Here is a 57,671-nt window from a genome sequence, read left to right on the forward strand (position 1 = left end):
GAACCGGCTACATTACAACCAAATTCCATAGATCCAAGAATGTCCTGATTGACAAAATTACCGGCAATTCTGATACTGAAAACGTCTCCTAATCCCTGGTCAAAGATAAGCTCTGCAGAAGTACGGCTGTCTATACAGCTTAAAACTACGGCAAACGGCCATTGTCCCTCACGGGTAGCATTCACTTGCTCAAGAAGATCTCTGTTGGCTTTAAGATTGTTTACAAATCTCTGGTTTCCTTCTTTTAAGAATTCCAATGCTTTTTCAGGAGTGATAGTAGACTGTGTTTCGTATGTATGTGCTTTCATATTATTTATTATTTTCGAATTTAAAGTTAAAAAAATTAATTGATGATTGAAATTACATGGCTCTTTTATGCGTAACTAAAATATGGGAGTCCTCGCTTCTTTCGTAATCTCGGTATGAAGTTTTGAAGCCTAAAAGTTCAACATTGATATCCTGTTCCTTTGCACGGATATTGGCAAATTCCTGAATCATTTCCAGTACATCGGTTGCAATGTAGGACGTGTTTCTGGCATCAATAATAACCGTTGAACTTGGTTTTATGTTTTTAAGTGTTTTTTTGATCGCTGCTTTATTTAAAAATGAAACTTCTTCAGCCAGCTTTATATTGATCCCGTCAGCATCATCCAGTCTCTCCCTGCTCAGATAATAAGCTCTTTTCATATTTCCCTGAAGAATATAGAAAACAGAGATGGCAAGACCAATTCCTACTCCTTTTAGTAAATCTGTTGCCACTACAGCAGCAACTGTTGCTACAAATGGTATAAACTGGAATTTTCCTAAATGCCAGAAATGCTTGAATGTAGCCGGCTTTGCCAATTTATATCCCACTAAAATTAATACCGCCGCCAAAGTAGCCAAAGGAATTAAATTTAAAATAACAGGAATAGAAAGTACACAGATCAATAAAAATATCCCGTGAATAATACTTGACATTTTAGAGGTTGCTCCCGCATTGGCATTGGCAGAACTTCTTACTACTACAGACGTCATTGGAAGACCGCCAATAAAAGAACTGATAAGATTCCCTATTCCCTGTGCTTTCAACTCAAGATTGGTATCTGTAATTCTTTTTTGTCTGTCTAATCTGTCTGATGCTTCAATACAAAGAAGCGTCTCAATGGAAGCTACAATAGCAATTGTTGCTCCTACGATCCAGACTTTAGGATTGGTAAAACCATTAAAATCAGGAGTGGTGATCAGATTTTTAAAATCATCAAAAGTCTGTGGAACCGGTAATGAAACCAAATGTTGGGTTTGGATCGCCAGAGAGCTTCCGGATATCTTAAAGAGTTGGTTCAAAAGGATACTTACAATTACTGCGACCAATGCTCCAGGAAGCATTTTCATCCTTTTCAGTACGTGGATTTTGTCCCATGCAATAAGAATTGCTACGGAAATCAAAGTAATAACGATAGCTCCCGGATGGATAGCTCCAAATAATTCTGTAAAATATCCGAAGTTCAGGCCGTTATCAAAAATAGATTCATGGCCTTCATAATCTTTATCGAATCCTAATGCATGCGGAATCTGTTTTAAAATAATAATGATTCCTATGGCAGCAAGCATTCCTTCAATTACGTTATTCGGGAAATAGTTGGAAATACTTCCGGCTCTTACAAATCCTAAAACCAATTGGATAAGCCCTGCAATGATCCCTGCACAAAGGAAAAGTTCAAATGCGCCAAGATCTGTTATGGCTGTTAAAACGATCGCTGTTAAACCCGCTGCAGGTCCGGAAACTGAAATATTTGAATTACTGATTGTTCCTACTACCAGGCCGCCTACAATACCGGAAATAATACCGGACAATGGGGGAGCACCTGATGCTAAAGCAATTCCTAAACACAGCGGAAGTGCTACTAAAAATACCACGAGTCCTGAAGGAAAATTCTCCTTGATTCCTCCTATTAATGATGTCTTTTTCATAATGTGAAGCTGTAAGATATAACCGGCCTATTTGTTTTTAAATAAGTCAATTATAAAAAGTTGAAAAAAAATTAATTTTAAATACGGGCGTATCCGATATCAAAAAATGATATGGAAATGGTATCAAAAAAATCTAACTATAGGAGTTACGCTTCCGGAGGAGGAGAAAATATAGTAAGTAAAGGTGAAAGATGAAAAGAATCATCAATCAGTACAAAAGACACGCCCTGAACGTCAGGCTCGGAAAACTTCAGATAATCGAATACATCCAAAGGTTTCGGAATGGTCTTTTCGTAAACAATAAATGAGGACGGGTGAGAATGTGGTTCTTCTTCATTGATTATGATATTCGTTCTCGCAATATCCCAGCCCGCTACCGCAGCTATGCCTGGCAGCGCTGTAAAATTCAGAAAAAACGTTAATACAATAATACTCCAGAATTTCATTTTACATTCTTTTTAGAAAAACTATTTGGTCTTTCTGCTCATTACCCAATCAGAACTTGTAAGGTTGTAGATCTTTTGAATGTCTTTTAAGATTTTCTCAAAATCAATCTCCAGATCAATGATTTTACCTGTTCTAAGGTCAAATACCCAGCCGTGTACAACAGGACGCTCTTCCAAAATGTATCTTTCCTGTACACAGGCCATTTTGATTACGTTGATGCACTGCTCCTGAACATTAAGCTCTACAAGTCTGTCATAACGCTTGTTTTCGTCCTGAATAGAATCCAGCTCTGCCTGATGCAGTCTGTAAACATCACGGATGTTTCTCAGCCAAGGATTCAGTAATCCAAGATCCTGAGGGGTCATCGCTGCTTTTACACCACCGCAGTTGTAATGTCCGCACACAATAATGTGGTTTACTTTCAGATGTTCTACAGCATATTGAATAACCGCTGTGGAACTCATATCTAAAGTATTGACAACATTAGCAATGTTTCTGTGAACAAATACTTCTCCGGGTTTTGCTCCCATCAACTCTTCTGCAGTTGCTCTGCTGTCCGAGCATCCTATGTAAAGGAATTCCGGATGCTGAGTTTTTGCAAGTTCCTGAAAGAAGTTAGGATCTTCAGCTACTTTGGACTCTACCCATCTTTTGTTGTTTTCAAAAATAACCTCGTACGATTGTGACATAATTTTAAATTTTTAAAAGTTTATAATTATTTATTTCGTTTAAATTATTTTCAAAATCAATAGACTAAATCAATAATTGTGCAAAAATATACTTTTTGTTAAAAAATCAATCACTTTTAACAAAGTTTAATATTAAAATATGCTTAAAATCATATGTAATATCCCGTAATTCTTCGTATTGCAACTATTGGGTTCTCTATGGTAATCCAAACGTTTAAAAAACTATGATAAAATTACGAAGTATAAATTAGAATTTTAGATTTGTGAATTAAAATATTCTTAATTATTTATCCATTTTTATATTTGTTAGGTAATAGTTATTAAAAAACTATTTCATTATATAAAAAATGAATAATTTAAAGGTCAATTAATGTATTCATAGAATGTCTGATTTTGGGCTTCAATCTTTACCATCCTTATTTTATCTGGCAGGAATTTTTATTGCCTGTTTTTCTTCTCTTCTGATTATAGGAAAACGCAAGAAAATAGTCGCAGACTATGTTTTGGCCGCATGGTTCCTGATTATAGGAATACATCTGATATTATTTATCCTGTTTTTTTCTGGCAGTTATGTGACATTTCCTTATTTCCTGGGATTAGAAGTTATCTTTCCTTTTATTCATGGGCCGATGTTGTATTTGTATGTTCTGTGTGTTACAGGAAGAAATCCAGGCTGGAAGATAGGGTTACTGCATGGTATTCCTGTTTTGATTATCTGCCTGCTGTTATCGCGACTTTTCATGTTGTCTCCCTGGGAAAAACTTGCTGTTTATCAGAGCGGAAATAATGGGTATCAATTATTAAGTAAGGTGATCAAATATCTCATGATCTTATCAGGAATAGTATATGTTGTTTTAAGTCTCTTTGCTGTTAAAAAATATACGAAAGGGATATCAGATCAATATTCCAATACTGAGAAAATGAATCTGAACTGGCTGTATTATCTAATTGCCGGGATCGCTTTGATATGGATTGCGGTGATTATTAGAAATGACATTCTTATTTTTTCCATGGTCGTTCTTTTTATCATAGTGGCAGCTTACTTTGGAATCAGCCGTGTGGGAATTCTTGACATACCAGTTGTTCATGAAACAGCAGTTGAGGAAAGGGAGGATCATGAAGTCGTAAAATATCAGAGAAATTCTCCTGGAGATGAGGCTGTACAAACTATTTATAAAAGGCTTAAGTATAAAATGGTACATGAAGAACTCTACAAAGATCCGGAACTTAATCTTAACAATATTGCAAAATTATTAGATGTTCATCCTAATCTTCTGTCTCAGGTTATTAATTCTATGGAGCATAAAAACTTTTATGATTATATCAACAGACAGCGTATAGAAGCGTTTAAACGTACCGTTGTTCTTCCGGAAAATCAAAAATACACGATTCTTTCATTGGCATTTGAATGTGGGTTTAATTCTAAAACCTCTTTTAACAGAAATTTTAAAAAGTACATGAATTGTTCACCAACAGAGTTTGTAAAAAACCAAAGCATTCATATGGAATAACTTATTACGGATATTTTAATAGTTTCATATTAAGTGTTTTATTATTAGTTATTTGTAAATAGGTGCCACCTTTCATTTTGGAACAATTGAGGCTTTCATAATGCTCATTTTTACAGAAAATTAAATTGGAAATTATGAAAAAGCTACTGTTTGTAATTATGTGTGTGTTGGCATTACTTATAGGATTATATCCTTTTATTTATGCTTTTGTAGAGCATAAATATACCTTTTTGGGTTCAAAACCTTCAGAAGTACTCCATAATGTAATCTGGAAGTCAGCTTTTTTTTCTCATATTATTTTCGGCGGACTGGCACTTTTTATTGGATGGAGTCAGTTTAGTGTTTCATTCCGTAATAAAAATATCAGAATACACAGGTTTACAGGCAGGCTTTATGTAATTGCGGTGATGATAAGTTCTGTTTCAGCTGTCTATATGGGGTTTTATGCGAATGGGGGATTTATATCAGCAACAGGATTTATCTGTTTGGGAGTAATCTGGCTGGCGACAACTCTTGCCGCTGTTATGCAGATAAGAAGAAGGAATATCATTAAACATCAGCAATTCATGACCTACAGTTATGCCTGTACCTTTGCCGCAGTCACATTAAGAGTATGGTATCCTTTACTGAAAATGATGATGGGAAATGCAGAAAGCTCTTATATTGCAGTAGCATGGTTATGCTGGGTTCCCAATCTATTAATTGCCTATTTTATTAATAGAAAAGCAGCCGGAATATAAGAGCCTATCATTTTTATGATAACAAAGAAAGTATTTTACTCGGGAAGTTTATCATACTCTGTGCTCTTCATTTCTAAGTTGAGATACTTATTACCTTCATTTTTATAGTGCTGAGGTGGTTCAAGACCCATATATTTCATAATAAGCGGATAGATATAAGTGGTTTGAGTCCTTTTAGTTTCGTGTCCGGTAATTCTGTAGTTTGCCGGTACCTTGTCACCATACCACACAAAGAACGGTACCTGCGTAGATTCTTTAGAGTCTACGTGGAGTAATTTATCTCCCCGTATTTTAAGTCCGTGATCGGATGCATAGATTACCACAGAATTTGTGTTTTTCAATGTGCTGAAAATATTTTTGAAGACAGAATCGGTATATTTTATAGAGCTGTCATAGCAGTCCATCCCTTCAGAATTCCAGTTAGGAGGAAGTCTGTTACACGGATTTGGATGGCTTCCCATGATGTGGAGGATTATAAATTTATCTTCTTTCTTTTGAATAGCATTTTTTAGCTCAGGAACAATAACTTCATCAAATCCATTGACCCATTTTTTGTTTTTGGACATGGAAGCTATAGCGGTTATTCCTCTTGCGCTAGCCTGTGTACTAATCCAGAAAGAATTGTATCCACTTTGATTGGCAAGATTGATAATGTTATAGGAAAGTTTATCATAACTATATCTGAATTCATCCGGATGAATGCTTGATAACATCAGAGGAACGCTCAGGTTTGTGATCCCTGCAGGAGAAACGGCATTATCGAAAATCATCATATTCCCGGCCTGCTCATCTGTATAAGGGGTTGTTTTTTTATTGTAGCCATACAATGACATATTTTGCTTTCTTTCAGATTCTCCGATGATCAAAATTACATTTTCTATGCCCGGCTGTATTTTTTTGATATTGAAAACAGGAACATTCTTTGTGAGGGCATTGATATCTTCCTGAATATCTTGTGCAATACGGAAATCAGTATAATGATAGTATACATTTTTAATCATGCTTCCTCCACCTTTATTACTGACATATCTATGTTTGAGGAAAAAAATGAATGGCATGATAAGCCACAATAATGCAATAAAGATAAACTTGAAATTGAAAGTAACTACGCTTTTTCTCAAATAGTTGATCGTATATAGCAATATCCCCAAAAATAGTAAACATAAAATACCGGGTAGGATAAACATATAAGACATACTCATAGCCTCGTTCACATTAGACTCTACAATACTTATAGCCATTCCTATATTGAATCCGGAATGATAAATAAGAAAGCAGGAAGCTGAAATAAGAAAGTTAAGACTCAATAATACGCATAGAATAACAGCAATAATGGATGTATACTTATTTTTAAAGAGAAATGCATTGAATACAAGAAATGAACAAAACATAATTCCATATTCAAAAAAATTTCGGATACTATCTAGTTTATCAGGACCAAATAAATTATCGTATATAAAAGGAAATGAAAGGAGTAACCCTGTGAGGTAAAGTATGATGAGAAGAATTAGAAGTATTTTTTTAAACATGGCTGAAATGTTTCAATGCTGTTAAATAGTTTTGAAGTAGTCTTTCTAAAAAGTTTTCTAAAGGACAGAGAAATATCAGAATTATGTACTCTATAAAAAAATTAATACCATATAATCATGGCATTTGTCCAATAAGAAAAGTTTTGAAGGAGATATTGTTACAGTTTTTGTGACAGAATACTATGTTGGTGTCATTTTTAGACTATAACTGTACAGCTATGTGATGGGAATGTAGAACGTGTTTTTTCATCAAAAATAATTTTAAAAAATTAATAATATGCCTGAAATTGTGTTTTTAATATTAAGCGATTTTTTTCAGAACAAAAGTTAGGGAGTAATTTTCGCTATTCGATTGATAGAATACGCTATTTTTATATAAAATTAAATAGTTGTGTTATTATTTTTATAATCAAATAATGTATTCCTTGCAAAACTAAATAAAACCACTGATAAATACAAGTAGAATTTTTACTATAACTGTGATTTGCTATACTTTACGGTTAATATAATCCTTGGTAGCATTCTCGGTTGGGATTATTTTTGCGGGATTGCCTATGACCACAGAATTAGAGGGTACATCAAAGTTGACATAAGAATTAGGAACAATCAATACATTATTTCCAATCGTAATAGCACCTACAATGACAGCATTGGTTCCTATCCAGACTTCATCACCAATAACGGGAGAACCTTCATTTTGTCCACGGTTTTGCTGACCAATTGTAACGCCCTGTGCAATATTGCAATTCTTTCCAATAATTGTTTTAGGATTGATAACAAGACTTCCCCAATGCCCAAGATAAAATCCTTCCCCAATATTGGTTTCAGGATAAATCTGGAATCCATATTTGATTTGATAATGCCTCAGGACAATTCTCCAGAAAGTATTCAGAACAGATGTTTTCTGGTATTTCTGAGCCATTCTTAAGACATAGATAAAATGAAGATTAGGGTTAATACATTTTTTCCAGATCTGAAATGTTGAAAGCCATTTTCCGCTTTCCCGGTAAAAGTCTTTTTGAATGATAGAATAATCAGCCATTGTCAATGTTTTTATGCTTCATCAATTATTTTCTGAAGATGTTCCACAGATTTTTCCAATACAAACGGTAGTTCTGTTTGTGAAATCTGTTTTTTGTATTCCTCAGTGATATTTTTATCAGTAAGAAACTTTTTCATTCCTTCATATATTCCTTCTTCGGAATTTTCTGTGATATTTCCCAGTTTTCCATCTTGCAGAAGGTCTTTGATGCCAGAAATATCCGTTGCAGAAATTGGTTTGTTAAGAATAAGTGCTTCAGCAATGATTGTAGGGAATCCCTCATGCCGGGAAGACATAATATAAAAGTCTGCCTTTTTCATGTAAGGATACGGGTTACTGCTAAAGCCAAGCATTTTTGCGGTATCCTGAAGTCCTAACGTATTGAGCTGATTCTGAATAGTCTCAAAGTCATAGCCGTCACCGATGATTAGCAATTGATGTTCGAATCCTTCATCTATCAATTTTTTATGAACATTCAATAACCTGTCATACCCTTTCTGCGGATATACGGTTCCTACAGTTACAAAAGTGGGAAGGTCACTACTGAAAGGATAGTCGTTGATTTCAACATCAGCTTTTTTTAAAGTATCATTTTTATCTATTGGATTGAAGATTTTAACCACGTTTTGTTTCTCCTGATCATTCTCTGCAATCTTTAGCATTTCCTCTTTCAGTTTATCGGAAATTACCAGTATTCTATCGAATTTAAAAAGCTGTCTGATTACATCGTGTGTATATTCTTTCAGATTAAAAATGTCATTCTGAATCCAGATTATTTTTTTTGAATCCTTTTGCGGACTGGAAAGCAGCTCTTTGTACATCCCATGAATAGCCGCTATTTCCACATCATATTTTTTGTTTTTCAAAACAAACCTGTAAAGAAGTGAAGGAAACCATAAAAACATTTTCTGATACAGTACCCTGAATGCTTTCACCGGAATTTCATGAGGTCTGTTGGTGGTAATCATTTCTCCCTTAAGTAAATAATGCAGATTGACCCATGACGGAATTTCCTTGATATACATTCCCGTATACAGATTGATTAGAAGATCTATTTCATATTTATCCTCTGGAAGGTTTTTGAGAAAGTTGACAAGAACTTTTTCTGCACCGCCATGGCGAAGGGAACCGATACGTATAAGAATTTTTTTCTTCAAAGGAGTAGTGTTATTTATTTAGATTTCTTTTAAGTTTCAGGAGGAAATGAAATTGTCTGGTTTTGAGAAGTAAAAATAAAGCTTTTCTGTAAAACCCTGTATATAAAAAATAATTGATATTTATGGATGATGCTAAACGGCTCAGGTTTTTATGCGCTTCTTCTCTGTTTAAGTTTTTACCAATAATTCCTTGATCTATGCTGGATTCAATAATATCCCAGTCTACCTGATAGACATATTTTTTTATTTCTTTTCCGGACTGCTGTTTATGCAAAAAAATAAAATCCTTAATGGCAGTATGTAATTTGAATAAGGGTTCAAAAGAATGTTTTGACCTACTCAATGAACTTTCAGTAAATTCATAATGATAGAGAGCTGCATCAATGATTTTTACATTTTTAATGTGCTTTAGATATTCTAAGAAAAACATCAAATCTTCACCATAGCTAACTTCTCTGTTGAAAGTAATCCTATTTCCGGTTATTATTTCCCTTTCAAAAAATTTAGCATAAGGTGCTCCGAAATAAAGTAAATTGTTTCTAACAAATAATTCTGTAAAATCAGTTTCTACTTGATAGGTTTTATAATGGAGATCTCTGGCTTTACCTCTTATAATATTTTGAAGCAGAAGAGTGTCAGGCGATATATAATTATCAATAAAAACCTGGAGGTAATTTTTTTCAACCCAATCATCAGAATCTATAAAACAGATGATTTTTCCTTTTGCATGAGAGACACCCGTATTTCTTGTATCACTTACCCCACTGTTTTTAATTTTATTAATGACTTTGACTCTTTGATCTTTTTCAGTAAATGAATTCATTATTTCTAAAGAATGATCTACAGAGCCGTCATTAACTAGCAGTAATTCGAAATCTTCATAGTTTTGTCCTAAAATAGAATCAATACATTGATGCAGACTGTCTGCAGAATTATATACTGGAATGATGACAGATATATACGCATTGTGCTCTAAAGTATCTTCTCCCATTGTGGTATTATTTTTTCTTTACTCCATTTTTCAGATTCCATTTTACTGGATATCATGAGATCAGTGAGTTCCTGTGGATTATTAATCAGGTGTTTCAATTTAATTATATAATTCTCCTTATCACGCATCTTAATCAGATGGCCATTACTGGCATTTATGATTTCAGAAGGACCTGTAGGACAATCATAGGCAATAAGAGCATTGCCGCAGAACATTGCCTCAATAAGAACCGTAGGTAGTCCCTCATTTAATGAGGTCATACAAAAGATTTTTGATTTTTTGTATAGTTCTAATATTTCCTCCTGAGGAATATCTCCGAGAAACTCAATATTATGAAGGCCAAGCTTTTGAGTCTGCTCTTTTAGTAAAGCCATTTGAGAGCCATTACCTGCAATAATTATTTTCCAATCTTCCCCTATATTACATTCTTTGATGATATCAATAAATTCAGCGATATTTTTTTCAGGGTGCAGTCTACCTACCGTACAGATGATATTTTCTTTTTTTTCAATATCCAGGTCAACATTTTCATAATTATCACCAATAATATTGGAGATAATGACTGCATTTGGATTCATTTTTTTATAGTGATCCAGCGATGCCTGTGTCAGAGCAACAATGGCGTGCAGCTTTTTATAATACTTCCGCAAAATATTATAATAAAGAAATCCACCAATTTGGTAGTTGGTATGTTCCCATGCAACTGTTTTCTTACTTACCTTGCTATTGACAGCCAGCATCGATGAAATTTTATACCAGCAGGAAACAATAATATCATAATTCTGATGGTTTTCGTTGATCCATTGGTTTAAAACCCTGTATGTTCCAAAATCGTAGAGGTAAGAGTAAATATTATATATTTTTGGAATTTTATTGTATTTTTTATAGATAGAGGTTCCAAATCTGGAATATTTGTCACCAAAAGCATTAATGTAGTGCTTTTTTACTTTAGGATGTATGGGGTAGAAATCCTGATGAGCTTCCAATAGGAAAAGAATTTCGATATCATAATTTAACTCTGCCAGTTCTGAAGTGAGCTGAGACAGTACTTTGGCTACACCTCCGGGTTTAGTATTTTGATAATATATAAATAAGATTTTTTTTCGTTCCATTTGTGTTTATTTAATTCTCCTTGCTTTTTTGAATTTATAAGGGAGGTTTTCTTTTATATATTCATCAAATTTTTTTCTGTCTTTTTCAAGTTCTCTCGGATATTCCGGGTTGTTTTTAAGAACGATATCACCATAATCTTCCATGGTACATAGAAATTGTGCTGGATTTCCAATAAAAACCGTATTATCAGGCATAGATTGTGACAACACAGAGTTGGCTCCTAAAATACAGTTATTTCCTATCTGTACATCCTGCATAATTACACAGTTGAGGCCAATAGTACAGTTATTTCCGATCTTTATTCTTCCCACAATTCTGGCATCTTCATAACCGGGAAGTCTTCTTAATAACGTAGTGGTTCCGCCATGATTCACAAATCTTACATCTCCGGCGATATTCACATAGTCACCAATTTCGATAAGATAAGGCTCAGTACCAAAATATATTTTATCAGGCATGTTAAAGCTTTTTCCTACTTTCATACCTCTGTATTTGGCCACTTCAAGATTGGCTCTATTCAAAAAATTATGATATAGAGAGTCTATTTTTAATATGATTCGGAATATAAAAATCATCACAAGCGTAAATTTGTTTTCGTTACTTTTGCAAAGAAAAAGAATTTATTAATATGATGAAAATTTCAAAAATAGAATATTATCTGCCTCAGCAAGTATTAACTAATGAGAATCTTGAGAAACTTTTCCCGGAATGGAGCTCCGAACGTATCCAGGAGAAAGTAGGTATTTCGCAACGTCATATTTCTTCAGACAGTGAGACTGTACTGGATATGGCTGTACAATCTTCAGAAAAAATTTTCGAAAATTATGACAGAGACAAAGTAGATTTTATTTTGTTCTGTACCCAAAGTCCAGAATATTTTCTGCCTACGACGGCCTGTATTTTGCAGGACAGACTGGGGCTTAGAAAAAACATCGGTGCTATAGATTTTAACCTTGGCTGCTCAGGATTTGTTTATGGATTGGCTTTTGCAAAAGGATTGATTTCTGCCGGAATTGCAAAGAGTATTCTTTTGGTTACTTCAGAAACATATACCAAGCATATTCATCCTGATGATAAAGGAAACCGAAGCATATTTGGGGATGCTTCTGCTTCAACAATTGTTGAAAAAGCAGAAGGCAATGATTATCAGTTTTGTCTTGGAACAGACGGAAGTGGTGCTGAAAACCTTATCGTAAAACAAGGCGCTTTCAAAAAAGATTTTGAACTGAATCCGGAGCATGAATTCAGCCCTGAAAATATTTATATGAATGGCCCTGAGATTTTTAATTTTACCATTGAAAATATCCCGGGACTGGTAAAAGAAACACTGGAAGTAAATGGAATGACGATGGATGATATTGACCATTTTGTTTTTCATCAGGCGAATTCTTTTATGTTGAATTATTTAAGAAAAAAAACAAAAATACCGGCAGAAAAGTTCTATATTGATATGGAAAAAACCGGGAATACCGTTTCTGCAACTATTCCTATTGCTCTTAAAAACATGATGGACAAAGGAATGTTAAAAGAAGGGGATAAAGTTTTAATGGCAGGATTCGGAGTAGGATACTCATGGGGAGCTACTATTATGGAAATTTAAAATAACAAACATTTAAAATTATAAAATATGAAGACATCCGTTTTTTTAGAAAAACTACAGGAAGAATTGGAGGAAGATAACACATTAACTACTGAAACGAATTTGAAATCTCTGGAAAGTTACGACTCTATCAGCCTGCTTTCTGTTATTGCATTTGTAGATGAAAATTTTAGCAAAAAAATTGATACAAAGCATTTTAAAGATATCGAAACTGTTTCAGATCTGATGAATGTTATAGGAAAAGAAAATTTTGAAGATTAATGGATGCTTTCTCATTAAAAAATAAAATTATTCTCATTACAGGCGCTTCTTCCGGGATCGGGAGAAGCTGTTCTGTAGAATGCAGTAAGAGTGGTGCTGATCTTATTCTTGTGGGAAGAAACCATGATGAACTGATGAAAACCGTTTCTATGCTTAATCCTGAAACAAAAGTAGAAACCATCACTGAAGATATTACCCAATCCGAAAACCTTGAAGCAATCATTGCCGATAAAGTTTCAACATTAGGTAAAATAGCAGGATTTATACACTGTGCCGGTATTGAAAAAACGTTACCGTTAAAAAAGCACAATCCTCAGTTGTATCAGGATATATTTGCAGTCAACGTGATTGCCGGTCTTGAAATTGCTAAAATTTTATCTTTAAAGAAATATAAAGATGAAACTTCCAGCTTTGTATTTATTTCTTCTGTTGCAGGAATGGTAGGAGAGGCAGGAAAAGCGGCTTATTCCGCCAGTAAAGGAGCTGTCATTTCAGGAGCACGTTCATTAGCTATAGAACTTTCCAGAAGTAATATCCGTGTCAACAGCATAAGCCCAGCAATGGTTAATACTCCGATTCTGGAAAAAATGTTTGAAGATATTGGTGATGAAGCTTCATCAGAAATCATAAAAAAGCATCCGCTGGGAATAGGTGATCCTAAAGATGTAGCGAATGCTTGTATTTTTCTATTGTCTGATGCCTCAAGATGGGTCACAGGGTCGAATCTTGTGATTGACGGAGGATATTCCGCCCAATAAACTTATTGTTTGTACAGTGTTTCTATAATATTTTCTACACTGTCAAATATTTTCTTATTGTCAAACTGACTTTCAATATTTTTGAGATTTTCTCTGATATGAAGAACAAGAGCAGGATCTGTAAGGAAGGCTTTTATTCCTTTATACATCTCATCTACATCATAACTGATGAGGTATCCTGTTTCTTTGTCTTTGATCATCAATCCCACATCTCCTACATTGGTAGCCACAATCGGCTTTTGAAGAATTAATGCTTCAGCAATTACCAATGGCCATGCCTCAGATTCTGACGGAAGAACAAAATAATCTGCTTTTTTGATATAAGGATAAGGATTCATTTGATTTCCAGCCAGAATGAATGTCTTTTCCACATTGTTAGCGGCTGCCTGCTCCTTAAGATTTTTCATTTCTCCACCGTCACCAATCACAATAATCGTATGATGGAAACCATCATTGATAAGCCTTGTATGGGCTTCAATAAGTTTGTGATATCCCTTCCTTGAATGAAGTCTTCCAATAGAAACAAAAACAGGTCCTTCAGGGAAATTATCAAGCTTTTCTTCTGCCTTATGTTTGATTTCTTCAATAGGAATAGGATTGATGATCACACTTTCAGCCGGATAATTAAGGTCAGGATAGTACTCATGCATCATATCCTTTATCTTATGAGAGCAGTATACCATATGATCAAACTGGGGAAAACTCTTTAAAATATCCGGAACCAATGGCTGAAACTGTGGTACATTGACCTCAGAATGAAACCATCCTATCTTTTTGGAATTTGTATGAGTAGAATTCAGGATCGCATCATAATCCCTGTAATCCATCCCGATTTCTATATCAAAAGTATCATTGATAAGCCTGTCTGCAATGGATGGGTTATTTTTCAGCTTTCTTAGTTTTAATCTTCTTTTAGCAAGCTGAAGTTTCTGTAAAAGAGAGTTGGTGGAAAAATCTTCTTTTCCATCTGTAAGATATATTTTTCTGATATGTTTTGGAAGTTCATCACGTAATTTACCCTGGTTAAGGGTGAGGCATACCGTTATTTCAAATTTGTCAGGATTAAGGTTGTTGAGAAGTCCCAACAAAACTTTTTCTACGCCTCCCATTTCCATGGAACGGTGTCTGAACAAAATTTTTATTTTTTTTTCTAACATTAACCGAAAATTGATTGTAAAGTAATTTTTATTTTTTTCTTAATACGGAAAGGCAGCTGGTGCTGATATTGCAACAGGTCAAAGATCTCATCTGCTCCTGTATAATGATCAGGAACTTTTTGACCATTGATGATTGTGAGGCCTCTTCGTTTCATTGTGTTGAAAATCACCTGAGCGAAATACTCATGAGATTTCTTTTTATTGTCATTCTGGGAAATTCCTCCCTGATGTGTTCTGTAAAGGTAATTGGTGTCATTAATAAACTGAACCTTTCCTTTCTCATACATTTTAAGATACAGATCCTGGTCTTCCCCGATTTTTAGGTTGGGATTCATTTTTTCAGTTTGTTTATAAACAGCTTTTCTAAAACTTACGAAATGAGCAATCTGGATCGGGAAATTAAAAAAATAAGGATCACCATTCGGTACCTGCATGGCGGATCTGAACGGGGAAATAGGCTTCAGATTCTGATCACATGTCATAAATCTGGAATAGGTAAGGACTGTATTTTTTTTTGCCTGAAAAATTTCCATACATTTTTGAATGGCTGTCGGGCTTATAGCGTCATCGGGATCCAGAAATCCGCAGATGTCTCCATCCGCCAGCTCAATCAGTTTGCTTTTTGTCACTCCTACACCGGAATTTTTTTCATTTTCAAAAAATTTAAACCTTTTATCATTTGAAATTATTTTCTGAACCTTTTTCTTTTCACTTTCTGATGAGGCATCATCTAAAATGATTGCTTCCCAGTCTGTATAGGTTTGCTGAAGGATACTTTCAAAACAGTCTTTGAAAAAAAGAGCGTTGTTATAGTGTGCAATAAGTATAGAAAACTTCATTAATGTTCCTTGAATATTAAATCTTGATGATTGATTACAGTTGTATTAGGTGGAATATCTTTGTGAATGGTACATCCTGCACCAATGATGCAGTTGTCTCCTATGGTAACTCCTTTTAAAACAGTCACATTGCTTCCAAGCCAGCAGTTGCTTCCAATTTTGATGGGGGCAGTGGTGAACTCAGATGAAAATAATTTGTATTCAGGGTGAGACTGGTACGCGTGGTTATGGTCATACAGCTTTACATTTTCCCCGAATAAAGTATTGTCACCTATTGAAATACTGTCCAGACAATTAATGGAACAGAAGTTATTCATGAAAAAGTTATTCCCGATTTCCAAAGTGGCATTTTTCTCCACAAGAACATGGGTATAGTTTCTGAAACTGACGGAGCTGCCAATTGTAACTTTCTTTAAATTTTCATGCAGAACAAAATGATCACTGATCCCAAGCTTTATGCCCTTAAAAGAAACCTGAGGGTGTTTTTTGAGACGAGAAATCTGGCTCCTACGTTGAATTTTTGCTAAAATTTCATCAAGCATACCTAAATTTATTTTTCACATTTGTAGGGTACAAATATAATTTGTTTTTACATAATTATAATAATAAATCTTATTTTTGTGCCTTAAAATTAACACTTTATATGAAATAAGACAGGCCTTCAGTGTTGATATGGCTAAGTTTTGATAAAGTTAAGCATTTTAGGATTCTGTGAAAATAAGTCAGATTACATTTACCCGGTTTGTTGCCGCTATGGCAATTGTTATTTCCCATTTCAATAAAGATCTGTTTTTATATAAGATAGATTATATTTCCAATCTTTTTTTAAGAGCGAATGTGGGAGTAAGCTATTTTTTTATTCTTTCAGGATTTATTATGATCATTGCCTATCATAAAAAAGATAAAATTGATTATCTGGAATTCTATAAAAACAGATTTGCAAGAATTTATCCGCTTTATATGCTGGGGCTTCTGCTGTATTTCGTGACGAGGTATGAGATGTTCGACTGGTATAAACTGGTTTTATACGGATTGGGAATTCAGAGCTGGATACCGGGAGAAGCAATGATTCTGAATTTTCCCGGATGGTCTATTTCCGTAGAGTTTTTCTTCTATCTTCTTTTTCCTTTTTTATATAACTATTTCTATTCTAAAAAAAATAAAACAATCTGGATATTTGCAATTGGATTGTGGTTAATAACTCAGGTGTTTTCGAACTTATATCCGGTGTATGGAGCTTATGAAGGGCCTCACACGAAAAGCCATGAGTTTTTGTATTATTTTCCTTTCTGGCACCTTAATGAATTTCTGATCGGTAATCTGGCAGGAATATTTTTCGTCAGAAACTATAAACAAAAAAATTACGATCGTCAGGTTATCATTGTTTTCTTATTAATCCTCATATCTCTGATGTTTGTTCCGCTTTTCTATCACAACGGTTTAATGGCATTGCTTTTTGTTCCCGCAATTATTTTGATTTCAGCTAATAATGGAAGAGTGAGCAGGTTCTTTTCACTGAAGCCGCTGGAGTATCTTGGCGAAATAAGCTATGGTATATACATCACTCATATTCCTGTTCTCTATCTTGTAAGAGAATTTTTAGAATGGCAGCACTACACATTCAGTATTGATATTGTATTTGTAATTTACATTATTGTTATGCTGTTCAGTTCAGCAATTTTTTACCAATTTATTGAAAAACCGATGCGTGATCTTTTAAGAAAGATTCATTTTGTAAAGCGTTAAAATGAGTGTCTGGCTATAAAACTAAACATTTAGTTTTATAGCCAGACAGTATATCTATCTTAGAATACTCTAATCTAGAACAAATCTTTTCTGAAGTTGATATTGTATATTCCAGAACGTATACTTTTATAATCTGTCAACAGATACTTTGTAATCATTCCCCATTTTTTCAAAAAAGGAGCATTGGCAATCTGGAAGCTTCTGTATACTCTTTTAATGTGAAGCTTAATGTCATCAGGAATGGTATTTTCATTTTCAGCCCAATGATTGACCTCCTTCCAAAGTAGAACTCTTGTAGATGCAGGTTTTACTTCTCTTGCATCTATTTTGGTAATTCTGTTATTCTCGTGAACTCCTCTTACAGCCACTGCCTTATCGAGAATTCCCGGATATAAATTTAAATAGTAGGAGAGTCTGAATAGAAACTCTGTATCCTGATGAAGTTTTAAATGAGTTTTAAAGAAATACTCCAGATTTTTTAAAGAGCTTTTTCGGATCGTTAAAGCATCAATACTGAAAAGCCCAAAAGTACCTTTCATATTAAGCTGTCCCGGAAATACATCTTTAGGATGGTGTTTTTTATAAACCGTAGTCAGGCGGTCACCAAAGACTTTATAATATTGTTCTTTTGCTTTTTCAGAATAATAATGGACACCAATGGCACCGTAAACTCCGTCTACCTCTGTATTGGGAAACAGTTCTCTTTCTGCATCAAAACGGTTCGGAAGATAGTAATCATCGGCATCAAGGAATGCAATGAAATCTCCTTCTGATTTTTCCATTCCCAGATTTCTGCTGGCACCGGCTCCGTGATTTCCTTTGTCAGGATGCTGAAAAAGCTTTACTCTGTCATATTTTTCAGCAAGTTCCCGGCATACCTCTAATGCATTGTCTGGAGATTTGTCTTCTACTAATACTACTTCATATACATCGTCGAACTGGAGGGCAGATTCTACAGCCTGAGAAACATATTTCTCGGCATTGTAGACGGGAATAACTACAGAAATTTTCATTTTTTATTGTATTATGCTTTTAATTTTATTTTTAAATAATGGGTTATTTTTTTCTCTACAAAATAATATAGAAATGAAGCCAGTGCAATGGCGATAATGATTTTAAGAAGGAAATAAGGCAGATTGAGGTAACCCTCAACTTCAACTTTCAACTTTTTTAAAATAATCTCTACAAAAGAATGGGAGAGATATAAGGAGTAGGATACATCTCCTAGAAAAATTAAAAATCTGTTTCCTTTTAAATGAAATACAAAATCAAAAGTTAAGAAAGAAAAGACAAATATGGATATGATTGTCAATTTTATCCAATCATTATCTAGTGGAATAATACTAAGCAAAACAAGTATAAATGATACTATCCCTATTACAGAAATTATTGCTGCCCATTTCTTGGGAATTGTATATTTATTCAGTAAAAGTGCAAAAAGAATTCCCATCACAAAATAATGATTTAGTGAATTGCTTACCATTAACAGATAGGGACTATCAAAATGAATAAAATATCCTAAAACTGAAGCCAGAACGAAAAATCCTATGATGAAATAATATCTTTTTTCTTTAAAAAGTAATGAGAACCCAAATATAAGGTAAAAGAACATCTCAAAATTTAAAGACCAACCAACCTCAAGTACCGGGTATATCTCCTTAGTCGGAAGAAATAATAATGAATGAATAAGCTCATAAAGTCCAGGCCGATGAGAATATAGAAAAATTACTGCAAATGTCAAAAGATAGTACAGCGGAACAACTCTGATAATTCTTCTTTTGTAAAATAAAGTAATCTGCTGAGAAGAGATCTTGCTGAAATTTATTTTCTGAGTAGTGAAAGTTATTATAAATCCACTAATAACAAAGAATACAGGAACACCAATATGTCCTTGTGCAAATAGAATATTGCCAAGGTACATCCCAGGTATATTTATCGTTTTATGAAAGTGAAAACAGCATACCAATAGGGCTGAGATTCCCCTTAATATCTGAAGATTGTTAAGTTTCATGATTGTATGAATTTTATTTTTTAAAGATCTTTTTCAAAATAAACCCCATTACAAACAGTATTCTGGCAATATTGTGGCGAAGTGTTTTGAACCCACCTATTGTAAATTTGGTATCTTCTGTCATTCTGTATTCTGAAAAATCTACTTCTGGAACGGCTTTATGTTTAGAGGTAATATTCATTAAGTTATATTGATGGACAAACTGAATGTACATATCCTTACTGTTTTCCGGAGAGATATGAGCACTTTTGTCATGTATTGCCTTGATGATAATACTACTTCATGCACATCGTCGAACTGAAGGGCAGATTCTACAGCCTGGGAAACATATTTCTCAGCATTGTAGACGGGAATAACTACAGAAATTTTCATTTTATCGGATTATGTTTTATGCATGTAAAACTAAGCTTTTTATTTGATAGCAATGATCGGAAATACCCTTTTGATTTTTAAATTAAGTGATTTATATAATTGAGGATATTCATTTTCATTTCCCCAGATCCCGTGTTTGGTTTTCTCCCGAACATATGTTGTGATGTATACCTGAGGAATTTTTGGAATTTCGTTAAGGAGAAAATTGCATATCTCTTCATTTTCTATTTCTTCATCAAAGCGCATGTAAATATGAAGGGAGTCTTCCGGCTTTAAAATTTTTGTAAAATCTTTTGTCATAGTACAAAATGAGCTAGCTTCCTCGAATCCGAACTTGGTAATTTCTATAATATGAAGAAAGGCTACAGACTGATGGCTAATGATATCAAGTGCTCTTTGACACCTTTTTTCAAAGGTACTTCTGAGCTTTGGATCATCTATCACTGCTTTGGCATGGGTGAACTCCGCTTCCGGATATTTTTCGGCGTAGGTGTTTCCTTTTTCGTTTCTTTTAAGATCAGAAAGAAAAAATGTAAAGCGTTCCTGAATATTCTGACTTACTGTTCTAAGTCCGGACATAGATCTTAAGCGTATCCAGTCATAAGGCAGACTCTGGTTTCTGATGTTGAGAATATCTAATGAATGAGCTGCGTGGCAGTCTTTACCAATAGGGATAATATACTTTTCTGATTTGTATTTTTTTTTAATTTCCAGAAAATATTTATGTCTGGTTTTTGGGATGTAAAATAAAGGTATTTTCATCTTGAATAAAGTCACTTGTATTTTTATATATGCGCGTATTTGATTTGTCACATATATAAAAGTTAAATCATAATGAGTTATTTTTTTGTGTTTTTGGGTGAATGTTTTCTTTAGGGAATGTGTAAAAACCTTTTATGTTTTGTTTTTAGAGAATATAATTCGTTTAGTAGAGTTGTTGTCCCGTTTAAGTGTGCTTTATTTAGCTTGTGGGTAAAATTTATTTATAATGAAATTTTTGAAAATTTCTTTGAAAATTTAATGTCAAATTATGCTTTTAATTTCACTTTTAAATAATTCGTAATTTTTTTCTCTACAAAATAATACAGAAGGGAAGCCACTATAATGACCGAAACAATTTTAAGAAGGAAAAAAGGAATGCTGAGATAGCCTTCAACTTTAAATCTTTTCAAAACAATTTCCACAAAAGGATGTGATAAGTACAATGAGTAAGAAATGTCTCCGAGGAAGATCAATAATTTATTTCCTTTAAAATGGAAGATATAATCAAAGGTCAGAAAAGCAAAGACAAACGTGGAAATAATGGACAATTTTACCCAATCATTATCAATTGGAATAATACTAAGTAAAACCAGTATGAATGAGGATATTCCTATTACAGAGATTATGGCAGCCCAATTCTTTGGGACTGTATATTTGTTCAGTAAAAGAGCAAAAAGAATCCCCACAACAAAATAAAGATTCAGAGAGTGAGTTACCATCTGCAGATAAGGGCTTTCAAATTGAATGAAGGAACTTAAAATTGATGTCAGAATGAAAAAACCTGCTATGAAATAATACCTCTTTTCCTTGAAAAATAATGAGAGCCCGAATATAAGATAAAAGAACATCTCAAAATTTAAAGACCAGCCTAAGAATAGCACCGGGAATCCCTTCCTGGTTGGAAGAAATAACAATGAATGGATAAGCTCATGAAGCCCGGATCCATAAAAATACAGCAGGAAACTGCCTCCTGGTATCATTGCGGCAAATGTCAAAAGATAATACAGCGGAACAATTCTGATCACTCTTTTTTTGTAAAACAAAATAATTTGCTGAAAAGAGTCCTTACTGAAATTTATTTTTTGAGTGGTAAAAGCCATTATAAATCCGCTGATAATAAAGAATACGGGGACACCGATACTCCCTTTTTTGAATAGGAGATCGCCAAGATTCAGCCCTGGTAAATTGATGGTTTCACGAAAGTGGAAACAACATACCAATAACGCTGAAATCCCTCTTAATATCTGGAGATTGTTAAGTTTCATAACCGGACGGATCTTATCTTTAAAATATTTTTTTCAAAATAAGTCCCATTACAAATGGTACTCTGGAAATATTATGCTTAAGTGTCTTGAATCCGTCTATCGTAAATTTAGTGTCTTCCGTCATTCCATATTCTGAAAAATCTACCTCAGAAACAGCTTTATGTTTAAAGGTGACATTCATTAAATTATACTGATGGATAATCTGGATATACATCTCTTTGCTGTTTTCCACCGAAAAATTAGGGTAATGGCGATAGCTGTTGTGAGCTCTTTCTTTTAACATTGTTTTGAAGTTGTCTATACTTTCTGCTAAACTTACAAATGGGTTTACGACATCATTATAGACATTCACAACTGCTTTACGGCCCGGAAGCATGGTAAGCTGGTATCCTCTTCTTAAATCTATTACCAGATCATGTATCGGTTTGAAGTGTTCCTGTACAGTTTTTACATAATCCTGATGAAGCATGTCATCATTATCCAGCTCACTGGTAATCACAAATTTGGTATCCGGAGTGAAATACTGCGGAATTATTTCTACAGCCTTAGTTTTCATAACATCAAAATCTTCTACAAAAACAGCTTTGAAAGTAGGGTATTCTGCTTCTATTTCTTTGATGATTTTTCTAAACTTGTCAGACGTATTAATGTCAAAGAAAGTTAGCCAGATATAGTTTTGATTGGTTTGATTTTTATAAGAAGGAAGTACGTAAGTTCTGAATAGCTTGAACCTGTCATCCAGCCATTCTTCAGTAAGTGGTTTAAATCCTGAACGTGTTTCGTTCCAGCCTTTCGTAGGAACATTGAATCTTGTCATTATAACGTGTACAAATTGACTCATCTAAATAAATTTATTTAAAGTTATATAATTTTCCTGGGTTTCTGCTGTTAATCCGTTGGGCAGTACCGGCTCATTTGTGTAGTTTTTATGGATATTTAATTGTCTGGCGGTAGTAAAACAGAAGTTTAACCGTCTGCATTTTTTCGAAAATACTTGTAATAAAATCTTTTAAAAGAAAGATATTTTGCGACCACAGCCAGAGGAATCATTTTTTGAAATTCCTTTCTTTGCTGTACCAGCTGGGTTGTACGAACCTCTATGATTAGATAAGCAAGCTTGTCGTGCACCTCTTCGCCATAAAGTTTTTTTAATGTTGGTAAAATTTTAAGGCGCTGCTTCATTATTTTGAGAGGATCTGCTGACATATTATCATTGACATCTTTTCTGTAATGAGCGAGGGGCTCATTAATCAAAAGAGCATCGGGATTATCTTTGGTGATATAAATCCACATTACCCAGTCTTCACAGCTGGTAAGACTTGTGTCAAAAAGGAAACCTTCCAGAAGTTTTTTATGGATCAAAGCACAGTGGATAGGAATAGAAAAACTCAGATCCCAGCCGTACACAATTCCGTCAAATGTAAGGAAACTCTGCTCTACATCTTTATAACCCGGAAGGTGAGTCTGGTTTCTATAGATTGTATATTGGCTTACCATCAATGGATATTCTTTGTCTCCGGCAAGGCTTTTTGAAAACTTTTCCCGGTGGATGAGGTCGTCGGAATCCAAAAACTGAATATAATCTCCGGTAACGATTTCCAGGGCTGCGTTTCTTGCAGAAGATAAACCGCCGTTTTCTTTATAAAGGTATTTAAAGCGACTGTCTTTTTTCACCCATCTATCTGCCACTTCATCAGTATTATCGGGAGATCCGTCATTCACAATAATACATTCCCAGTTTTCATATGTCTGATCCAATATAGACTGGAGACATTCATCTAAAAACTGAGCCTGATTATAACAGGGAACAATTACGGATATTTTGGGATTCATTTTCATTTTTATTCAAGAGGTTTAATGTGTTTTTTATTTTCCACTTTATACAAGGTTACAGCTTTTTTAATATGCTTATTCCTCCAACCTTAATGATGATGCCGAAGGTACAAAATTATTTTTTCCGGAAACAGAAGGGGAAGCTTCTATATCATTGAGGGGTATTAAGTGTTTTGCTGAATGAACTGTCATAAATAAGATGAATAAAGCTTTTTCAGGTATTCATCAGGTGATAATCCTTCAAAATAATCTATTGTAAAATTGTCGAATTCTATATTGTAAAAAGAACCCTCATCTACACTTTCATAATCCGCATTTTTAACAAGATGATTCTCCAGCTGGACCAAAATCTCTGGCAGTGAATACTGGTAAGGATAGGCCAGATTGATAATTTCATTGTTGAGGTCTTGTATATGTTTGGCTACAAATGCTGCAATATCATCTGTACCGATCAGAATTCTTCTCGCATTGCTGTGGATTGTGAGTTTATTTTCTGATACGATTGAGTTTTTAAGAAAGTTGATCAGTGTATTGGGATTTCCCCCACGGCCTACTGCATTTCCTACTCTGAAAATAACAAAGCTTGAACATTGCTCTGCGATAGTTTTTTCAACCGTAAGTTTATGCAGAACATAAGGGCTGCCAGATTTACTGGGATCGTAAATGCTGCATGTGGAAAAATAGACCAGCTTTTTATCAGCATTCTGGCTAATCACTGATTTCAGGAGAGCTATTTCTCTTTCGAATTCAGCAGGGTTCTTTTCCAGTGAATTGGAAACTCCTGATGCGAAAAAAATAACATCTTCTTTATCATAAAGCCTAAGGGCGTTTGCCAGAATTCCATTACCAATAATCATAAGTGTTTTGTCTAATTAAGATGTTCGTTACTATCTGCTAAATCTTTTAGGTTCAATAGATTTTAAAGGTTTTTAAATATTTTAAAAAAACCAAGTTTATTACCCAATTTTGCCCATCTTGAATTTTTTACATGATTCAGTTGATTGAGAGCATGATCGTATTTATTTTTTGGAACATAGCTTTGAAGAAAAAGATCTTCCACGCTGATGTTTCTTCTTTCTGCCATTTTTATCAGGGCTACCCAGTGCCAGAACAATGCTTTTTCAGAATTTTTAGTGGTAGAGATACCACTGTCATGGATTCTGTATAAATATAAGTCTTCATCAATATATTTTACCGGAGCTATCTCGCACATTTTCATGTACCAGTCTTTATCTTCGGCAATTTTTAGAAAAGGATCAATACCGGATGTTTTCTCATAAATCTTCTTTTTAAAAGTAACAAAATGTGAAATTTCCGCATTGAAATTATAATAAGACTGATCTAATTCTGTGATTTGTTTGGCTTTATGAACAGATACCGGGTTGAGGTATTCATCACACCGTACAAAATTGGAATACACCAATCCTGCTTCCGGATTTTCGGAATGGGTTTTTAAAACAAATTCCAGAGCATGTCGGGTTAATGCATCATCAGGGTCTAAAAAACCACATATTTCTGATTCTGCAAGAGCAATTAATTTCCTTTTTGTATATCCGATTCCTCTGTTTTGATCATTGAGATTTATTTTAACCCGCTGATCATCCCCGATGATTTTTTTGATGATCTCCAGAGAATTATCCGTAGAGCCATCATCCACAATGATAGCTTCCCAGTCTGTTTCAGTTTGGGCAACTAAGCTTTGGTAACATTTTTCAAAAAAATGTCCATTGTTGTAGTTGGCAATAAGTACGCTGAATTTACTCATTTCGGCTGTGTTTATTCAGTATTTTTTTTAATGCATTTAAATATCCGAAACCATTTTTTCTATCGGGCTCCAGAATATTTCCTTCTGCCCATTCGTTCCAGGATTTAACAATTAAAAACTGTTCCGGATACTCTTTTTTATCTTCAAGATATTCTACCGCTTTTTCAACCTGTTTTTCGAATAGTTCCGGGGAATTATTCGCCAATATGATACCTCTGTAACCACTTCTTGGAGTATTGTCCCAATTAGGCAGTACACATGGATAAGTAGGAACATTGCTTTCTTCAAACTTTAAATCATTGACGACAGCTTCAGCGTCCTGAATTCTGACTTTAGGCTGTTCTTTTTTCTTGATTCCGATTAATCCTTTTATTCTGTTTTTATAATATTGAGAATGAGAGATATATTCTTTTTTATCAATATGAGGCAGCCATGCTTTCTGAAAAGCATTGGAAATCTTACTGTCATATCCCATAGATTTAAAATCAAGATCATCACGGAGTTTATTGGATGCCATTACATATAAACCATCAAATCCGTTCTGCTTTGCAAGTTCGCGGAATTTTGAAATATAGTGAGGGTCTCCATTCTGTAAATGATTGGAATCATAGATGATTAAAAGAGGTTTGTTGTCCACTTTTATATACCTTTCGTCTTTGAAGAAAGGGAGAAGATATTCGAAATGGGCAATTAAGTCCTGTTCATTAGGATAAACTTGTTCTGCAAGTATTTTTTCTGATAATCCGTGCCATATACCCGACCATGTTTCATTGGCCCAGCAGAAGCAAAAAGGAAAATCCGGTTTCCCTGATTTTAGCACATCGTTGGCAACACGTTCCAGTAATTGTTTCCCGTTACCAAACCAATAGTGATAATAGATAAATCCGTGTACTCCATAGTCTTTCGCCATCTGAGCCTGCTGTTCTCTTACTTCAGGAACACGCAGGTCATAATAGCCCAGATCTCCGGGATATATAGGTTGTTCGTGTCCCTCAAACAAAGGTTGGGCTTTTCCTACATTCGTCCATTCTGTAAATCCTTTTCCCCACCATTCGTCATTTTCAGGGACAGGGTGGTATTGAGGGAGATAAAATGCAAGGGGCTTTATTTTTTTCATAATTGATTAAGAATAATGTTACCAACTTTTATAATACACTTTTTGTAGATAATGCAGTGTGTTGAAGGTAAACTTTCCTACATTTCTTAAAATTAATTTTTCGGTAAGTGTTTTATTATCAAGTTCTCTAAGGTATTTTTTGTGATTTTCAGTCAATCTGTTTTCTTTATAAGCCTCATGAATAAGTTTTAGGATTTTCTTTTTCATTTCAGGCTGTTCTTTGTGTTTCAGATAAATATCAAAAAAAGATACATCTAAAAAGTTTTTCTTTTTATGAGAGTTTGTAGCATGCATTCTATAGCTGCAGGATTTGTAGTCATCATAGATGAAGTCATATTTTTGGCTTAATCTCAACCACATGTCATAATCTTCAAAAGTTAACGTCTCATCCCAGCCTCCAATCTCTTTTATCAAAGAAGATTTGGTGACGCATGACATTGCAGGAAGAAAATTATCTTCGAGTAATGTTTTGTAAAAGTTCCCGGATTCAATAGTCAGATATCTGTGAAAATAAGGAATGAAAGTATTTTGAAAACGTACTGAATTATCATCTATTATGTGAGCATTTGAAAACACCAAAGCTTCGTTAGGAGATGATTTTTCAAGAATAGCCACATGCCTTTCTATTTTATCAGCCTCCATAAGATCATCCAGGGCTATTGTAACAATATACTTACCTTTTGATATGTTCAGGAGTTCATTCAATGATTTACAAATCCCTTTATTCTGAGAATGGGGAATAAACTGGATATCCAGCTGAGGATTATTTTTAATCCAGCTATTAATGACTTCTACAGAATTGTCCTTAGAGCAGTCGTCACAAATCAGAATCTCAATATTACTGTATTTCTGAGATTTGAAACTTTCTAAAGATTCTACTATAAACCTTTCTTGGTTGTAGCTAAGACATAAAATTGAAACCAGAGGCAATTCTGTCATGATATTTTACTTTATTGAATACGAGCTTTTTAAGAGGTAAAAACTTTAAAATCCGTTTACTATTTCTATTACTTTTTCAACTTCTTCTTCCGTCATTACAGGAGAGATAGGTAAACTTAATACTTCTTCATGTATTTTTTCACTGATCGGGAAAGACAGGTCATTCCATTCTTTATAAGCTTGCTGCTTATGGGGTGGGATAGGATAGTGTATCAGTGTCTGAATACCATTTTCAGTTAAATACTTTTGAAGCTCATCACGGTTTTCTGTTCTGATGACAAATAAATGCCAAACATGTTCATTTGCCTCCGCTGGATTTTCCGGAAGAATTATTTTGGGGTTTGATATTTCTGTAATATACTTTTTCGCAATATTTTTTCTTACCGTGTTTTCCTCATCAATATATTTCAGCTTAACACCGAGAACCGCAGCCTGAATTTCATCCAACCTGGAGTTTAATCCCTGATAAATATTGACATATTTCTGATTAGATCCATAATTTGCCAATGCCCTGATTACTTTTGCCAAATCGTCATCATTGGTCGTAATAGCTCCTGCATCACCTAATGCACCCAGATTTTTTCCAGGATAAAAGCTGAAGCCGGCTGCATCTCCTAAGTTACCGGATTTTTTTCCGTTCCATATTGCTCCGATAGCCTGAGCGTTGTCTTCTATTACTTTTAAATGGTGTTTTCCAGCCAGATCCTTGAGTTCTTGAGAGAAAACAGTTCTTCCGTATAAATGAACAATCAGAATTCCTTTTGTTTTTGAAGTGATTTTTTCTTCAATTTTTGCAATGTCAATATTATAATTATTAATATCAGGTTCTACAAGAACAGGAATCAGACCATTGTCTGAAATGGCAAGAATGGAAGCAATATAAGTATTGGAAGGTACAAGAATTTCATCTCCACGATCCATTATTCCCATTTCAATATATCCACGAAGAATAAGGCGTAACGCATCCAAACCGTTAGCAACACCAATAGCATGTTTAGCTCCTATATATTCAGAAAGATTGCTTTCAAAAGATGAAAGTTCCTGCCCCATTAGATACCATCCGGAACGGAAAACCTGTGAAAGTTTTGTTTCAATTTCTTCCTGATGCTTTAAATTGATTTTTTGTAAGTCGAGGAATTTAATCATGAGAATAAATTTTTTATTTTATTATTTAATGGTTTTTCGATGCATTCAAAAGCAAATATACTTGTAATAAGTGTGATGAAAAACATTTCTACTGTAAAGGGAAAATTCTTAAGATGTATCCCAATTAAACCATTAAGTTTATGTGTGTATGTTAAAACTAAATAGTGGATAAGATAAAATCCGAAACTTATCTCACCTAAATATACAAGGCCTTTCCATGAAAGAACTTTTGATGTCCAGGTGGTAGTTTCTTTAAAAATAAAAGAACTTGATGCTCCTAAGATGATCATACACATGGGCAGCCAGTAATAAATTGAAAATCTATAATTTATAGCAATTTTTTCATGAAAAATCAAAAAGACTATTAAAGTAATAATGCCACCTATTTCTAAAAAATTGAGTGAAGATTGTTTTAGCTCCGGCTTTTTATTTTTAAGATAAAGTAGCAGATCAAATAATAGAATTCCTAAAAGGAAATCAAAAATTCTTATAAATGGTGATATGTACAGCCAATAATGAGCTTCTTTCTCATCAACTAATATAAAATTTAAAAAAAGGATAAGAGATATAAATGCTGCTAATATTGTTATTTTAAGAAAATTAGATAATTTATAGACAATAATTATTAAAGCTGGAAACAAAGCATAAAAAAACATTTCATCTGAAATACTCCAAGATGGAGCATTATATGAGAAAAAAACCTTAGAATCCGGAATATAGCTTTGAATTAACAAAACATTATATAACAAATTTTTAAAACCACTCCCAAGAGCAAAAATAGAAACAAGCATTGTTATAAAATGCAAAGGATAAATCCTGGCAAGTCTCGCAATATAAAACTTTTTTAGTGTGATTTTTTTATTAATAAATTTATCTCTGTAATTAAGTGCAAGTATAAATCCGCTTAATATAAAGAAGAAGCTCACTCCTAAAAAGCCTTCTGAAAAGACAGATTCAAATATGCCTTTATAGTTTTTGTCTTCTTTTAAGTATGATAAATGACTTAAAAAGACAAAAAAAGCAAAAAAGAATCTTAAGGAAGTTAAGGGCTTAATCATTTTTTTTATTGTTTCTGTTTATGCTACTTTTAAGGACATTTTGTGATAAAATATTTTTATATTGTTCTGTACCAAACAGTGTTAAATGATTGGTGTCATAGATGTAGGGATAATTTTCTGGAGATACTTTATTAATCTTTACATTGAGCAGATCAATATACTTGTCACCTAAATAATTTTTTAGAAAAGTATTGAATTCTTCAGTCTTTTTAAACTTCTTTTCCTCTGTATACATATTTGCATGGTACTTTTTCTTGATATAATAATAGGTCGGAAAATCTATGGCATAAACGTCAGTCATCCCTATATAAAGAGTAGGAATATTATATTTTGAAAAATACTGTTCAGTTATTTTGAGGTTATTTTTTATCTCTTTTTCTGGATACCCTGAATAATTAGCATTAATAATAATAAGGTCTATATTTTTATAGTATTTTGGGAAGTACTCTTTGAATATATAATTGAAATAGTTTACAGAATTAGAATAGGCACTTTTAGAGTTTTCCATTGGATAAGTGGCATCTGCAGTGATCTGGATAAGATTGACCTCTTTTTTATCCGCAAAGATATTATTAACAGTTTCAGAAAACATTCCGGCATGGCTGTCTCCTAAAAGAACAATATTTTTTTTATCAGAAACAGGAACATCCAAATTCTGTATAATTGTTTTATAATCCTTATGTGAAAGATGTTTAATATCAAGTTTATATTGATGTTCAGCTTTTTTGCTGTACTTATAGCCTGAAGTTGTATTGATCAGATTTTTATTTTCATCTGTATAATTTTCAGCATCTACTTTCGTTATTGAAAATGAAAAAATGAATATAATCAGACTTACTGCCAGAACAGATTTCGCTTTATCAGAATAGTTTCTTTTTTCAATTCCTTCATAGGATAGTATGGCAAGAATAAACGACACCAATATTGCCAGAGCACGATATTTCCAACTGTTATCCACCTCAAAAAACAGAATCAGTACATACAATGGCCAGTGATAGAGATACAGGGAATAAGAGATATTTCCCAGGTAGGTAACTATTTTATTTTTGTACGCTATGAATTCATAGTTCAGGCTGATAAGCAATGTTGTAAAAAACACTGGAATTGTTGTGTACAACGATGGCCACGAAGAAGCATGAAAGAGAAAAATAAAAGATAGTATTGCTGAAAGAGAAGTTAAAGCCAATACCAGCTTTACCTTTTTCGGAATATGCTGTATTTTGTCTTCCAATAAAAATGCAAGTCCTCCCAACATCATTTCCCAGGCTCTGGGATAAAAAATGTAAAAGGAAAAATCTGGGTCATAACTCCTATGAATCATCATAGCACCAAATGAAATAAAGGCTAATGCTAAAAAGACTGCAATAAAAATGTTTTTTTTAGTGGTATATAATTTCTTTAAAAGAAGTAATATGAGCGGATAGATTAAATAAAACTGCCATTCCACAGAAAGGGACCAAGAATGTAACAGGAAGTTGTATTGAGAAGATGCGTCGAAGTATCCATTATTCAGATAATAATAAATATTAGAAAAAAAAAGGACACTGGAAAAAGCACTTCTAAAAAAGTTGACAATCTGCGGTTGAAGAAAAAGAAATATAAGGAATGAGAACACTACCACTACTCCTAAAAGTGCAGGAATAATTCTGATCACTCTTCTTCTGTAAAAATCCCAGATATTAAATCTTCCCTTATCAAAGGAAGATAAAATAATTTTGGTCATTAAAAACCCTGAAATAACGAAAAATATGTCGACACCAATAAATCCGGATTTAAACCACTGAAATTTATAATGATAGAAAAGTACTGCGAGTACCGAAAATGCACGCAGAAAAGAAATGTCGTATCTGAAACTATTGTTTTTCAATTATTTTACTTAATCGTTTTCGTATCCGTTTTCTTTTTTCCATTCTTCAAAGCCTTCTTTTTCCCAAGGTAAACCTCTTGAAAAATTATAAGGCCAAGGGTAGTGGGATTTTCCTGTTTCTCTCGACTTGATAGAACGTACATCCTTGGTTTTTCTTCCAGGATTCCCAAGAATTAAAGAGTAGTCTTCATGCTCACCTCCTACAAGAGATTGTGCACCTACCAAACAATGTTTTCCGATTATTGTTCCAGGAAGCAAAACAGAACCTACTGCTATCTGAGAAAAATCTCCGATAGTAGCACCTATACACATGTCAGAAGGTGGTGTCGGATCATTGGTAAGTACTACATAAGGATAAATAAAAACAAAATTTCCTATGGTAGACTTTTGGCCAATATGAACATTGCTGTGAAGCCAGCAATCATTACCAAAAGTAACATGCCCCTGTATATCCGTAACGGTTCCCAATCTGCAGTTGTTTCCGAAAACAGAGTTCTCTCGTACTGTAACTCTGTGTCCGGTAGAAAAATTATTTCCAAAACGAGAACCTGCATATAAGATGGTATGACTTCTTATTAAAGCATTTTCACCGATTATGGTTTCAGGATTTATATAATCATCTTTAAAGTAATAATCATTAAGAGGCTCTCCGATAACACAATCATTAGCAATAATGGAATTATCTCCAATAACAACATTGTCATAGATTACAGTATTGTCACCTATTTTTACATTCTTGCCTATTTTGGCTTTATCACTTATGGATACATTCTTATTATTAAATTTCATTTCGGTAATTTTTAAAGTCTTCATAGTTTCTTATATAGTCTTTCTCATTATATGAATGAGATGCCATAACTAAACAAATTGCTCCTGAAGAAAAGTTAATCTCTGAAGCCCATATCCCTGGTGGAATGTGCAACCCTAAATCAGGACGGTTTAGAAAAACCTGTCTTTTGAATTTTCCATCATCTAATGAAACTTCAAAACTACCGCTTGCTGCAATTAGAAATTGATGACATTCTTTATGGGAATGTGCACCTCTGCTTTCCCCACCTGCAATATCATATAAATAGAAAACTCTATTTACATTAAAAGGAAATGATGAGTTATTTTCAACTACTGTAAGGTTACCTTCATCAAAACTAATTTTACCCAGATCAATAACATTACAATCAAATACAGAAATATTATTTTTCATTCGCCAGTATTTTAAATTCTTCGAAATCTCTTATGTAATCACTTTCGTTATATTGTTTATCAGAAACAACCAGTGCTAATGAATTTGTTGAAAAGTTTTCCAATCTGCGCCAAAACATTTTAGGAATATACAATCCATAATAAGACCTGTTTAAGGAGAATTTTTGTTCTTCTTTTCCATTATGAATTACTACATCGAAACTTCCGGAAAGAGCAATAATAAATTCCTGCTGTTCCTTGAAAGCATGGCTTCCTCTTATTTCTCCACCGGGTACATCATATATCCAATAGGTTCTCTCTATCTTAAAAGGTAGTTGATTGGGATGTTCAAAAAAGGATAGGTTTCCTCTTTTATCGTATATTTTTGGAAGTTCTATTATTTTGGGAATCATGGTGTTTGTACTTTATAATCAAATTCAGGTCTCGTTACTCCGGGATATATATACATAACGTCTCCTACTTTTACGTTTTCTACTTCAAAGCCGATGAAGTTATCGATTCCATAGAGAAGCGTTTTCTGATCTTTTCCAAAGTAAAGTTTAAAATAATAATTTCCAGCATTCAAAAGCCCTGTCGGAATATCAAATTCTACAGTATATTCACCTACTTTTGCATCTCCTTTTGCTGAAACAAATTTTCCAACATGGAAAATGACTAATTCATCATAGTTTTTCAATTCGAAAGTGGTGTCAAGTGTGATGTCAGGGCAGTAATTATGAAATACAAGTTTTACGTGCACTCCAGAATCAATATCTAACAAATCTCCATTGATAGGAGACACTGAAAACTCTTTTATTCTGATGTTTTCATTACCCATAGCCTCATCCAGATTACCATTGTATTGATAAGAGCTTTCTCTTGCACTGCTTTTTTGATATTCTATAATGGTGCTAAGAATATCTCCCTGGTAATCAATCTGCCCTTGGTTTAAGAGAATTCCTTTTGTACATAATTCCTTAACGGCTGTCATATTGTGGCTCACAAAAAGAATAGTTCGGCCTTCTCCTCTTGTTACATCATTCATTTTTCCAAGGCACTTTTTCTGAAATTCTGCATCACCTACAGCTAAAACCTCGTCAACAATTAAAATCTCAGATTCTAAGTGCGCTGCTACAGCAAAAGCAAGACGCACATACATTCCTGATGAGTATCTTTTAACCGGAGTGTCAATATATCTTTCAACACCTGAGAAGTCTACAATTTCATCAAACTTTCTGGTTATTTCCTTTCTTGTCATTCCTAGAATGGCACCATTAAGAAAAACATTTTCACGTCCTGTCATTTCAGGATGGAATCCGGTTCCTACTTCCAATAAAGAAGCAATTCTGCCATTAGTGAAGATTCTTCCTGTAGTAGGCTTGGTAACCTTACTTAACACTTTTAGCAGTGTTGATTTCCCTGCACCATTTCTTCCGATAATTCCCACTGCGTCTCCCTGTTGGATTTCAAAGTTGATATCACGAAGAGACCATACGTACTCGGAATCACCTTTTGTTGTTCTATCGTTTGCTTCTCCAATTTTCAGATAAGGGTCTTCTTTTCCTCTTACTTTATGCCAGAATCTGTTGAGATCATGAGAGAGTGTTCCGGTACCGACTTGTCCCAGACGGTATTGTTTTGATATATTTTCTGCTTTTAAAGCCAGCATTTTTTTTAAATTTAAATTATTACAAGAAAATAATTACACCGTATCCATAAAAGTTTTTTCAACCTTATTGAATACAACAATTCCTATCATTAAAAGGATAAGAATAATACCAGTACTGATTCCAAGCATGGCAGGGGAGAAGTCTCCTACGCCAATCCATGCATATTTGAAACATTCAAAAATACCTGTTAACGGGTTGTAATAAGCGAGTTTTTTAAAGAATCCCGGTAATGAAGAGACCGGAAATATTACAGGAGTTGCATACATATACAAACTTACCCCAAACCCTAGCAGCATTGCTAAATCCTTATATTTTGTAGTAAGGGACGAAAATATCATCCCAACGCCTAAAGCAAAAAGAGCCATAAGAAGTATCAGAAATGGAGTAGCAAGAATCCAGATGTTAGGATGTACTTCTCCTTTGCTTAAATAATATGCCCAGGCAAGGATAAATAAAAGGAACTGAACTCCAAATCGCATAAGATTGGAGATGACAATAGATATTGGAGTAACCAGTCTAGGAAAATAAACTTTTCCAAACATTCCGGCATTCCCTGTAAAAGTAGATGATGTAGCCAATAATGAAGCAGAAAAATAATTCCAGAGTGTAACACCTGCCAAATAGAAAAGAAGTGGGGGAGCCCCATCTGTAGGTAGCTTTGCAATCTTTCCAAAAATGACAAGATATACAATGGTGGTTAAAATGGGATTAATAAAAAACCAAATGGGACCTAAAATCGTCTGCTTGAAACTGGATATAAAGTCTCTTTTTACAAACATGTAAACAAGATCTTTGTATCTCCAAACTTCTTTTAGCTTCAAGTCAAATAACGAATGATCAGAACCAATCGTTTCAGTCCACTTCTGTTGTGGGTCATTCATTTGTGTAAGTTTTTGCAAATTTATAATAATTAATTCTTACTTATATATTTCGGGTTGTAGATTTTTTTCTGTAAAAATCAATAAACAACAACTAATATATTGATATTTGCTGGTATGAACAAAAACTATTGGCTTTAAAGCCAATAGTTTGAGAATTTTATAAATTATATTTATTATTTGCCGATAAGTTGCTTCAGGTATTCTCCATAGCCACTTTTTCCATATTTGGCAGCCGTTTCTAGAAGTTTTTCTTCATTAATGAATTTGTTTCTGAATGCAATCTCTTCAATACAGCCAATTTTAAACCCTTGTCTCTTTTCAATAACACTTACAAATTCTGAAGCATCATGAAGGGAATCAAATGTTCCTGTATCCAACCATGCGGTTCCTCTGTCAAGAACAGCTACTTCAAGCTTGCCACTGTTTAAATACACATTGTTGATGTCTGTGATTTCAAGTTCGCCTCTTGCAGAAGGTTTGATGTTTTTAGCGATTTCCACTACATTATTATCATAGAAATACAGTCCCGGAACAGCATAATTTGACTTTGGATTTAACGGCTTTTCTTCAATAGAAACCGCTTTAAGATCTTTGTCGAATTCTACAACACCATATCTTTCAGGGTCTGCCACATGGTATGCAAAAACAACTCCCCCTTCTGGATTGGTTTTATTTTTTAATAAAGTTCCCATCTCAGAACCATAAAAAATATTGTCTCCTAATACCAATGCTGCAGAATCGCTGCCGATAAACTCTTCTCCTAAAATGAAGGCTTGAGCTAAGCCATCAGGACTTGGCTGTACAACATATTCTATGTTGCAACCGATTTGGGAACCATCACCTAGAAGTTTGATAAAACCTTCCTGGTCGTGTGGTGTCGTAATGATTAGGATATCCTTGATTCCAGCTAAAAGAAGGGTGGAAAGAGGGTAGTAAATCATAGGTTTATCATAAACAGGCATTAACTGCTTGCTTACTGCAATGGTTAGAGGGTAAAGCCTTGTTCCGGATCCTCCGGCTAATATTATTCCTTTCATTTTTTGGTGCGTATTACACGAATTTTCTTTTGTGTTATCGTTTTATTTTCTTTCGCCTTCAAGAGCTATTATAAAGGATATAGCTGTTTTTAACACTTTTTCTTTATTTCTCTGAACAGAAAAATATTTAATTATATTGTTTGCTATAGTACTCCTGATAATTTCCTGAGGTCACATTTTCAAGCCACTCTTTATTTTCAAGATACCAGTCTATGGTTTTTCCTAAACCTTCTTCAAATGTTACTGATGGTTTCCATCCTAGATCTTTATTCAGTTTTGTCGCATCAATGGCATAACGCTTATCATGACCTGGTCTGTCTTTTACAAAAGTAATCAGTTTTTCAGAATAGCCTTCCTGTCTTTTCAGTTTAGCATCCATTTGTTTGATCAGTTCTTTTACGAGATCAATATTCTGCCACTCATTGAATCCGCCGATGTTGTAAGTCTCACCGGTTTTTGCTTCTTTAAAAATCTGATGAATTGCTTTAGCGTGATCAATCACAAATAACCAGTCTCTTGTATATTTTCCATCACCATAAATAGGAAGTGGCTTCTCGTTGATGATATTTGAAATACAAAGAGGGATTAGTTTTTCCGGAAAATGATTCGGGCCATAATTATTGGAGCAGTTGGATACGATGAAAGGCATTCCGTATGTGTTTCCATATGCTCTTACCAAATGATCAGAAGCCGCTTTTGAAGCTGAATATGGAGATTGAGGATCGTATGATGTGGTTTCTAAAAAGAATCCTGTTTCACCTAAACTTCCATATACTTCGTCTGTGGAAATATGATAGAAAAGGTTGTTTCTTTTTTCATCCGGAAATCTTCCGTGGGTATGATCTGGGTTTAATGTCCAGAACTCTTTACAAAGATTCAGAAGATTAGCCGTTCCATTTACATTGGTGTTAATAAATGCCATAGGATCTGTAATACTTCTGTCTACATGGCTTTCTGCGGCTAAATGTACAACAGCATCGGGATTGTATTTCTCGAAAACTTTTCTAAGTTCTTCAGGATTTGTAATATCTGCTTTTTCGAAAACGTAATTAGGCTCATTTTCAATGTCCTTTAAGTTTTCTAAATTTCCTGCATATGTAAGAGCATCAAGATTGATGATCGTAGTGTTCGGATTGTTTTTTACAAATTCTCTTACAACATGAGAACCGATAAATCCGGCACCTCCTGTAATGATAATATTTTTCATTTTTTTATTTTGAAATGGTCTTTCTTCCTATACTTTTATAATAAAATCCATTCTGTTCGGGGATTTCCAATGGATACATGTTTCTCCCGTCAAAAATAACTTTGTTTTTCATTTTTCTAGCCATAAGCTCAAAATTAGGATTTTTGAATTCTGGCCATTCTGTAGCTATAAATAATGCATCGACGTCTTCTAAGGCATCATACATTCCTTTGGCATATTGTATTTTGTCACCAAGAAGTTTCTGAACATTGTTTTCTGCAACGGCATCATATGCTGTAACTTCTGCCCCTTTTTCCAATAAAAGGGCAATATTGTCAAGAGATGAAGCTTCTCTGATGTCATCAGTATTTGCTTTGAAGGAAAGTCCCCACATGGCAATTTTCTTCCCTTTGATATTTCCACCGAAATATTTCTCAATTTCAGATACTAAAATTACTTTTTGGGTAGTATTTACATTTTCAGTAGCTTCAAGAATCTGGAAATTAAAATCTTCCTGTTTTCCAGATTTTATAAGGGCTTTTACATCTTTCGGGAAGCAGCTTCCTCCATATCCGATTCCAGGGAATAAAAATCTATGGCCTATTCTGTCATCACTACCCATTCCCAGCCTTACCTTATCTACATCTGCACCTACCTTTTCACAATAGTTGGCAATTTCGTTCATAAAGGTAATCTTTACTGCTAAAAACGAGTTTGCAGCATATTTTGTAAGTTCCGATGACTTCTCATCCATAAAGATAATGGGAATTCCGGTATTGGTAAAAGGCTGATAAATTTTAGACATAATGTCTTTTGCTCTTTCGGAGCTTGCGCCTACAACTACTCGTGAGGGATTCATGGAGTCTTCAACGGCAAAGCCTTCTCTTAGAAATTCAGGATTTGAAACTACATCAAAAGGGATGCTTGTTTTAGCAGAGATGGTTTCTCTTACCCTGTCCGCAGTTCCTACAGGAACGGTGCTCTTATTGACAATCACTTTGTACTCTGTCATCAGTTCACCAATATTATTGGCTACATGAAGTACATAAGATAAATCTGCAGAGCCATCTTCACCGGGAGGTGTAGGCAGAGCCAGATATATTACTTCGCTTTTGTCTAAAGCTTCTTTTAGATTGGTTGTGAAAAATAACCTTTCAGATTGAATGTTTCTTAAAAACATTTCTTCAAGGTTCGGCTCATAGATGGGAACTACGCCGTTTTTCATACCTTCTACTTTTTTTTCATCAATATCAACACAGTATACTGAATTGCCAAGTTCTGCAAGGGTTGTTCCTGTAACCAGCCCTACATAACCTGTTCCTACAATCGTTATATTCAAAATGCCTGTTTTAAAATTTAAGTACAAAAGTAATAAAAATATTGTCATGCACTCTTTTAATTTATTATGAATGAAACCGGTCCTATTTACTTGATACTTAAGATAATTTTGCATTTTTAGAAAAATATCGTATATTTGCAATGGATTTACGGAAAAAATGGGAAGGCTTCGGAAGAAAGCCTTTTTTCGTACTGTAAATCAAGATAAATATTTATGGAGTTTAGAAAAAGAATTGAAGAATTATTAAATGAATTCCTTGAGACCAGAAAAGATATGTTTCTTATTGATCTTAAAATTTCTGCAGGGGATGATATTACAGTGATTTTAGATGGTGATAACGGAGTTTCTCTGCAGGATTGCCTGGATGCAAGCCGCGCAATAGAATTCAATATGGATCGTGAAGAGCACGACTTCAGCCTTCAGGTGATGTCTGCCGGATTGAGCGAGCCATTATCCACACCAAGACAGTTCGGGAAAAATATTGGAAGAGAAATTGAGGTAATGCTGGAGGATTCTTCTAAAATTGAAGGAGAGTTGTCGAAAGTAGATGAAGAGAAGATCACACTTACTTTACGTTACCGCAAACCGAAAGATATCGGGAAAGGAAAAGTAGATGTAGAAGAGGAGAAAGAGATTTCTTACTCTGAGATCAAAAAAGCATTAGTAGTAATTAAATTTTAAAAAGAAAAAAGAATAGATGGATAATATAGCGTTGATTGAATCCTTTGGTGATTTTAAAGACGAAAAGGGGATCAGTAAGATTGATCTTATGGCAATTATTGAAGATTCACTGAAAACTCTTTTGAGAAAAAGATTTGATTCAGATGATCATTTTGACGTAATTGTAAACCCGGATAAAGGAGATTTTCAGATATTTTTAAATAAAACAATTGTAGAGGACGAAATGTCTGAAGATGATGATTTGGAAATTGAAATTTCTGAAGCAAAGAAGATTGACCCTACCTTCGAAGTAGGTGAAGACTTTACAATGGAAATCCCTGTTGCGCAATTAGGAAGGAGAAATATTCTTACCCTTAAGCAGATTCTGGCTACAAAACTTCAGGAGCACAATAATGCAATGCTGTACGAGCAGTTTAGAGATAAAATTGGAGAAATAGTTGTTGGGGAAATCCACCATATCCGTCACAAGCACGTGATTTTGCTGGATGATGAAGGAAATGAATTTATTTTACCAAAAGAAAACCAGATCCCATCCGATTTCTTTAAAAAGGGTGAGAATATCAGAGCTATTGTTGAGACAGTAGATTTCAAAGGTTCTAAACCACAGATTATTATTTCCAGAACTGCACCTAAATTCCTTGAGAAATTATTGGAGCTGGAAATTCCTGAGATCCAGGACGGAACAATTATGCTGAAAAAAGTAGTAAGAATTCCTGGTGAAAAGGCGAAGATTGCAGTAGATGCTTATGATGACAGAATTGATCCGGTAGGGGCTTGTGTTGGAGTAAAAGGATCCAGAATTCATGGCGTTGTAAGAGAGTTGAGAAATGAAAACATCGATGTTATTCAGTGGTCTAAAAACCCTGAGATTTTGGTGAAGAGAGCATTAGGAAATGTGACCGTCAATAAAATTGACATCAACGAGGATCAAAACTATGCATTAGTGTATACTCCTGTTGAAGAGATTTCTAAAGTAATTGGAAAACAAGGACAGAATATTAGACTGGCTTCTTGGTTGTCAGGATATGAAATTGATGTATACAGAGAGTCCAGCGAGGATGATGATGTTGAATTGAGAGAATTCAACGATGATATCGAGCAGTGGATTTTGGATGAGTTTAAGAAAGTAGGACTTACAACTGCAAAATCAGTATTGGATAAAGAAACTGAGAGTCTTTTAAATATGGTAGACCTTGAAGAAGAAACAATCGAAGAGGTTAAACGTATTCTAAGGGAAGAATTTGAAGATTAAGATTGTAAATAAATCTTAATAAACAGTAAAAAAGAAATACTTTAATTTTAAAAATTAAAAACAGTAAATAATATAGATGCCAAAAATTAGATTAAATAAAGCGGTTAAGGAATTCAATATTTCGATGTCCAGATTAGTAGAGTTTTTACAATCAAAGGGTATCGAAGTTGAAAGCAATCCTAACGCTCAATTGGAAGAATCGGCATATTCTGCATTGGAGGCTGAGTTTGCTAAAGACGGCGAACAAAGAAAAGCTTCCCATGAGGTGGTGATCACTAAAGTTCCGGAAGAAAAACTGGAAATTGAAGAAAAGAAAACCCCTGAAGTGATAAGAGCTAAAGCAAATAAACCAGAAACTAGAATTTTAGGTAAAATTGATCTAGAACCTAAGACGCCTGAAGTTGAGGAAGCTCCTGCAGCTCCTGTGGCTCCTGTTGCAACACCGGTTGAAGAAAAGAAAGAAGAAATCGTGAAAGAAGAACAACCGGAAGTTAAAGCAGCTCCTGAAAAGCAGGAATTCAAAGTTTTGGATAAAATTGATTTGTCTCAAATAGAATCTAGAAACAGACCTGTGAAAAAAGACAAGCCAAAAATGGAGGAGAAAAAAGAAGAAGTGAAACCTGTGGAAACAGTTAAAGAAACTCCTAAACCAGCTGTTGTGGAGGAGAAAAAAGTGGAAACTCCAAAAGCTGCTGAGGCTGAGCCTGAATCTCAGGAGCCTCAGAAAATTGAGACAGTATATCAGAAACTTGACGGTCCTAAAATTGTTGGGGAGAAGATTGATTTGACTCAATTTGCGCCAAAACCAGGTTCTGGAGCAAAAAAGAAAAGAAAGAGAATTGAAAAACCTGGTGGCCAGAATAACCAACAAGGTCAGGGGAATAATCAAAACTCAGGAAATAATAATAACAACAACCAAGGTGGTCAAGGCCAAGGAGGAAACCGTCCGCATAACAACAATGGTGGACAAGGTGGCCAAGGAGGAAACCGTCAGGGTCAAGGTGGTCAAGGAAACCGTCCGCAAGGTCAGGGTGGCCAAGGAGGAAACCGTTTCGGAAATAACCAAGGTGGTGGAAACCGTCCGCAAGGTCAAGGTGGTGGTGGCTTCAAGAAAGGAGGTCAGAACAACAGACCTGGGCAAAGAGTTATGCCAGTTGAATTAACTGACGAACAAGTTAAAAACCAGATCAAAGAAACATTAGAAAAACTTACTAATAAAGGAGGTAAATCTAAATCTGCAAAGCACAGAAAAGATAAAAGAACATTCCGTAGAGAACAAGATGAGCGTCAGCAAGAGCTTGAAGCACAAGACAGAACTCTGAAAGTTACAGAATTCATCACTGTAGGTGAATTGGCAAGCTTAATGAATGTTTCTCCAACTGAAGTAATTTCTGCTTGTTTCTCATTAGGTGTAATGGTTACCATGAACCAAAGACTTGAAGCTGATACCTTATTATTAGTAGCAGATGAATTTGGTTATAAAATCGAATTCTCAGATGCTGATCTTGAAGATACAGATTCTGAAGAAGAAGTTGATACTGAAGAAAGCTTATTGCAAAGAGCTCCTGTAGTTACTGTAATGGGACATGTTGACCACGGTAAAACTTCATTACTGGATTATGTTAGAAAAACAAACGTAATTGCCGGTGAATCGGGTGGTATTACCCAGCATATTGGTGCTTATAACGTGAAATTGGAAAATGGTCAGAGAATTACATTCTTAGATACTCCTGGTCACGAAGCCTTTACAGCGATGAGAGCAAGAGGTGCTCAGATCACGGATATTGCAATTATTGTAATTGCTGCCGATGATGATGTGATGCCGCAAACAAAAGAAGCTATTGCTCACGCTCAAGCGGCACAGGTTCCAATGATTATTGCAATTAACAAAGTTGATAAACCTAATGCAAATCCTGATAACATCCGTCAACAGCTTTCAGGCTTAAACCCTTCGGTTTTAGTTGAAGAATGGGGTGGAAATGTTCAGGCACAAGAAATTTCAGCTAAATTCGGTAATAACGTAGATGTATTATTGGAGAAAGTTTTATTACAAGCCGAAATGCTTGATTTAAAAGCAAATCCTGAGCGTTCCGCAAATGGAGTTGTTATTGAAGCATCTTTAGATAAAGGAAGAGGTTATGTAGCAACAATGCTGGTACAAACCGGAACTTTAAGAGTTGGAGACTATGTGGTAGCAGGTAAAAATCACGGTAAAGTAAAAGCTTTGCTTGATGAAAGAGGAAAAAATCTTACAGAAGCGGGTCCATCAATTCCTGCAACCATCTTAGGATTAGACGGAGCGCCTACTGCAGGTGATAAATTCCGTGTATATGCTGATGAAAGTGAAGGTAAGGCTATTGCTAATAAGAGAGAGCAATTACAGAGAGAATTATCAATCAGAACCAAGAAACATACGACACTTGAAGAATTGGGTAGACGTATTGCTTTAGGAGAATTCAAAGAATTGAATATTATCCTGAAAGGAGACGTAGATGGTTCTGTAGAAGCACTTTCTGATCAGCTACAAAGATTATCAACAGAAGAAATCAGTGTTAAAATTCTTCACTCCGGAGTAGGTCAGATTACTGAATCTGATATCAACCTGGCTGCAGCATCAGATGCAATTATCATCGGATTCAACGTAAGAGCTGGTGCTAATGCAAAAGAACTTGCAGACCGTGAAGAAATTGAAATCAGAACATATTCTGTAATCTATAAAGCAATCGATGAAGTAAAAGAAGCGATGGAGGGAATGCTTTCTCCTGAAATTCAAGAACAGGTAATCGGTAATGTTGAGATCCGTGAAGTATTCAAGATTTCTAAAGTAGGAACAATTGCAGGTTGTATGGTTCTTACCGGAAAAGTGACAAGACAGTCTAAAGTACGTTTGTTGAGAGACGGTATTGTTAAATTTGACGGAGAGCTTGAGAGTTTGAAACGTTTCAAAGATGATGTTAAAGAAGTCACAAAAGGTTACGAATGTGGTCTGAACCTAAAAGGTTACAACGACATTGAAACCGGAGATATTCTTGAAGTTTACGAAGAAGTAGCTGTTAAGAAAAAATTGAAATAATTATATCCTAAATATGTGAAAACCACTTTTTTATAAAGTGGTTTTTTTATTTTTATACCTCGGTAATTTATAATGATTCTAAATAATATTTTTTAAGTTATTAATAATTTGTTAAAGTGAATTAAAACTGAAAAAAAACTATTTTTTATGTAATAAAAACAGGCTATAATTATTGAATCTTATTTGTTTTGTTTAAAATTTCAACGAAATATCAAAAAAAAGCGTAGTTTAAACATGGGTTTAATTTGCGGATGTTAATATTTATTAACATATTTGCCCATTAAATATATTAAAATTTGTTAATATGAATGTTAAATTACGTGTATTGAGTGCTGGGGCGCTGTTTTTCTTTGGAGGAATGGTAATTGCGCAGCAGCAGACAACAACTAAGAAAAAGGACACGGTAAAAAAAGAAACATCAATTGATGAAGTAGTTTTGCTAGGTTACTCAAAGAGTATCACAAAACCTAAGTCAACTGTTGCTTCTAATACTGTTGGGGAGGTATTCTTCGAGAACAGACCAAATGTCAATATGTTAACTTCTTTACAAGGGTCAGCACCAGGGGTAATCATGAATGGTGGTTCTGGTAGCCCGGGTTCTGCTAAGTTTAGCTTATTGATTCGTGGTACGAGTTCTATTAATGGTAACACAGATGCCTTAATCGTTATTGATGATATTCCATCAAATGCTTCAGAATATAGAAACTTGAACCCTAATGACATCGAGTCAACTACTATTTTGAAAGATGCTGCAGCAACTGCCGTATATGGTAACCGTGGTGCTAACGGGGTTGTAGTTATCAGAACAAAGAGAGGTAAATATAACAGTGGATTTAAGCTTTCCTATACAGGAATGACAGGTATGTCATTGAGACCACTTGATAAATATAATCTTGCCAATACTGAGCAGTATATGGGGATTATGAAATTATACGGTTTCTCTGATACTAACTCAGAATATCTTAAAGCTAAAGATGCTTTAGCTAAAGGAATTAACACAAACTGGAAAGATTACTTCTTTAAGCCAGAGATGTTCCAGTCTCATGACGTAGCACTTTCAACAGGTGGAGCGAACGTGTCTTCTTATAACTCTTTTGGTTATATGGAGCAGGGAGGAGCTGTACCAACTACGGATTTCAAGAGATTTACTGTTAGGTCAAACATTCAGGCTAAATCTAAAGATAATAAGCTAAACATTAACTCACAGATTGCTCTTGCATTCTCAAGAAGAAACGAACTAAACGAAGAAACCAATACTGGTATCAGAAATAACTCTGTACAGAACCCGCTTCTTGGGGTTCTTATGGGATTACCATATTTATCTCCGACTAAATATGCTAACGGACAGGAGTTATTCAACTCTATTGGAACCAATTTTAATAATGGTAATAATATCTATGTATTACAAAACCTTCTAACGAGAGGAAATCTTCCAAACATGGTAGATCAGGTATCTATCGGTGCTAACCTAGGAGCGTCTTATAATATTAATAAAAACTTTACCATCAGTAATAAACTAGGTATTGATTACAGACAAAGTGATAGAATTACTGGTAGAGCGCCTTGGGCATATTTGGCTTTAGCAACACAAGGAACAGCTAAATATACAGGTTTTGAAGATCAGATAACAACAAGAGACTTAACGATCAACAACGTAGTTTCTGCTTTATATAGCGGGAAATTAGGTGAGCACTCTGTGGATGCTTCCGTGAACATGGAATATAATAAAGTAAATTATAGATCTACAACGAGAAGACAAAACGGATTGGATCCAAGAACGTATGTACCAGGTTCAGGAACGGGATATGTACCGTTTGATAACACTGCTACATCTCCTTATATCCCTTCAGTAAGTGCTTCAAGAGTTACAGCAGGAACAATAGCTGTCTTTGGAACTCTTAACTATGACTATGCTGGAAGATTTGGTTTCAGTGGTACATTAAGAAGAGATGCGTCTTACCGATTTGTTGGAGAAAACAGATGGGCAACGTATTGGTCTGTTGCAGGTAGATGGAATATTGATAAAGAAAGCTTCATGGAAGGATCTACATTCAATACTCTTAAGCTAAGAGCTTCTTATGGAACAAATGGTAACCAGAATATTATTGCAGCAGCTCCTGGATCAAACCCTTTATTAACAGCTAGCCAGATTGTAAGAGATTTATATACTTCCCCTACAGGATATGGGAATGTTCTTGGATTAGGTTTTGCTTATGGAAACCCTTTAGTACAGTGGGAAGATGTTGCTCAGGCGAACATTGGATTAGACTTCACTTTACTTAACAATAAATTAGAAGGTACTCTTGATGTGTACCAGAAGAAGACAACAAATCTATTCAGTACAATTCCGGTTTCTGGGGTATCAGGTTCTTATACCGTAAATGGTAATAATGGATCTATGACTAACAAAGGTATTGAACTTGGATTACGTTATAATGTTATAAAAACCAATGATCTTACTTTTAGCGTATTTGCTAATGGCTCTTATAACAATAACAAAATTAATGACTATACCATTTTTGGAGATCCTGAACCAGGTACAACAGTTAACATGGCTGGTCATACTCTAAGTGAGTGGTATGTATATAAATATGCCGGAGTTAATAAGAGTAATGGTAATCTGTTATTCTACTCTAAAGATGGAGGAGTTACAGAAGCTCCGAAAGTGGAAGATGCACAATTCCTTAATGTAAGCCCAATTCCTAAATATGCAGGAAGTTTTGGTTTCGAAACTAACTATAAAGGATTCTTTGTTGATGGATTATTTACTTTCCAAAAAGGAGTTAAGAAATTCGATAATGCACTTTACTGGTTGGCGAATCCTGAAGGATTAGGATCTAGTGCTGTTGGATCTTCAAACATGTCAACAGACTTATTAAATGCATGGACTCCTCAGAATTCAAATTCTGATGTTCCAAGCTTAAGAGCTACCAATTGGGGATATACAGCGGATTCAGACTACTTTATTAAAGATGCTTCATTCCTGAAAATCAGATCATTTACAATAGGATATCAGCTTAGAAAAGAGCAGTTGCAGAATCTGCCAATTACAGGACTTAGAATTTATGTACAAGGGGAAAACCTTTACACATGGACAAAATGGAGAGGTTTCGACCCTGAACCAATTACAGGATCTAACTTAAGTGTATACCCTAACCCGAGAATGTATACAGTAGGGGTGAAAATTGATTTCTAAAAAATTATTAAAATGAAAAAAGTATTTTATATATTATCGTTTTTCTTAGTGCTGACGTCATGTAACGATGCACTAGAAATTGTCCAGGATGGAGAAATTAATGATGCAAATGTTGCTTTTCAGTCAGTAGAAGATATGCAGAAGTTTCTTAACGGAAGTGTTTACCCGGCTGTAAACCCAACTAATGAGATCTTTTTTACTTCTCTTTTCACAGACGAGGTTGGATTTGGACCTAGCAGTGTAAGTACATCAGATATTTTGACACACAGATTTGTACTTAATGCTACAACAAGCCAGCCATCAGGTATTTGGGTGAGTAATTATAACATTATCAATAAAGTAAATATCCTTTTGAAAGGTAGTGCTTTGATTAATTACAATTCGTTATCTGACGCTAATAAAGCATTATATACTGGTATATTAGTTAATGCAAGAGCTGTAAGAGCTTATGCTTACCTTACTTTGGAATCATATTTCTCCACAAATATGAAAGATCCTAATGCTTTAGGGGTAATGCTTAGTACTGAGCCTGCAGATATTTTTACTACAAAATTACCAAGAGTAAAAAACTCTGAAATTTTTGCTTTAATTGAAGCAGATTTACAGTATGCTCTTACAAACTTTAATTCAAGTGTAGTTTCTACAGGAGTTTCTGCACAACATTACTTTGATAAAAAAGCATCAATTAATGCTATTGCAGCAAGATATTATAACTACAAAGGGGATGATGTGAATGCTAAAGCTAATGCTACAGCTGCAATCACTACTAGTGGTTTAACACTATCAAGTGGTAATGGTACTGCATATACTAACATGTGGAAAGATGCAACTGCTGCTAATGGTGGTAGAGGAGAGATCCTATGGTCGTTATACAGACCAAACAGTTCTACTGGTTCTTGGTCAAATATTGCAGGATTGTGGACTACAAACTCAACTGATATTAACGGATCTGTGAATTATGATATGAGTAGAAAGTTATTCTCTCTTCTTAATCAATTGCCAGGTGGAGATATTAGATTTGATGTGTTTGTTGATCCTTCAAGCAAGTTTGATCAGCTTTATCCTAACGGACCAAACGCTAGAGAAGACGATGTTATCGTTATAGATAAGTATCCAGGTAAGCTTGCTCCTCTTGCAAGTTCTACAATGGCTTTAAGAAATGATATCAAAATGTTCAGATTATCAGAAATGTATCTGATTTTAGCTGAAGTTGCTGTACATGAAGGAGATTTAGTAACTGCTGCAACCCGTGTTAGATCAATCAGAGGAACAAGATCTAAACAGTCATTAGCTGCTACAATTACTTATACATCTCCTCAGCAAGCATATGCAGATATTCTTTTAGAAAGAAGAAGAGAGCTATGTTTTGAAGGTCACCGTTATTTAGACTTAAAAAGAATGGGGGTAGCTGCTGGCGTTGGAGTAGACAGAGATGTTTATGATGATGACAATAAGTCTATGCCTCTTACATTACCTGCTAGTGATTACAGATTTACATTACCTATTCCATTGGATGAGATTAATGCAAATCCTAATGTTCAACAAAACCCAGGTTATTAATATAATAATATAAAATCTATGAAAAAATTTGCATTCCTAATATTGGCCTCCTTCGTTTTCTTCTTCAACAGTTGTAAGGACGAAGCCCAGACTTATGATGGAGATCCATATTTACATTTCAATAAAGGAGTAAGAAGCGAAGCCGTTGTAAAAATGGGAACAGGTTCTACTACAGTTGATATTGACTTTGGAACTATTCAGACATTGTCTTCATCAGCACAAGTAAAACTTGTTGTAGATAAAACTGTTTCAACAGCTGTAGAAGGTACAGATTTCCAAATTGTAAATCCTACTGTAACAGTTGATGCAGGTAAGGCAGATGGTAAATTTCAGGTAAAACTTCTTGAAGGAGGAGCTACCGTTGCACCTAAAGTAATTGTATTTAAACTACAATCTTCATCAATTCCTAATACATCTTTTGATCAGACTTATACTTTGACGTATACTAAAGCTTGTCCGTCTTCTGCATTTATTGGAAATGGACAATTCAAAAACAATGTATCTTCATGGAAAGAAGATCCTACTGCAGTGTATACTATTCAGGATTTAGGAGTTACAGCTGGTGTTGGTACATTTAAAGTTATCGGATTTATGGATAATGGTGCTGATATGATTTTGAAGTATAACCCTGATACTTATGCTGTTACTACACCTGAGCAAAGCCTTGGTTCTAACTCTAATGGTGGTGTTAACTACATTAAAGATGCTGCTGATGGAACTAAATCATCATTCAATGCATGTACAAGAGTATTGAAACTTCGTGTTAACTTCTTTGTTAAAAATCCTACTACTGGTGCTTCACTAGGAAGTTTTGGAGATTATGATGAAGAATTTACAGGTCAATAAGTAAAATATTATACTTATATAAATTAACCCCACATTTTGTGGGGTTTTTTATGTCCTTTTATTTCTTATTTTTGCTGTACAATAATGAATAATGAAGTACATCCTTTTCATACTCTTGTCTTTAAGTTGTGTAGCCAAGGCTCAGGTCGTTAATAAAGCTGATACCAAGCCTCAATCCAAAAAAGAAGACACTTTGGTGATAGACTCCGGGAAAAAAGATTCTCTGAAAATTTTCAAACCTACTATTAATGATTACCTGTATCAGACTCAGTTTTCTGAAAAGAAAGTTTTTGATACTGTAATGACTTTTGATAAAACGTATATCTTTTCACAGCAAAATAATAAAGATAACTTCGGAAGAATACAGCCTGCCAACATCGGTTCAGGATTCAATCCTCTTGTATTTGAAGTAAATGCTGAAGAGAATCTTTCCTTATTGCCGTCCAATAAATCTTATATGATCATTGGTGCAAATGATGTGAAATATTACGATGTAAAAACACCTACCGCTACCTTTGTTTATCACAATGCAATGCGAAACGGAGCAGCTCTGAGATCTACATACACTCAGAATATCGGAAAAAGATTCAATTTTGCTCTTGAATACATGGGGCTTCGTTCTCAGGGACTTTACAGAAACTCACTGGCAGCCAATAATAATACGTTATTTTCTGGACACTATGTTTCAAAAAGCGGAAACTATGAACTTTTTGCTCATTACCTTCATCAAAATGTAAATAATCAGGAGAGTGGAGGAATTACTGAGGATAATTTGTTTATGAATGGTGATAGTAATTATAAGAATAGACAAAATGCACAGGTGAGTCTGGCGGGTTCCAGTTCACAGTTTGCTTACAGAAGATACTATCTGAGTCATCAGTTTACACCATTCAATTCAGAGAAATTTCCATTTAGCATAAGACATATTATTTCTCATCAAGGGAACAAATATTATTATAATCAGACAACTCCGGAGACGTATTGGTATAAAGTTCCAGCCGATCTGGTCAATGGTTTTCCATTGACAACAAAAAAATATTCTGAAAACTTCAGTAACACGTTAAGCTTGATTTTCAATAACGAAAAATTCAAACTGGATGCCGGTGTACGTTATCAGATCATTAAGTTTGGGGTAACAGATATTGCGTCTATTAATAATGCATTTACTTTTCCGAATGAACTTAAAGAAAGCAGAATCGGAGCCGTAGGAAATCTTCAGGTAAAACTTTGGGATAAAATTCAGCTGAATTCATTCCTGGAATTTTCAAACGGAAGCCAGTTTAAAAGCTACCTTAAAACAACCAACAATCTGAAGTTTGAGCCTATCAAAGATTATTTTGTTAATGCAAAAGTGAACTTCCAAAGTGCATACCCTTCGTTTAATTATTTAATGAATACTTCTGTATACAACAATTTTAATTATTACCTGGAAAATGCAAAGAATCAGTCTGTCATGGAAGTGGGAGGAAGTATCAATCTGAAATGGTTTAAAACCGAAATCTTTGCTAATTACTTCAGAATAGATAATTATACTTATTTTGACAGCAACATGAGCCCGAAGCAAAGTAATAATTCTGTAAATATTTCTCAGATAGGAGGTGAGGCTACATTCAGCTTCAATAAATTCCATCTGAATACAAGACTGCATTTCCAAAATACGCTGACTAATAAAGAATTGCTTCCTTTACCAGGTTTCATCGGTAGAGCCAATTTCTTCTATCAGACACAAGCATTTAAAAAAGCAGCAGAAATTCAGGCTGGTGTTAAAGTATATTACTTTTCAAAATTCGCCTCAAGAGAATATTTCCCTGTTCTTAACGAATATATTCTTCCGAGAGCAGATTCATTTTCCATTGGAGGACAGCCTATCGCCGATATCTATATTAATATGAAAGTGAAAAAAATGTTCTTTTTCATAGAAGGCCAGCAGATAGGAACTGTTATTTCCAATAACAAAGCATATGCATTTCCACATTATCCGGTATATGATTTCAGACTGAACATCGGGATTGTGTGGTATTTGTTCAACTAAAAACTGTACAGGTTGAAAACAATTAATAAAATATCATTTAACGATATAGAAAGCATTCCTCAGCTCGTAAAAGATTTTTTAAATCAGAAAATTGAGGGTTTTGAAAATAATACATTTTCTTTAGAGCATTTCAGACAGCAGATTCATCTTAAAAAAGACTCGTTTTCATCAGAAAAGAGAGAGGTTTTATCTGATGTATTTGAAGGTCAGCTTTCCAGGCTCATTCTTTCTTCAAAGCAGAGAGAAAACCTTGAGGCTCTTAAACAGTCTAATACATTTACAATTACAACAGGACATCAGCTGAATCTGTTTTCAGGACCTGTGTTCTTTGTGTATAAAATTCTTCAGACGATTAAGACATGTACCTATCTGAAAGAAAATTTTCCCGATTTTAATTTCGTTCCGGTATATTGGATGGCTTCGGAAGATCATGATTTTGCCGAGATCAATCATTTTAAGACCGAAAACAATTATTACGAAACCAATGAGAAATCCGGAGGTCCCGTAGGAAGAATTGAGATCAGTGATAACTATTTTATTTCTGAATTTGAAAAAGAATTCAAAGATTCTATTTTCGGAACAGAACTGATCTTAATGATGAAAGAAGCTTATAAAGTGGGAAATACTTTAACAGAAGCTATTAAGATTCTTGTTAATCGTCTTTTTTCAGAATTCGGGCTTTTAATTTTGGATGGAGATTCTAAAGAGCTTAAAAATCAGGTGAAGGAAACTTTCAAAGATGAACTTCTTCATTTTAGCTTACAGAAAACGTCCAAAAACAAAGTAGACCTTTTAACGGGAAAATATGGAAAAGTTCAGGTAAATCCTCGTGAAATTAACCTTTTCTACCTTTCTGAAACAAGAGACAGAATAGAATTTAACGGACAGAAATATATTATTGTAGATAAAACAATCCAATTTACAAAAGAGGAAATACTGGCTGAATTGGAAAATCATCCTGAAAGATTCAGCCCGAATGCTTTAATGCGTCCGGTGTATCAGGAAAATGTACTTCCTAATCTGGCTTATATCGGAGGAAATGCAGAAATCATGTACTGGCTGGAGTTGAAAGATTACTTCTCAAAAATTATGATTCCTTTTCCTATCCTGATTCCAAGAAATTCTATGCTTTTCCTGAAAGAGAAAACGGTAGGGAAAATTGAGAAACTGGATCTTAAAATAGAAGATTTCTTCCAGAATTTTACAGTTCTTACCAATCAGAAAATTTTAAAAGATAATCCGATTTTACAATTACTCGAAGAGAAAGAAGAGTCACTGATCAGCAATTTCTCTGCACTGAGAGCTTCGGCAGAAACTACAGAAAAATCTTTCGGAAATATGGTGAAGGCTGAAGAAGTACGACAGCTGAAATCATTTAAAAGAATGAAAAAACGTCTTCTTCATGCTGAAAAAATAAAACAGAATGAATTGCTGGAGAGACTTGAAAATCTGTTTCTAGATGTTCATCCGGCAAAAACATGGCAGGAGAGAGTATATAATTTTAGTGTATTCTTTTCAGATTATGGGTATTCGTGGCTTGAAAATTGTTTGGAAGAGATGGTGGTTCAAGATTCAAAATTAATAATTGTTGCCATTTAATTTTAAAGAAGTATTTTTGTAAATTATAATTATCGAATATGATAAAGAGGTTTTTTATTCTATCCAGTTTATGTATGGTTTTGGGAGTTTCAGCCCAGAAATCACATACCGTTGTGCAAGGCGATAACCCTTACAACATTGCAAAAAAGTATGGAATAACTGTAGATGAATTGCTGAAGCTAAACCCAAAACATAAAGATGGCAAACTGGCCATTGGAGATGTTTTAGCCATAAAATCAGAGAAAGCAGCCACCGCGGTTGCAACTAAATCAGCTCCAGTTGAAAAAGTAACTTCGAATACAAGTGCTTCTTCTTTGGGTAAAGTCGTTTTGCAGCCAAAACAGACCATCTACGGCATCACAAAACAATATAGAATTTCTGAAACCGATTTGAGAAAGCTGAATCCTGAGCTGGATTCTCACATGAAGATCGGAGATGAGATTACTTTACCTCTTGCAAGCATAAAAAAATATGGTGGAACTCAACAGGCTGTAACAGGTGAAAAACATGCTGAACCTCCTGTAGAAAAAACAATAACAACAATTACACCTACAGTTGTTACCACTGCTGTAGAAGGAGAATCTTATGTGATTCAGTCTAAAGATAATTATTATAGAATTACAAAACAGTTTGGAGTCAGTCAACAGGATCTGTATGCCTTAAATCCTGGATTGGAAGAAAAAGGACTTAAACCTGGTGAGACTATTAAAATAAAAAAATCCAATACTAACACAGCGAGTACCGCTGCGGTTGAAGAAACGGTAAATCCAAAAGCAAAAATAGATTCAGGGAACGAAAAATCAACTGTATCTTCCAATGTTGCTGCAGGTGACGATTATGTAACCTATACTGTTCAGCAAGGAGATACTGTGTTTTCTATCGTTAATAAATTTGGTGTTTCTATAGACGAGCTTATTGCTCTTAACCCGGATCTTTCTCATGGTTTGAAAACCGGAATGGTTTTAAAGATCAAAAAGCAGGATGCAGCTTATATAAAGAAAAATGGTGATGCACTTAGTGTTATATTAATGCTTCCATTTGGGTACAGTACCAACGAAACCCAGTATAGAACAATGGCGCTTGACTTTTTGACAGGAGCAAAACTTGCTATTGAAAGAAATGCCCGAGGAGGACAAAAACTGGATATTAAAGTAGTGGATTCTGGAAATGAAGCTTCGTTCAAAAACTCTTTGACGCAGATCAACCCTGATAATACTGACCTTATTATCGGTCCTTTCTTTAAATCTAATGTAATTGATGTTCTTGATTTTACCAAAAATCAGAAAATCCCGGTTGTAGCACCATTTGCCAACACACCGGAATTATATAACTACAGTAATCTTATTATCGTTGAAACAAACAATCAGACCTATGCTGATAAGATTGTAGAAGAAGTAAAAGGGGTTTATTCGGATCAGAAAATATATGTAGTGGCAGATGCGAAAAAAGAAAATGCCAATTACATCAAAGCAGGACTTGAAAAAGCCCTAAAAAATCCTAATATCATTATGGTAAACTCTCCGGCAGACATTCAGCCGGATCAGAACATGATGACAGGACAGTCTGCGCCGGTTATTGCTATTTTAGCTAATGATGATAACGCAGCAGGAGATGCTTTTGCGAACAGAATTGCTGCTATTTCTAAAGAAGTGCAGGGCGTAAGAGCGTTCAGTATGTTCTATTCTCCAATCTTTGAGAAGAGAGTAGATGAGCTTAGCCAGGCCAATCTTGTTTATCTGATGGATAGAAAGATTAATACAGATGGAAGCTTTGAAAAAGAAATTCTGGCTGCATATAAAAGCAAATACTGCAAAACTCCACCAAAATATGCTATCGTAGGTTTTGATGTTGTGAATGACATGTTAACCAGAGAAAATAAAAAAGGAGAGATCTTTAAACAGATGAATAAAGTTCAGACTCAGCTTGCTACAAAATTTGAGTTTGTAAAATCTAAAGCTAACGGTGCTTATGTAAATACCGGTTATAGAGTGATTAGGTTAGTACCTTAAATGATTTATAGCTCTTTAAAAGAATATTGTTAACATTATAGTTATATTTGCATAATATTTAATTCAATACATGAAAGCACTTGTATTTCCAGGGCAGGGTTCTCAGTTCGTAGGAATGGGAAAAGAATTGTATGATTCTAGAAAAGATATTAAAGATCTGATGGAATCTGCCAATGAAATTTTAGGTTTCGACATTCTTTCCATTATGTTCAACGGGACGGACGCGGATCTTAAAAAAACAGAGGTTACCCAGCCTTCAATATTTATACATTCAGTAGCAGCATTAAAAGCCGTAAATGGTCTTGGTGCTGAAATGGTAGCAGGACACTCTTTAGGAGAGTTTTCAGCTTTGGTTGCCAACGGAGTTTTATCCTTTGATGACGGTTTGAAATTAGTTTCTGAAAGAGCGAAGGCTATGCAGGAAGCTTGTGATGCCAATCCAAGTTCTATGGCAGCTATCTTAGGATTAGACGATGCTAAGGTTGAGGAAATTTGTGCACAGATCAGCGGAATCGTTGTTCCGGCAAACTATAACTGTCCAGGGCAATTGGTAATCTCAGGAGAAACACCTGCAGTAGAAGAAGCTTGCGCAAAACTGAAAGAAGCAGGGGCAAAAAGAGCATTGCTATTACCGGTAAACGGAGCTTTCCACTCGCCATTGATGCAGCCTGCACAGGAAAGACTGGCAGCAGCTATCGAAAAAACAAAATTCAGAAAAGCCACTATTCCTGTATACCAGAATATCACTACAACAGCGATTACAAATCCTGATGAGATCAAACAAAATCTGATCGCTCAGCTTACAGGTCCTGTAAAATGGACACAGTCTGTTCAGAATATGATTAAAGATGGTGCATCTAACTTCGTAGAAGTAGGGCCAGGAAAAACCCTTCAGGGATTGATCAAGAAAATTGACGGATCAGTAGAAGCAGCTTCTGCAATCTAACAAAAAAATATGAACGCGATATTTTCACCGGGCAAGCTTATGCTTACTTCAGAATATTTCGCAATAGATGGAGCTCTTGTCTTAGCGGTACCTACCAAGCTGGGACAAGAGTTTTTTTTTGAAGAAAAAGAAGACGGAAAATCACTTATTCTTTGGGAAGCCTATCATCAGAACACATTATGGTTGAAAGCTGTCATTGATTATAAAGACTGGCAGGTCCTGGAAACCAATATTCCATCAAGCGCTGAATTTATCACCAAAACATTAAAGAATGTTCAGCGGCTTTCTAACAGTAAATTCAAGACTGATCTTACTTACCTTTTAAAAACAAACCTTCAGTTTCCGGCAGATTATGGATTAGGGAGCAGTTCTACCCTGATGAATAATCTGGCAGAATGGGCTGAAATAGATCCTTTTCATCTTAATACAATCAGTTTGGGCGGAAGTGGATATGATATCGCGGTAGCGAAAGAAAAATCTGCAGTTCTTTTCCAAAGTAAACCTGAGATCAAATATGAGAAGGTTGATTTTAATCCTTCTTTTAAAAATGAACTGATTTTTATTCATTTAAATCAGAAGCAGGACAGCAGAGAAGGAATCAGTTTTTACAAGTCAAAAAATAAGTCTCCGGAACTGGTGCGTGAATTTTCAGATCTTACAAAAAAAATATTGTTATGTAATGAATTGGAAAAATTTTCTGAATTAATGATGATTCATGAGCATAAAATTGCCAATTTTCTTGAAATTTCCACAGTTAAGGAAAAATTTTTCTCAGATTGCCCTTCTTTTGTTAAAAGTTTAGGGGCATGGGGTGGAGATTTTGTAATGAGTGCCAAATTTGGGGGCTTTAAAGACTATTTTTGGGAGAAAGGTTTTGCAACCGTTTTTGAATGGGAAAATATAATTGATTTATAATCAAATATTTACGATCCTGTTTTTTTATTTGTCATTCTGACTTATATCAGTATATTTAAACCGTCTTTAACAAATAATTAATATTATTTTTGTTGAAGTCAATAAAGAAATAGAAAATATAAGTAAAATGAAACACACTAAAATCATCCAGGATTTAGAGAAATTAGGGATTAAAGGAAACTATGAAGTAGTGTATAATCCTTCTTATGAAGAATTATATCAGGCTGAAGTTTCTCCTGAAAATCAGGGGTTTGAGCAAGCTGAGCTTACGGGATCTGGCGCAGTATCAGTAAAAACGGGAATTTTCACAGGTCGTTCACCTAAAGACAGATATATTGTTCAGGATGATGTTACAAGAGATACAATTTTCTGGGATGGTAAAGTAAATTTGCCTACAACAGCAGAAATTTTCGGTTCTTGTAAAGAACTAGTGATGAACCAGCTTTCTGAAGCTAAGAAGATTTACGTAGTAGATGCATTTTGTGGTACAAATGCAGATACAAGACTTAAAGTAAGATTTATCGTTGAAGTAGCATGGCAGGCACATTTCGTGACAAACATGTTTATTCGTCCTTCTCACTACGAACTGGAAAACTTCGGTG

The 57,671-nt window shown here is 34.6% G+C and carries 54 protein-coding genes (2 of these 54 only partly in view); 18 read left to right on the top strand and 36 right to left on the bottom strand.

Annotation, left to right across the window (positions count from 1 at the left end; genetic code table 11):
- The 4 genes from LKL37_RS16710 to LKL37_RS16725 all read right to left on the bottom strand — a co-directional run.
- Positions 1-308, bottom strand: the 5' end (the start) of a protein-coding gene (locus LKL37_RS16710; RefSeq protein ID WP_431611627.1) for a carbonic anhydrase. Its footprint begins 328 nt before the window's first position; the window shows 308 of its 636 coding nt (coding positions 1-308); its start codon is at positions 306-308; its stop codon lies off the left edge, out of view.
- A gap of 52 nt (positions 309-360) precedes the next feature.
- Entirely contained in the window at positions 361-1,953 is a 1,593-nt protein-coding gene (locus tag LKL37_RS16715) for a SulP family inorganic anion transporter (RefSeq protein WP_431611629.1), read from the bottom strand.
- A gap of 146 nt (positions 1,954-2,099) precedes the next feature.
- Positions 2,100-2,399 (bottom strand): hypothetical protein, encoded by a 300-nt coding sequence (locus LKL37_RS16720; protein ID WP_047427346.1) that lies wholly within the window; start codon positions 2,397-2,399, stop codon positions 2,100-2,102.
- A 21-nt stretch (positions 2,400-2,420) separates the two neighbouring features.
- Positions 2,421-3,089 (bottom strand): carbonic anhydrase, encoded by a 669-nt coding sequence (locus LKL37_RS16725; protein ID WP_431611630.1) that lies wholly within the window; start codon positions 3,087-3,089, stop codon positions 2,421-2,423.
- 383 nt (positions 3,090-3,472) lie between these two features.
- Between LKL37_RS16725 and LKL37_RS16730 the strand changes: the two genes are divergently transcribed.
- Positions 3,473-4,600 (top strand): helix-turn-helix domain-containing protein, encoded by a 1,128-nt coding sequence (locus LKL37_RS16730; RefSeq protein WP_431611631.1) that lies wholly within the window; start codon positions 3,473-3,475, stop codon positions 4,598-4,600.
- A gap of 134 nt (positions 4,601-4,734) precedes the next feature.
- Complete coding sequence (locus LKL37_RS16735; RefSeq protein ID WP_431611632.1) at positions 4,735-5,340, top strand: DUF2306 domain-containing protein; 606 nt, start codon at positions 4,735-4,737, stop codon at positions 5,338-5,340.
- Positions 5,341-5,375: 35 nt separating this feature from the next.
- Here LKL37_RS16735 and LKL37_RS16740 read toward each other — a convergent pair whose 3' ends face one another.
- The 6 genes from LKL37_RS16740 to LKL37_RS16765 all read right to left on the bottom strand — a co-directional run bounded on the left by LKL37_RS16740 (position 5,376) and on the right by LKL37_RS16765 (position 11,654).
- Complete coding sequence (locus LKL37_RS16740; protein WP_431611633.1) at positions 5,376-6,731, bottom strand: phosphoethanolamine transferase; 1,356 nt, start codon at positions 6,729-6,731, stop codon at positions 5,376-5,378.
- 625 nt (positions 6,732-7,356) lie between these two features.
- Positions 7,357-7,911 carry a serine O-acetyltransferase gene (locus tag LKL37_RS16745; protein WP_431611634.1) on the bottom strand — a complete coding sequence of 185 codons (555 nt, stop codon included), beginning with the start codon at positions 7,909-7,911 and terminating at the stop codon, positions 7,357-7,359.
- Between the two features lie 11 nt (positions 7,912-7,922).
- Positions 7,923-9,068, bottom strand: coding sequence for a glycosyltransferase (locus LKL37_RS16750; protein ID WP_431611635.1), 1,146 nt, complete (start codon positions 9,066-9,068; stop codon positions 7,923-7,925).
- 10 nt (positions 9,069-9,078) lie between these two features.
- On the bottom strand, positions 9,079-10,059 hold the full coding sequence (locus tag LKL37_RS16755) for a glycosyltransferase family 2 protein (RefSeq protein WP_431611636.1): 981 nt from the start codon (positions 10,057-10,059) through the stop codon (positions 9,079-9,081).
- Complete coding sequence (locus LKL37_RS16760; protein WP_431611637.1) at positions 10,041-11,171, bottom strand: glycosyltransferase; 1,131 nt, start codon at positions 11,169-11,171, stop codon at positions 10,041-10,043. The genes LKL37_RS16755 and LKL37_RS16760 overlap by 19 nt, the downstream gene beginning before the upstream one ends.
- A 6-nt stretch (positions 11,172-11,177) precedes the next feature.
- A complete protein-coding gene (locus tag LKL37_RS16765; protein ID WP_431611638.1) occupies positions 11,178-11,654 on the bottom strand; it encodes an acyltransferase in 477 nt (158 codons plus the stop codon).
- 146 nt (positions 11,655-11,800) lie between these two features.
- Here LKL37_RS16765 and LKL37_RS16770 point away from each other — a divergent pair, with 146 nt between their 5' ends.
- The 3 genes from LKL37_RS16770 to LKL37_RS16780 are packed head-to-tail and all read left to right on the top strand — an operon-like array spanning position 11,801 to position 13,791.
- Entirely contained in the window at positions 11,801-12,772 is a 972-nt protein-coding gene (locus tag LKL37_RS16770; RefSeq protein WP_431611639.1) for a 3-oxoacyl-ACP synthase III family protein, read from the top strand.
- Between the two features lie 27 nt (positions 12,773-12,799).
- Complete coding sequence (locus LKL37_RS16775) at positions 12,800-13,033, top strand: hypothetical protein (protein WP_431611640.1); 234 nt, start codon at positions 12,800-12,802, stop codon at positions 13,031-13,033.
- Complete coding sequence (locus LKL37_RS16780) at positions 13,033-13,791, top strand: SDR family NAD(P)-dependent oxidoreductase (RefSeq protein WP_431611641.1); 759 nt, start codon at positions 13,033-13,035, stop codon at positions 13,789-13,791. The genes LKL37_RS16775 and LKL37_RS16780 overlap by 1 nt, the downstream gene beginning before the upstream one ends.
- A 2-nt stretch (positions 13,792-13,793) precedes the next feature.
- Here the strand turns inward: LKL37_RS16780 and LKL37_RS16785 are convergent, their stop codons facing one another.
- Genes LKL37_RS16785 through LKL37_RS16795 form a run of 3 tightly spaced genes read right to left on the bottom strand, consistent with a single transcriptional unit; the run spans position 13,794 to position 16,329 of the window.
- On the bottom strand, positions 13,794-14,948 hold the full coding sequence (locus tag LKL37_RS16785) for a glycosyltransferase (RefSeq protein ID WP_431611643.1): 1,155 nt from the start codon (positions 14,946-14,948) through the stop codon (positions 13,794-13,796).
- A complete protein-coding gene (locus tag LKL37_RS16790; RefSeq protein WP_431611644.1) occupies positions 14,948-15,787 on the bottom strand; it encodes a glycosyltransferase family 2 protein in 840 nt (279 codons plus the stop codon). Before LKL37_RS16790 ends, LKL37_RS16785 begins: the two co-directional genes overlap by 1 nt.
- Positions 15,787-16,329, bottom strand: coding sequence for an acyltransferase (locus tag LKL37_RS16795; RefSeq protein WP_431611645.1), 543 nt, complete (start codon positions 16,327-16,329; stop codon positions 15,787-15,789). The genes LKL37_RS16790 and LKL37_RS16795 overlap by 1 nt, the downstream gene beginning before the upstream one ends.
- Before the next feature lie 169 nt (positions 16,330-16,498).
- Here LKL37_RS16795 and LKL37_RS16800 point away from each other — a divergent pair, with 169 nt between their 5' ends.
- Positions 16,499-17,533 carry an acyltransferase family protein gene (locus tag LKL37_RS16800; RefSeq protein WP_431611646.1) on the top strand — a complete coding sequence of 345 codons (1,035 nt, stop codon included), beginning with the start codon at positions 16,499-16,501 and terminating at the stop codon, positions 17,531-17,533.
- 74 nt (positions 17,534-17,607) lie between these two features.
- Here LKL37_RS16800 and LKL37_RS16805 read toward each other — a convergent pair whose 3' ends face one another.
- From LKL37_RS16805 to LKL37_RS16915, 23 genes are all read right to left on the bottom strand, one after another.
- Positions 17,608-18,546: a glycosyltransferase family 2 protein gene (locus LKL37_RS16805; protein ID WP_431611647.1), complete on the bottom strand. Its 939-nt coding sequence runs from the start codon at positions 18,544-18,546 to the stop codon at positions 17,608-17,610.
- Between the two features lie 11 nt (positions 18,547-18,557).
- Complete coding sequence (locus tag LKL37_RS16810) at positions 18,558-19,544, bottom strand: acyltransferase family protein (protein WP_431611648.1); 987 nt, start codon at positions 19,542-19,544, stop codon at positions 18,558-18,560.
- A 13-nt stretch (positions 19,545-19,557) separates the two neighbouring features.
- On the bottom strand, positions 19,558-19,725 hold the full coding sequence (locus tag LKL37_RS16815; RefSeq protein ID WP_431611649.1) for a hypothetical protein: 168 nt from the start codon (positions 19,723-19,725) through the stop codon (positions 19,558-19,560).
- Positions 19,725-19,916 (bottom strand): hypothetical protein, encoded by a 192-nt coding sequence (locus LKL37_RS16820; RefSeq protein ID WP_431611650.1) that lies wholly within the window; start codon positions 19,914-19,916, stop codon positions 19,725-19,727. Before LKL37_RS16820 ends, LKL37_RS16815 begins: the two co-directional genes overlap by 1 nt.
- Positions 19,917-19,955: 39 nt before the next feature.
- Entirely contained in the window at positions 19,956-20,678 is a 723-nt protein-coding gene (locus LKL37_RS16825) for a DUF1796 family putative cysteine peptidase (protein ID WP_431611651.1), read from the bottom strand.
- 266 nt (positions 20,679-20,944) lie between these two features.
- A complete protein-coding gene (locus LKL37_RS16830; protein WP_431611652.1) occupies positions 20,945-21,943 on the bottom strand; it encodes an acyltransferase family protein in 999 nt (332 codons plus the stop codon).
- Positions 21,944-21,962: 19 nt separating this feature from the next.
- On the bottom strand, positions 21,963-22,784 hold the full coding sequence (locus tag LKL37_RS16835; protein WP_431611653.1) for a glycosyltransferase: 822 nt from the start codon (positions 22,782-22,784) through the stop codon (positions 21,963-21,965).
- Between the two features lie 125 nt (positions 22,785-22,909).
- Entirely contained in the window at positions 22,910-23,776 is an 867-nt protein-coding gene (locus tag LKL37_RS16840) for a glycosyltransferase family 2 protein (protein WP_431611654.1), read from the bottom strand.
- A 188-nt stretch (positions 23,777-23,964) separates the two neighbouring features.
- Positions 23,965-24,633 carry an NAD-dependent epimerase/dehydratase family protein gene (locus LKL37_RS16845; RefSeq protein ID WP_431611655.1) on the bottom strand — a complete coding sequence of 223 codons (669 nt, stop codon included), beginning with the start codon at positions 24,631-24,633 and terminating at the stop codon, positions 23,965-23,967.
- A 62-nt stretch (positions 24,634-24,695) separates the two neighbouring features.
- A complete protein-coding gene (locus tag LKL37_RS16850) occupies positions 24,696-25,541 on the bottom strand; it encodes a glycosyltransferase family 2 protein (RefSeq protein WP_431611656.1) in 846 nt (281 codons plus the stop codon).
- On the bottom strand, positions 25,534-26,658 hold the full coding sequence (locus LKL37_RS16855; protein WP_431611657.1) for a glycosyltransferase WbsX family protein: 1,125 nt from the start codon (positions 26,656-26,658) through the stop codon (positions 25,534-25,536). The genes LKL37_RS16850 and LKL37_RS16855 overlap by 8 nt, the downstream gene beginning before the upstream one ends.
- A gap of 18 nt (positions 26,659-26,676) precedes the next feature.
- Complete coding sequence (locus LKL37_RS16860; RefSeq protein WP_431611658.1) at positions 26,677-27,597, bottom strand: glycosyltransferase; 921 nt, start codon at positions 27,595-27,597, stop codon at positions 26,677-26,679.
- A gap of 45 nt (positions 27,598-27,642) precedes the next feature.
- A complete protein-coding gene (locus LKL37_RS16865) occupies positions 27,643-28,743 on the bottom strand; it encodes a DegT/DnrJ/EryC1/StrS family aminotransferase (RefSeq protein WP_431611659.1) in 1,101 nt (366 codons plus the stop codon).
- Positions 28,740-29,801 (bottom strand): acyltransferase family protein, encoded by a 1,062-nt coding sequence (locus LKL37_RS16870; RefSeq protein WP_431611660.1) that lies wholly within the window; start codon positions 29,799-29,801, stop codon positions 28,740-28,742. The genes LKL37_RS16865 and LKL37_RS16870 overlap by 4 nt, the downstream gene beginning before the upstream one ends.
- Positions 29,794-31,668, bottom strand: a complete 1,875-nt coding sequence (locus tag LKL37_RS16875) for an acyltransferase family protein (RefSeq protein WP_431611661.1) — start codon at positions 31,666-31,668, stop codon at positions 29,794-29,796. Before LKL37_RS16875 ends, LKL37_RS16870 begins: the two co-directional genes overlap by 8 nt.
- Positions 31,669-31,677: 9 nt before the next feature.
- Positions 31,678-32,457 carry a DapH/DapD/GlmU-related protein gene (locus LKL37_RS16880; RefSeq protein WP_431611662.1) on the bottom strand — a complete coding sequence of 260 codons (780 nt, stop codon included), beginning with the start codon at positions 32,455-32,457 and terminating at the stop codon, positions 31,678-31,680.
- Complete coding sequence (locus tag LKL37_RS16885; protein ID WP_431611663.1) at positions 32,447-32,869, bottom strand: sugar 3,4-ketoisomerase; 423 nt, start codon at positions 32,867-32,869, stop codon at positions 32,447-32,449. The genes LKL37_RS16880 and LKL37_RS16885 overlap by 11 nt, the downstream gene beginning before the upstream one ends.
- Positions 32,859-33,260, bottom strand: a complete 402-nt coding sequence (locus LKL37_RS16890) for a sugar 3,4-ketoisomerase (protein WP_431611664.1) — start codon at positions 33,258-33,260, stop codon at positions 32,859-32,861. The genes LKL37_RS16885 and LKL37_RS16890 overlap by 11 nt, the downstream gene beginning before the upstream one ends.
- Positions 33,257-34,516, bottom strand: coding sequence for an ABC transporter ATP-binding protein (locus LKL37_RS16895; protein WP_431611665.1), 1,260 nt, complete (start codon positions 34,514-34,516; stop codon positions 33,257-33,259). The genes LKL37_RS16890 and LKL37_RS16895 overlap by 4 nt, the downstream gene beginning before the upstream one ends.
- Positions 34,517-34,549: 33 nt before the next feature.
- Complete coding sequence (locus tag LKL37_RS16900) at positions 34,550-35,398, bottom strand: ABC transporter permease (RefSeq protein ID WP_431611666.1); 849 nt, start codon at positions 35,396-35,398, stop codon at positions 34,550-34,552.
- A 173-nt stretch (positions 35,399-35,571) separates the two neighbouring features.
- Positions 35,572-36,435 (bottom strand): glucose-1-phosphate thymidylyltransferase RfbA, encoded by an 864-nt coding sequence (gene rfbA, locus LKL37_RS16905; protein ID WP_431611667.1) that lies wholly within the window; start codon positions 36,433-36,435, stop codon positions 35,572-35,574.
- Positions 36,436-36,562: 127 nt separating this feature from the next.
- Positions 36,563-37,642 carry a dTDP-glucose 4,6-dehydratase gene (gene rfbB, locus LKL37_RS16910; RefSeq protein ID WP_431611668.1) on the bottom strand — a complete coding sequence of 360 codons (1,080 nt, stop codon included), beginning with the start codon at positions 37,640-37,642 and terminating at the stop codon, positions 36,563-36,565.
- Positions 37,643-37,646: 4 nt separating this feature from the next.
- The gene (locus tag LKL37_RS16915) at positions 37,647-38,960 is read right to left on the bottom strand and encodes a UDP-glucose dehydrogenase family protein (RefSeq protein ID WP_431611669.1); all 1,314 of its coding nucleotides are present in this window, start codon (positions 38,958-38,960) and stop codon (positions 37,647-37,649) included.
- Between the two features lie 213 nt (positions 38,961-39,173).
- Here LKL37_RS16915 and rimP point away from each other — a divergent pair, with 213 nt between their 5' ends.
- From rimP to pckA, 12 genes are all read left to right on the top strand, one after another.
- Positions 39,174-39,641: a ribosome assembly cofactor RimP gene (rimP, locus tag LKL37_RS16920; protein ID WP_431611670.1), complete on the top strand. Its 468-nt coding sequence runs from the start codon at positions 39,174-39,176 to the stop codon at positions 39,639-39,641.
- 16 nt (positions 39,642-39,657) lie between these two features.
- Positions 39,658-40,893, top strand: coding sequence for a transcription termination factor NusA (nusA, locus tag LKL37_RS16925; RefSeq protein ID WP_047097519.1), 1,236 nt, complete (start codon positions 39,658-39,660; stop codon positions 40,891-40,893).
- A 76-nt stretch (positions 40,894-40,969) separates the two neighbouring features.
- Positions 40,970-43,966 carry a translation initiation factor IF-2 gene (gene infB / locus LKL37_RS16930; protein ID WP_431611671.1) on the top strand — a complete coding sequence of 999 codons (2,997 nt, stop codon included), beginning with the start codon at positions 40,970-40,972 and terminating at the stop codon, positions 43,964-43,966.
- Positions 43,967-44,270: 304 nt separating this feature from the next.
- Complete coding sequence (locus LKL37_RS16935) at positions 44,271-47,162, top strand: SusC/RagA family TonB-linked outer membrane protein (protein WP_431611672.1); 2,892 nt, start codon at positions 44,271-44,273, stop codon at positions 47,160-47,162.
- 48 nt (positions 47,163-47,210) lie between these two features.
- On the top strand, positions 47,211-48,722 hold the full coding sequence (locus LKL37_RS16940) for a RagB/SusD family nutrient uptake outer membrane protein (RefSeq protein WP_431611673.1): 1,512 nt from the start codon (positions 47,211-47,213) through the stop codon (positions 48,720-48,722).
- An 18-nt stretch (positions 48,723-48,740) separates the two neighbouring features.
- On the top strand, positions 48,741-49,568 hold the full coding sequence (locus LKL37_RS16945) for a hypothetical protein (RefSeq protein WP_431611674.1): 828 nt from the start codon (positions 48,741-48,743) through the stop codon (positions 49,566-49,568).
- 91 nt (positions 49,569-49,659) lie between these two features.
- Positions 49,660-51,600 carry a putative porin gene (locus LKL37_RS16950; protein WP_431611675.1) on the top strand — a complete coding sequence of 647 codons (1,941 nt, stop codon included), beginning with the start codon at positions 49,660-49,662 and terminating at the stop codon, positions 51,598-51,600.
- Between the two features lie 12 nt (positions 51,601-51,612).
- The gene (gene bshC, locus LKL37_RS16955; RefSeq protein WP_431611676.1) at positions 51,613-53,199 is read left to right on the top strand and encodes a bacillithiol biosynthesis cysteine-adding enzyme BshC; all 1,587 of its coding nucleotides are present in this window, start codon (positions 51,613-51,615) and stop codon (positions 53,197-53,199) included.
- Positions 53,200-53,237: 38 nt separating this feature from the next.
- Positions 53,238-55,208: a LysM peptidoglycan-binding domain-containing protein gene (locus tag LKL37_RS16960; protein WP_431611677.1), complete on the top strand. Its 1,971-nt coding sequence runs from the start codon at positions 53,238-53,240 to the stop codon at positions 55,206-55,208.
- Positions 55,209-55,278: 70 nt separating this feature from the next.
- Positions 55,279-56,154 carry an ACP S-malonyltransferase gene (gene fabD / locus LKL37_RS16965; RefSeq protein ID WP_431611678.1) on the top strand — a complete coding sequence of 292 codons (876 nt, stop codon included), beginning with the start codon at positions 55,279-55,281 and terminating at the stop codon, positions 56,152-56,154.
- A gap of 9 nt (positions 56,155-56,163) precedes the next feature.
- The gene (locus tag LKL37_RS16970; RefSeq protein ID WP_431611679.1) at positions 56,164-57,069 is read left to right on the top strand and encodes a GYDIA family GHMP kinase; all 906 of its coding nucleotides are present in this window, start codon (positions 56,164-56,166) and stop codon (positions 57,067-57,069) included.
- Between the two features lie 127 nt (positions 57,070-57,196).
- On the top strand, positions 57,197-57,671 hold the beginning of the coding sequence (pckA, locus tag LKL37_RS16975) for a phosphoenolpyruvate carboxykinase (ATP) (RefSeq protein ID WP_431611680.1). 1,142 nt of this gene lie beyond the right edge of the window; 475 of the gene's 1,617 nt are visible here — the first part of the coding sequence; its start codon is at positions 57,197-57,199; the stop codon falls past the right edge of the window.

The organism is Chryseobacterium sp. 'Rf worker isolate 10' (assembly GCF_050753305.1).
GTDB lineage: Bacteria > Bacteroidota > Bacteroidia > Flavobacteriales > Weeksellaceae > Chryseobacterium.

Excerpts from the sequence above, each read along its gene's own strand:
- LKL37_RS16805 (WP_431611647.1), bottom strand. The coding sequence starts at position 18,546 with ATGAAAATTTCTGTAGTTATTCCCGTCTACAATGCCGAGAAATATGTT.
- LKL37_RS16900 (WP_431611666.1), bottom strand. The coding sequence starts at position 35,398 with ATGAATGACCCACAACAGAAGTGGACTGAAACGATTGGTTCTGATCAT.
- LKL37_RS16840 (WP_431611654.1), bottom strand. The coding sequence starts at position 23,776 with ATGAATCCCAAAATATCCGTAATTGTTCCCTGTTATAATCAGGCTCAG.
- LKL37_RS16825 (WP_431611651.1), bottom strand. The coding sequence starts at position 20,678 with ATGAAAATACCTTTATTTTACATCCCAAAAACCAGACATAAATATTTT.
- LKL37_RS16945 (WP_431611674.1), top strand. The coding sequence starts at position 48,741 with ATGAAAAAATTTGCATTCCTAATATTGGCCTCCTTCGTTTTCTTCTTC.
- LKL37_RS16935 (WP_431611672.1), top strand. The coding sequence starts at position 44,271 with ATGAATGTTAAATTACGTGTATTGAGTGCTGGGGCGCTGTTTTTCTTT.
- LKL37_RS16855 (WP_431611657.1), bottom strand. The coding sequence starts at position 26,658 with ATGAAAAAAATAAAGCCCCTTGCATTTTATCTCCCTCAATACCACCCT.
- LKL37_RS16890 (WP_431611664.1), bottom strand. The coding sequence starts at position 33,260 with ATGATTCCCAAAATAATAGAACTTCCAAAAATATACGATAAAAGAGGA.
- fabD (WP_431611678.1), top strand. The coding sequence starts at position 55,279 with ATGAAAGCACTTGTATTTCCAGGGCAGGGTTCTCAGTTCGTAGGAATG.
- LKL37_RS16770 (WP_431611639.1), top strand. The coding sequence starts at position 11,801 with ATGATGAAAATTTCAAAAATAGAATATTATCTGCCTCAGCAAGTATTA.
- LKL37_RS16715 (WP_431611629.1), bottom strand. The coding sequence starts at position 1,953 with ATGAAAAAGACATCATTAATAGGAGGAATCAAGGAGAATTTTCCTTCA.
- LKL37_RS16790 (WP_431611644.1), bottom strand. The coding sequence starts at position 15,787 with ATGAAGTTTTCTATACTTATTGCACACTATAACAACGCTCTTTTTTTC.
- LKL37_RS16730 (WP_431611631.1), top strand. The coding sequence starts at position 3,473 with ATGTCTGATTTTGGGCTTCAATCTTTACCATCCTTATTTTATCTGGCA.
- LKL37_RS16755 (WP_431611636.1), bottom strand. The coding sequence starts at position 10,059 with ATGGGAGAAGATACTTTAGAGCACAATGCGTATATATCTGTCATCATT.
- nusA (WP_047097519.1), top strand. The coding sequence starts at position 39,658 with ATGGATAATATAGCGTTGATTGAATCCTTTGGTGATTTTAAAGACGAA.
- LKL37_RS16845 (WP_431611655.1), bottom strand. The coding sequence starts at position 24,633 with ATGATTATTGGTAATGGAATTCTGGCAAACGCCCTTAGGCTTTATGAT.
- LKL37_RS16765 (WP_431611638.1), bottom strand. The coding sequence starts at position 11,654 with ATGAAAGTAGGAAAAAGCTTTAACATGCCTGATAAAATATATTTTGGT.
- LKL37_RS16820 (WP_431611650.1), bottom strand. The coding sequence starts at position 19,916 with ATGAAAATTTCTGTAGTTATTCCCGTCTACAATGCTGAGAAATATGTT.
- LKL37_RS16775 (WP_431611640.1), top strand. The coding sequence starts at position 12,800 with ATGAAGACATCCGTTTTTTTAGAAAAACTACAGGAAGAATTGGAGGAA.
- LKL37_RS16785 (WP_431611643.1), bottom strand. The coding sequence starts at position 14,948 with ATGTTAGAAAAAAAAATAAAAATTTTGTTCAGACACCGTTCCATGGAA.
- LKL37_RS16950 (WP_431611675.1), top strand. The coding sequence starts at position 49,660 with ATGAAGTACATCCTTTTCATACTCTTGTCTTTAAGTTGTGTAGCCAAG.
- LKL37_RS16795 (WP_431611645.1), bottom strand. The coding sequence starts at position 16,329 with ATGCTTGATGAAATTTTAGCAAAAATTCAACGTAGGAGCCAGATTTCT.
- LKL37_RS16745 (WP_431611634.1), bottom strand. The coding sequence starts at position 7,911 with ATGGCTGATTATTCTATCATTCAAAAAGACTTTTACCGGGAAAGCGGA.
- LKL37_RS16740 (WP_431611633.1), bottom strand. The coding sequence starts at position 6,731 with ATGTTTTGTTCATTTCTTGTATTCAATGCATTTCTCTTTAAAAATAAG.
- LKL37_RS16735 (WP_431611632.1), top strand. The coding sequence starts at position 4,735 with ATGAAAAAGCTACTGTTTGTAATTATGTGTGTGTTGGCATTACTTATA.
- LKL37_RS16880 (WP_431611662.1), bottom strand. The coding sequence starts at position 32,457 with ATGAAATTTAATAATAAGAATGTATCCATAAGTGATAAAGCCAAAATA.
- LKL37_RS16780 (WP_431611641.1), top strand. The coding sequence starts at position 13,033 with ATGGATGCTTTCTCATTAAAAAATAAAATTATTCTCATTACAGGCGCT.
- LKL37_RS16815 (WP_431611649.1), bottom strand. The coding sequence starts at position 19,725 with ATGAATATTACCTCTAAACATAAAGCCGTTCCAGAAGTAGATTTTTCA.
- rfbB (WP_431611668.1), bottom strand. The coding sequence starts at position 37,642 with ATGAAAAATATTATCATTACAGGAGGTGCCGGATTTATCGGTTCTCAT.
- LKL37_RS16725 (WP_431611630.1), bottom strand. The coding sequence starts at position 3,089 with ATGTCACAATCGTACGAGGTTATTTTTGAAAACAACAAAAGATGGGTA.
- LKL37_RS16810 (WP_431611648.1), bottom strand. The coding sequence starts at position 19,544 with ATGAAACTTAACAATCTTCAGATATTAAGGGGAATCTCAGCCCTATTG.
- LKL37_RS16970 (WP_431611679.1), top strand. The coding sequence starts at position 56,164 with ATGAACGCGATATTTTCACCGGGCAAGCTTATGCTTACTTCAGAATAT.
- LKL37_RS16720 (WP_047427346.1), bottom strand. The coding sequence starts at position 2,399 with ATGAAATTCTGGAGTATTATTGTATTAACGTTTTTTCTGAATTTTACA.
- LKL37_RS16850 (WP_431611656.1), bottom strand. The coding sequence starts at position 25,541 with ATGAGTAAATTCAGCGTACTTATTGCCAACTACAACAATGGACATTTT.
- rimP (WP_431611670.1), top strand. The coding sequence starts at position 39,174 with ATGGAGTTTAGAAAAAGAATTGAAGAATTATTAAATGAATTCCTTGAG.
- LKL37_RS16895 (WP_431611665.1), bottom strand. The coding sequence starts at position 34,516 with ATGCTGGCTTTAAAAGCAGAAAATATATCAAAACAATACCGTCTGGGA.
- LKL37_RS16960 (WP_431611677.1), top strand. The coding sequence starts at position 53,238 with ATGATAAAGAGGTTTTTTATTCTATCCAGTTTATGTATGGTTTTGGGA.
- LKL37_RS16830 (WP_431611652.1), bottom strand. The coding sequence starts at position 21,943 with ATGAAACTTAACAATCTCCAGATATTAAGAGGGATTTCAGCGTTATTG.
- LKL37_RS16870 (WP_431611660.1), bottom strand. The coding sequence starts at position 29,801 with ATGATTAAGCCCTTAACTTCCTTAAGATTCTTTTTTGCTTTTTTTGTC.
- LKL37_RS16865 (WP_431611659.1), bottom strand. The coding sequence starts at position 28,743 with ATGATTAAATTCCTCGACTTACAAAAAATCAATTTAAAGCATCAGGAA.
- rfbA (WP_431611667.1), bottom strand. The coding sequence starts at position 36,435 with ATGAAAGGAATAATATTAGCCGGAGGATCCGGAACAAGGCTTTACCCT.
- LKL37_RS16835 (WP_431611653.1), bottom strand. The coding sequence starts at position 22,784 with ATGAGTCAATTTGTACACGTTATAATGACAAGATTCAATGTTCCTACG.
- infB (WP_431611671.1), top strand. The coding sequence starts at position 40,970 with ATGCCAAAAATTAGATTAAATAAAGCGGTTAAGGAATTCAATATTTCG.
- LKL37_RS16885 (WP_431611663.1), bottom strand. The coding sequence starts at position 32,869 with ATGAAAAATAATATTTCTGTATTTGATTGTAATGTTATTGATCTGGGT.
- LKL37_RS16860 (WP_431611658.1), bottom strand. The coding sequence starts at position 27,597 with ATGACAGAATTGCCTCTGGTTTCAATTTTATGTCTTAGCTACAACCAA.
- LKL37_RS16760 (WP_431611637.1), bottom strand. The coding sequence starts at position 11,171 with ATGGAACGAAAAAAAATCTTATTTATATATTATCAAAATACTAAACCC.